This is a genomic window from Marinobacter profundi, from assembly GCF_002744715.1.
Classification (GTDB): Bacteria; Pseudomonadota; Gammaproteobacteria; order Pseudomonadales; family Oleiphilaceae; genus Marinobacter; species Marinobacter profundi.
Genome location: NZ_KZ319369.1, coordinates 453,983 through 508,810 on the forward strand (window position 1 = coordinate 453,983; position 54,828 = coordinate 508,810).

Here is a 54,828-nt window from a genome sequence, read left to right on the forward strand (position 1 = left end):
CCGCCGGCACCTGGTACTTTGCGGTCCGTACCCTGGATGCCGAGGGCAACCGCAGCCGCTGGTCAGAAGTGGTCAGCAAAGTCATTTCGATCTGACGGTGATAACGGGGTGGCCGGACGGGTATAATCCTCGGTCCGGCCCTGGCATTGCCTGGCCGGTCTGTGCTGCCTAACCCATCGTCAGGAAACCGGCCAATGAGTATCGTCCCGTTTGAAGCGCTGGCCTGTCCCCTGGACGGCGTTCCCCTCCACCGTGAAGGTGCGGCCTGGCGCTGTGCCGGTAATCACAACTTTGATATTGCCCGCCAGGGCTATGTGCATCTGCTGCCCGTGCAGAACAAACGCTCGCGGGAGCCGGGCGACAGCAAGGACATGGTCGCGGCACGCCAGCGCTTTCTGGATGCCGGCTATTACCAGCCGATTGCCGATGCGGTCGCCCGGGCCGCCCTCGAGGGCGTTTCACCCGGGAGCACGCTGGCTTGCCTGGACGCCGGCTGCGGAGAAGGTTATTACCTGCGCCGCCTGGCTGCGGTGGCCGGTGACAGTCATACCCTGGCGACCCTCGGTCTCGATATTTCCAAGTGGGCGGTGCTGGCGGCGGCCAGGCAGGACAGGCGGCCGAGCTGGGTGGTGGGCAGTAATGCCAACCTGCCGGTGCTGCCGGCCTCCCTTGACCGCATCCTGTGCCTCTTTGGCTTTCCGGTCTATTCCGAGTTCGCCCGCGTTCTCCGGCCGGGTGGCAAACTGCTGCAGGTGGACGCCGGTCAGGATCATCTCCGCGAACTGCGGGAGATCATTTATCCCTCCGTCAGGGAGGACTCGAAGACAATCACCCGGGCCCCCGACGGTTTTCGTCGTGCCGGCACGGAAGACCTGCGTTTTACCCTGCACCTCGCGGGCGCCGGACCGATCGCCGATCTGCTGGCGATGACCCCCCACCTCTATCGCGCCAGCCCGGAGGGGCGGGCAAGGGCGGCCACCCTCGAAACTTTGTCCGTCACTGTCGATGTTTGCCTGCAAATCTTTGAGCGCTGTACCTTGACGGACTGATCGCCCATCCACTGTGCCACGGGGAGCTTCCCGGCCCATTATGCCTGCTGTCTTCTACGCTTACGCTGTTCCTGCCCTGTTTGTCTGGTTGTGGAGTACCGGGTTTATCGGTGCCAAGTACGGGCTGCCCTATGCCGAACCGTTCACCCTGTTACTGATCCGCATGCTCAGTACGCTGGTGCTGCTGGGTGGGCTGGTCTGGCTGATGAAGGCGCGGTGGCCCGGCTGGCGTGGGGTTGGCCACACCGCCATTACCGGGCTGCTGGTGCATGGCTGTTACCTGGGCGGGGTGTTCTACGCCATTGATGGCGGCATGCCGTCCGGGATCGTGTCGCTGATCGTGGGCCTGCAGCCGCTGGTAACGGCATTGGCAGCGGTGCTGGTGCTGGGGGAGGCGGTGGCCGTGCGGCAATGGACAGGGCTGATACTGGGGTTATGTGGGGTCAGCCTGGTGCTCGCGGAGAAACTGGGCAGCCCGGGGGAACTGGGCGGCTTTCCGCTTTGGACATTGATGGTGGCGCTGCTGGCGTTGGCAGGCATATCGCTGGGCACGGTCTACCAGAAAAAGCACGGCGGGCAGATTGACCTGCTGACCGGCACCTTCATCCAGTACACCGCGGCATCGGCGCTGTTTGCCCTGGGGGCTTTCACCCTCGAGACCCGGGAGGTCGTCTGGGCGCTGCCCCTGCAGTTATCCCTCGCCTGGCTGGTGCTGTTCCTGTCCGTTGGTGCCATCCTGTTACTGATGTGGCTGATCCGTCGCGGTGCTGCCTCCCAGGTAGCCAGCCTGTTCTACCTGGTGCCGCCGGTAACCGCCGTCGAGGCGTTCTGGCTGTTTGACGAGCGGCTGGGCTGGCTGGCAATGCTCGGTGGCGTGTTGTCGATCATCGGCGTGGCGCTGGTGGTAACCCGGCCCGCCGGACGTCACTGAGCCAGGTTCAACCGCTGGTCGTGAGGCAGTAACGGCGCTCCGGCCGCCCAACGCTGCCGTAACTGACGTCAGCGGTCAGTTCGCCTGTTCCCACCAGGTATTCCAGGTAGCGGCGGGCGGTGGTCCGTGAGGCACCCATGGCGGCGCCAACGTCTTCGGCACTCCAGTGGCCGCCCTGGCTCACCACCTCGCGAATTCGATCAAGCGTCAGGCTGTCGATGCCTTTGGGCAGGCGCGGCGGAAGTTCTGCAGTGGCGTCGCTGCCGCCCCGCGGCAGCAAGGCATCCACCTCCCGCTGGGCGACCTGGCGCAGAGTGGAGAGGGTTTCCAGGTGGGTGCGGTAACGATCGACCGCCTCCTGCAGCCGTTCGAAGACCAGTGGCTTGAGGATATAGTCGAAGACCCCGCCGCGCAGGGCACTGCGCAGGGTATCGACTTCTTTGGCGGCGGTGATCAGGATGACGTCGGTGGCGCTGTCGCTGGCCCTGAGTTCCCGCAATAACTCCAGACCGTTGCCATCCGGGAGGTAGACGTCCAGTAGCATCAGGTCCGGGGCGAATACCTCGGTCAGGTCGCGGGCATCGGCCAGGGTATGGGCAATGCCGCACAGTTCCACCGCATCCAGGCGTTCGACGAAACGGCGCTGGATTTCGGCGATCTTGCGGTCATCCTCGACGATCAGAACTCGGATCGGTGTCACACGGTGGCCTCTTGCTGTGGTGTCTTGGGCAGGTACAGGGTAAACCGGCTACCGGCCGGCTGCAGCTTCTCGACGGTTACCGAACCTCCCCAGCGGTTGATGAACTGCTGCACCAGAAACAGCCCGATGCCGTGCTGTTCTCCCGGCTTGGTACTGACGCCCTTTTCGAAGATATGATCGTGCAGTGACTCCGGCACGCCCGCGCCCTGGTCGTCCACTTCAAAGATCAGCTCCTGGCCCAGGTCGGTCATGCTGAGGTGTACGGTGCCGCCCTCGCCATGATGGCGGCGGGTCGCTTCAAGGGCGTTATCAAGCAGGTTGCCAAGCACGCTGACCAGCTGGTCACGGGGCAGCTGTGGCGGAAGGTCCGCCATCTGGCTGCCCGGATCAATCTCCAGCTTCAGCCCCATTTCCCGCGCCCGGTTGTATTTGCCCAGCAGGCAGCCGGCAATCACCGGGTCGGGGACGGCGTCGAGCAGCAGGTGGAGCAGGGCCTGGTGGTCGCTGACCTCGCTGCCGATCAGGGCCAGGGCCTCTTCGTTGGCGCCGAGCTGGATCAGGCCGGCAATGGTGTGCAATTTGTTGGAGTATTCGTGGGTCTGGCTGCGCAGGGTGTCGGCGTATTGGCGGATCCGGGTGAGCTGGCGGCTGACCTGGTCTACCTCGTCCCGCAGGCGGAAGCTGGCGACCACCCCGATAATCTCATTGCCCTGGCGCACCGGAAGCCGGTTCACGATCATCTGGCGGCCATGTAACCAGACTTCCCGGTCGAAATCCGGGATGCCGGTCTCCAGCACCGACTGCAGGTCGCTTTCGGGCAGCACCTCCTGCAGCGGGCGCCCCACCATCGGGGTGTCGGGCTGCAGGCCAAGGGTTTCCAGCGCGGTGCGGTTGACCGTGGTGATGACGCCTTCCCGATTGATGGCGATGATCCCCTCCCGCACCGATTGCAGGGTGGCGGCCTGCTCCTCGAACAGGCGGGCGATCTGTTCCGGTTCCAGGCCAAAGATCGCCCGCTTGAAACGGGCCGCAATGGCTATGGCTGCCAGCACGCTGAACAGCAGCATGACCCCGACCACTCCGTACAGCACCAGGTTGTAGCGCTGGATCCTTGCCTCAACCTGGTCCACGCCATAGCCAACCGAGACAATGCCGACGATCTCACCACCCACCAGGTCTGTTACCGGGGCCTTGCCGCGCATGGAGTTGCCAAGACTGCCGCGGGCCAGTGCCACATAAGCGTCACCATCCTGCAGGGCGCGTTCGCCATAGTCACCGTCATCGTCGGCCATCGAATGGCCAATCCGGCCCGGGTCCGGGTGGGCCAGGCGAATCCCGTTGTGGTCACCGATTACGATGAACAAGGCTTCGTTGGTGCTGGCCAGGCGTCCGGCCAGATCGTTAAGGCGGGTGATATCCCGTTGCTGTATTCCGGCAATGACCGCCGGACTGGCGGCGACGGTCTTGGCGACCATCAGGGCGCGCTGGCCAATCTCGTCGTACAGCGATTCGCTGAGGTAGTAGCCGGCAAAGGCACCAATGAGACCGGTCTGCAGGGCGCTGACCAGTCCCAGGGTGAGAATCATGCGGGTCTTGAGTTTGAGCTTATGCAACACGGCCGTCGGGGCAGTTCTTGTGGTTAGTCGTTCAGGGTAGATCAGCCGGCGGGGATTTGCCCGTGAACTTTATGCCCAAAACGCAGCAAAAGGCCTTTATACGCAATACGCCCACAAGCTTCATGGCCGGCTGGTCAGCTTTTAACCTGTTTGCTGAATCCTGCCGGTGCCGTCTCCCATCCCTGAATGCGGTCTGGTGGAGATCACAACAACAAACGTGAGGTAACAACAATGTTGATCAAACGAACCCTGTCTTTTGTGGCCGTGGCCGCTTTCAGTATGTCTGCCATGGCCTGGCAACCGTCCGGAAAAGTAGAATGTCTTGCCCCCGCCGATCCCGGTGGCGGTTGGGATTTTACCTGCCGCAGCGTGGGTAACGTGCTCCAGCAGCTCGGCCTGGTGAGCGGCAGCGTGCAGACCGTCAACATGGCGGGTGCCGGCGGTGGCGTGGCCTACGCCCATACCGTGAGCAAGCGCGCTGAAGACAACAAGCTGCTGGTTGCCGCATCCACCGCCACCACCACCCGTCTGGCCCAGCGTCAGTTCCCCGGCATGGACGCTGATATGGTGACCTGGGTCGGTGCCCTGGGGGCCGATTACGGCATCATCGCGGTGGGCAAGAACTCCCGTTACCAGAACCTGACCGAGCTGATGGCGGCGGTAAAGGCCAATCCCAAGTCGGTCAAGTTTGCCGGCGGTAGTGCCCGTGGTGGCTGGGATCACCTGAAAGTGCTGATTGCCGCCAAGGCGGCCGGAGCCGGCAAGCTGCCAGCCATTCCCTACCTGTCCTACAACAACGGTGGCGAGGCCATGACCCAGGTGGTCGGGGGCCAGGTGGACGCATTCACCGGCGATATCTCGGAAGCCACCGGTTTCATGGAATCCGGTGACCTGCGGGTACTGGCGGTGCTGGCCGAAGAGCGCCTGCCGGGCCAGTTCAGCGACATTCCGACGGCCAAAGAGCAGGGTATTGATGCTGTCGGCCCCAACTGGCGCGGTTTCTACATGCCCAAAGGCGCCGACGATGCGGCGAGGGAGTATTGGGTCGACGCCGTTGATACCCTCTACGCCAGCGAAGAGTGGAAGCAGGTGATGAAGAGTAACGGCCTGATTCCCTTCCATCCGCCGGCTGACGAATTCGACAGCTTCGTCCGTACCCAGGTGCAGGATATTGAGAACCTGTCCCGTGAAATCGGGTTGCTGAAATGACCAGTCTCGGTGATCGCATTCTCGGACTCGGTCTGCTGGTTCTCGCTGTCGCCTATGGCTGGGCCGCCCAACAGTGGCCCGAGCCGTTCGGTGGCGCCGAGGCCGTGGGCCCGGACACCTTTCCCACCATCCTGGCGGTGGTGCTGGTGGCGGGCAGTCTTTACCTGATGATCAAGCCGGATCCCGACGCCCGCTGGCCGCTTGGCAAATCGGCGCTTGAGCTGGTGGTTTCCCTGGTGGTGCTGGTGGTCTATGCGCTGCTGCTGGAGCCGCTGGGCTTCGTCATCGCGACCACACTGGCGGTTGGCACTCTCAGCTGGCGGATGGGCGCCGCGCCGCAGCGGGCCTTTCTGACCGGGCTGGTCAGCGCCGTAGTAGTCTTTGTGCTGTTTAATTATGGTCTGTCCCTGAGTTTGCCGGCCGGCCTGCTGGAGGTGAACTGATGGAAACCCTGGGCTTTCTCATGGAGGGGTTTGCCGTAGCGCTGACCCCCTACAACCTCATGTTTGCCCTGTTCGGGGCGTTTGTCGGCACCCTGATCGGTTGTCTGCCGGGACTGGGTCCGGCCAACGGCGTCGCCATCCTGATTCCGCTGGCCTTTACCCTCGGCCTGCCGCCGGAAACCGCGATGATCCTGCTGACGTCGGTGTACGCCGGAGCCATGTACGGCGGCCGGATCTCGTCGATCCTGCTGAACATTCCCGGCGACGAGCCGGCAATGATGACCTGCCTGGACGGCTACCCGATGGCGCAGAAGGGGCGGGCGGCCGACGCCCTGGCGGTGTCCGCCATTGCGTCGTTTACCGGTGGCCTGATCGGGACGATTGGCCTGATCATGCTGGCGCCGGTGCTGGCCAGGTTCGCCCTGACGTTCGGTCCGGCGGAATACTTCGCCCTGTTCCTGCTGGCGTTTGCCACCCTTGGCGGGATTACCGGCAAGAACCCGATGAAGACGGTGATTGCGGCCACCCTGGGTATCATGGTTGCCACCGTTGGTATCGATATCTCCACCGGCACGCAGCGTTACACCTTCGGTGTCCTCGAACTGTATGAAGGTATCGATTTCATTCTTGCCATTGTCGGCCTGTTTGCCATCTCGGAACTGCTGTTCTTTGTTGAGTCCCGCCTCGGCAAGGGGCGCAAGAGTGTCCAGATCGGCAAACTGACGCTGACGCCGAAAGAGCTGATCAGTACCGTTCCAACCCAGTTGCGGGGCGGTGTACTGGGTTTTATTGCCGGTGTGCTGCCGGGTGCGGGCGCCTCGCTGGGCAGCTTCATCAGCTATACCCTGGAGAAGCAGATCCTCGGCCGCAAGGCCCGCTTCGGCGAGGGTGACATCCGGGGTGTGGTCGCACCGGAAGCCGGCAACAACGGCGCCTCCTCCGGCGCCCTGGTGCCCATGCTGACCCTGGGCGTGCCCGGCAGCGGCACCACCGCGGTACTGCTGGCGATGCTGATCTCCCTGAACATCACGCCCGGTCCGCTGATGTTCACCCAGAATGCCGACATTGTCTGGGGCGTTATCGCGGCGTTGCTGGTGGGTAACGTGCTGCTGCTGTTGCTGAACATTCCCCTGGTGGGTTTCTTTGTCCGGCTGCTGTCGATTCCGCCGATGTACCTGTTGCCCATTGTGACCATGGTTGCCTTCGTCGGTATCTACTCTATCAGCCACAGCACCTTCGACCTGTACTTCATGGTCGCGTTCGGGGTGGCCGGTTACCTGCTGCGCAAGCTGGAGATTCCGCTGGTGCCGATTATCCTCGGCATGCTGCTGGGGCCGGAAATGGAGAAGAACCTGGGACACGCCCTGGTGCTGTCGGACGGGGACTGGAGCGTGCTGTGGTCCAGCCCGCTGTCGATCACCCTCTGGGGTATTGCCGCTCTGGGCCTGGCGTTGCCGTATCTGGTTGGCCCCTTGCTGCGCCGCCGCATGAACGCAGCAATGAAGGAGAGCCCGGTCAGCGACTGATCGAATGATAACCCTGACGATCTGCGGTTAATCTTTGGCCGGGTGGCGACACCCGGCCTTTTTTGTGCCGGTTCTAGACGGGTGAAGTGCTGGTTGGGGCGCAGTGGTGTTCCAGTGTGGTGCCGACCGGATCGGCTGCCGCCACCGAGGCGACTTCCGCCGCGGTCAGTTCGCGATACTGTCCGGGCTGCAACCCGGGGTCCAGCCGGATCCCGCCCATGCTTTCCCGGTGCAGCGAGGTGACGCGGTTACCGACCGCATGGAACATGCGTTTTACCTGGTGATAGCGGCCCTCGTAGATGGTCACCCGGGCCTGGCATTCGGCCAGCTGTTCGATATGGGCGGGGGAGGTCCTCAGTTGTTCGTACTCGAACCAGATGCCCTCGGCGAAGCGCCGGTGGGCCTCCGCGGTAATCGCGGCCCCGGTGGTCACGCGATAGACCTTGGGAATTTTGATGCGGGGTTCGGTAAGCCGGCGCGACCAGTTGCCGTCATTGGTGACGATCAGCAGGCCGGTACTGGCACGGTCCAGACGGCCACCAATGTGCAGGCCGGCCCGCAGTTCGGGGGCAAACAGGTCCAGAACCGTGGGGTGGGTGTCGTCCACCGTGGCGCTCAGGTAGCCAGCCGGTTTGTTGAGCATCAGGTAGCGGGCCGGGGCAGCATGACGGATCACCGCGCCGTCGACGGTCACGCTGGCGAACCGGTCGACCTCCTGTTGTGGCTCGCGACATACCTGCCCATTGACCGTGACCCGACCCGCCGCAATCAGGGCATTGGCACGCTGACGGCTGGTACCGTTCTGGTTACTGATTATCCGGGACAATTTCATCGCTGAACATTCTCTTTGTCGAATCCGCTTCCGTCGTGTAGAAGTTAATAAGGATTCGGAAGAAAAAACACCTGACCAATAGCTGACATGAGCTGCGAGGAATCATTATGCCCTTTTCGCCAGAACAGATTGCCGAACTTAACCTGCTGTCACTGTTCGACACCACGTCCCACCAGGAGGGGCTGAAGGTACACCAGCACTCGGCGCCGCCAGACACCGTGGACGCTGCCCGCCGCCTGCATGACAAGGGGCTGATTACCCAAGTCGACGGTGGTTACCTGACCAATCTCGGCAGTGAAGCGGTGGAGCTCACCCAGAAACTGAAGTCGATTCTAACCGCTCCCTGACCCTACCGGCGACTCTCTTTGTTGGTGCTTCATTAAGGATTTATAAGCTTCCGTCCGGTGGCCGTTGCGCTATGGTTAACCGGACAGGGGGCGGACCACCCCGGTTGGTTGTCCAGGGCAGGACTGAACAGGGCAGGACTGAACAGGGCAGGACTGAACAGGGCAGGACNAACAGGGCAGTACCGAACAGAGAGCAGGGTTCAATGACGCATTGGCTGGTTGCCAACCCACAGGCCGGCGATAACCGGCGGAACCGGGACTTCTGGCTGGCGCACCTGGCGGCTGCCGGCATTCACCACCCCGAGTGCGGTGATCCGCAGGATGAGCGCTGGCAACAGCAGGTCGGCGCTGACGACGTGGTACTGGTGGCCGGGGGCGATGGCTCGGTCAACCACATGGCTCGCCTGTGTCTCCGCACCGGGGCGACCCTGGGGGTCTTGCCGTCAGGCACCGCCAACGACTTTGCCCGCAATCTCGAACTGCCGGAGGACCCCGCCGACCTGTGCCGGCTGGTTGCCGACGGACCCGTGCAGCATGTCGATGTGGTGGAGTTCGGTCACCAGTTGTTTCTCAATGTGGCCCACATCGGCTTGGGGACCTTGCCGGTGCGGCAGTCTTCGAACCACGCCAAACGGCTGCTTGGCCGTTACAGCTATGTTGCGGGGTTACTGCAGCGCATCAATGCACGCCGGGGATTCCGGGCCACCATCCAGTGTGACAAGGGCCAGGTGGAGGGGCGCTGGCTATCGGTGGCCGTTGCCAACGGCGCCTTTTTCGGTGGTGGTAACCAGGTGCCCGGCGCCGCTGCCAACGATGGACAGCTGGATGTGATTGCGGTGCGTCCCCGTCCGCTGCTCCAGCTCCTGCTCACCTTCCTGACAGTTCAGCTCAGCCGCAAGGCGCCCCGGCGAACCAGTACCATGATTCACCTCAAGGGCAGGCGTTGCGCCATCTACACCCGTAAACCCAAGACCATTACCGCCGATGGCGATGTGGCCGGTACCACGCCACTGCTGGCGGTGTGCCGGGCGCAACGGCTGAAGGTTATCGCCCGGACCCTCGCCGGCGTGGCGGGCTGACCGGCGGCGGCAAGGTGCCGCGCCGGGCCAGGCTCAGAGTGCCGCGAGGATGGTCTCGGCACTGGATTTGTCGATACCCTGGCTGTCGACATTCAGTAATTCGACGGTGCCATCGTTGACGATCATCGCGTAGCGCTGGCTGCGGATGCCGAGCTGGGCGGCAGTGCGGTCCTGGGTCAGCTCCAGCGCTTTGGCGAACTCGCCGAGGCCGTCCGCCAGCATGATGATTTCTTCCGCGTTCTGCGCCTTGCCCCAGGCGTCCATCACGAAGACGTCGTTGACGGAGGTGCAGATGATGCTGTCCACGCCTTTGGCCTTGATCTTGTCGGCATGAACCACGTAACCGGGCAGGTGGGTTTTGGAACAGCCCGGGGTGAAGGCGCCGGGCACGGCAAACAGCACCACTTTCTTGCCGGCGAACAGGTCACCGGTGTTCACTTTTTCCGGGCCGTTTGCGCCCATCACCTGCAGTTCCATGGCGGGAATTCGGTCGCCTGTCTGAATGGCCATTGTTCGGGTCTCCATTGGTGTTTTCGGGTGAACTGCCGGGGCAGTCCTGTCTATACGTGGCTTGGTGCCGACTGGCCCTGTGGAGCGTGTCGCCACCGGCTGATCAGCTTGCTCAGTTCCCGCAACCAGAGGACCGAGCTGGCGACCGCAAAACAGGCCAGCCAGTCTGCCAGTTCCAGGCTCACCGTGGAAAAGGCTTTTTGCAGGAACGGCAGGTAAACCACCGCCACCTGCAGCAGCAGGGACAGCATCACAGCGCCCCACAGCCAGAGGTTGGAGAACAGGCCGCAGAAGGCGCTGAGTTCATCCGAGCGGGAGTTGAAGACGGTAAACAGCGAGAACAACACCAGGGTGGTGAAGGTCATGGTCTGGGCGTAGGCCAGAGTCCCCGTACCTTCAATCAGTCCGCCGGGCAGGCAGGCGTCGAGCACCAGCAGCGTTCCGGCGGCGGTCACCGTGCCGACAAAGGCGATGCCGGCCCACATCTGGCGGGTGATTACCCCTTCTTGCCGCGGCCGGGGCGGGTGGGTCATGGCGGCGGGCGAGGCCGGGTCAAGGCCCAGGGCCAGGGCCGGGGCGCCGTCGGTTACCATATTGATCCACAGGATCTGGGTGGCGAGCAGCGGCAGCGCGAAACCGCTGCCGCCGGCAGCCGTCAGGCCGATGATGTCGGCCAGCAACACGCCGAAGAACATGGTCATCACTTCACCGATATTTGACGACAGCAGGTAACGCAGGAACTTGCGGATGTTGGCGAAAATGGCACGGCCTTCCTCAACCGCCGCCACGATCGACGCGAAGTTGTCATCCGCCAGCACGATGTCGGCGGCTTCGCGGGATACATCGGTTCCGGTAATGCCCATGGCGATGCCGATGTCAGCGGTTCTCAGCGCGGGTGCGTCGTTGACGCCGTCACCGGTCATCGCCACGATGGCCCGGTCCTTCTGCAGCGCTTTGACAATGCGCAGCTTGTGGTCAGGGTTGACCCGGGCGTAGATCGAAACGTCGCGAACCGTCTGCTCCAGTAGATGGTCCGGCATCTTGTCGATTTCGGCGCCGGTTACCGCCCGGCCATCACGGACAATACCGAGTTCCTGGCCAATGACCGCAGCGGTGACGGGATGATCGCCGGTTATCATCACCGGACGGATACCGGCTGCCCGGGCTTCGGCAACGGCGGCCGTAGCTTCTTCCCGGGGCGGATCGATCATTCCGATCAGACCGACGAACACCAGGTCCTGTTCGACGTGTTCGCCGATGTCGTCGGGCCCGAAGCCGTCAGCGGGCAGCACCCGGGCGGCTACGCCAAGGGTGCGCAGGGCTTCCCGTGCCAGGCCGTCGTTGAGTGCAAGGATCTCCTTGCGGCGTTCGGTGGTAAGTGGCCGGGTAGCCTTGCCGATCCGCTCCCGTGTGCAACGTCCGAGCAGGACGTCCGGCGCGCCCTTGGTGAACACCTGGATGGACTCCTGCTGTTGGGCATCGGTGTGCAAGGTTGACATCAGCTTGCGCTCGGAGGAGAACGGCACCTCGCCAACCCGGGCAAACCGCGCATCGAGCAGCTCATCGGCCAGCCCCGCCTTACGGGCGGCAACGATCAGCGCGCCTTCGGTGGGATCACCCTGGATGGTCCAGCGACCATCATCTTCCTGCAGTACTGCGTTGGTGGCCCGGTCGCCCACGGTCAGCGCCCGTTCCACTTCAAGGCGCAAGTCGTCATCGAGCGCGGCGGTATCGGCCCCGGTGGTGCCGGCGCGGTGTGCGGTCACCTCGCCCACCGGCTCATAACCGGTGCCGCCGAGGGTAACCCGGCCACTGGCGGTGACCACGGCCCTGACGGTCATTTCGTTGCGGGTGAGGGTGCCGGTCTTGTCCGAGGCAATCACGCTCGCCGAACCCAGGGTTTCAACCGCTGCCAGATGACGGACAATGGCGTTGCGGCGGGCCATCCGCTGCACCCCGAGTGCCAGCACTGCGGTGACCACTGCAGGCAGGCCCTCCGGCACCGCGGCAACGGCCAGGGCGACGCCGAGGATCAGGACATCGAACAGCGCGGGCAGGCCCCGGACATGCTCTACCAGAATGATGGTGGTGATCATGACGGCCGCGATGACCATCACTAGCAAACCAAGCAGCCTGCCCACCCGGGACAGCTCCTGCTGCAGCGGCGTGGTTTCCGGCGGCGCCTCTTCCAGCATGCCGGCAATCCGGCCCGTCTGGGTCTGCATTCCGGTCGCGGTGACGATCGCCTTGCCCCGGCCATAGGTGACCGCTGTTCCGCTGAACACCATGTTCTGGCGGTCACCAACGGCGACCTCTCCGGTAATGGTTTCAGGATCTTTGGATTCCGGCAGGCTTTCGCCGGTAAGTGCGGCCTCGGAGGTTTGCAGGGCGACCGACTGGAGCAGCCGGCCGTCCGCAGGGACGGTGTCGCCTTCCTCCAGCAGAATGATGTCCCCCGCTACCACCTCGCTGGCCGCTATGGCCATTTGCTGGCCGTTGCGGATCACCCTGGCCTGGGCGGCGGACATCCGTTGCAGTGCCGCCACAGCCTGTTCCGCCCGGGCTTGCTGGATAAAGCCCATGGCCGCATTGAGCAGCACGATGGTGAGAATGGCGATGGCTTCGTAGGGCAGTTCCGAGTCGCGCTCAAACAGCCACAGTGCCAGCGAAATACCGGCAGCAACCAGCAGCAGAATGACCAGTACGTCGCTGAACTGCGCGAGTAGCTTGCGCCAGCCCGGCACTGGTCGGGTTGGCGTCAGTTGGTTGGGGCCATCCCGCTCGAGGCGGGCGCGCGCTTCGTTATCACTCAGTCCGCGCCGTGGATCGCTGCCGAGGGCGGTGATGACCGCGTCGGGTGGCAGCCGGTAGGCGGCCATGGGCTCAGTGGGAGTCCGTTCTGGGGGCATGGGGTGGCGTCCTTGAGCCGGTCAATGTCACAAGGAACAGTGTAGCTGTTACCGGCGTCCGAAACGGCGATCCCGGTCAGGAACCGGTATTGTCCATCCCCAGCCGTGTGCCCCGTGCCTTGAGCCGGTAGAACTCTTCGATGATGCCAGCCATGGCATCGGGGCAGTACTCACGGAGGCCGCCCAGCACCAGCCGTTTGGAGACCTCGCCGACGGCTTTGCCGGCTGACATCAGGTGGTACTCCAGTGTCACATTGCCGCGCTTGCCGGCCACCTCCAGGTCAGCGTTGTTCAGCTCGAGATCCGGCTGCGGGTTGTCCAGATGCGTGAGTGCCAGGCTCATGCTCTCATACATCACCATCGGACGGTCGGGATTGAACATCACGCCACGGGATTCCATCAGCGGCTTGAGGGTATGGGGAAAATTCTTGCCTGAGGCCGCCACGTAGCAGCGGGTGAAGTCCTCAATGACCTTCTCGTCCCGGGTCAGTTCTCCGCTGCGGCTGACTTCCAGGTATACCTTGCCGGCCTCGTCACAGACCTCGATGGTGCCGTTGTCACTTTCACGGAACTCCAGCGGTACCTCGGCACCCAGCAGGTTGCGGAACCTGAACGTCATGTTGCTCGACAGCCCGAAACGGGCCAATACCACGGCAAACAGCAGGTCTCCGGGAACGCAGAACCGGCGGGCATCCGGATCGTGGATCGGGTTGAAGTCCCCGGCCACTTCCTTCGCAAAATGGCTGGCCTGGGGCGCGGTAATAAGGATACGTCCGTCCTGGACGGAGTAAAAACGGTCTGAAAACATGGTTTGCCTTTGTCCGGATCGCAGAGGTGAAGGTGCGATGATGGCCTGATTTGCACTGAGTATGATAGTTGAGCGTCATCAATACCAATATGCGCTATTTGTCCTAGTGTAATAACACAACGGGATAAACCACCAGTGATGGAAGCCGGGCCATGTCAGCGACCGTTGAGGATACCGATCACCAGGCGCCCCGCCAGCCCGACCAGAATGGCGCCGAACAGCCGCTCGAACCAGAGGGTGTGCCGTTGCAGGATGCCTAGCCAGCGGGGGTTGGAAAATAACCAGGCGACTACAAGGTACCAGCCGCCATCAATCACCATCGCGGTGGCGGCGTAGCCGAGCTTGGCGAGAAATGAGGTATCGGCGCCCACCACCTGGCTGAACAGGGCGATGAAGAACACGGCAATCTTGGGGTTGAGGAACACAATCAGGAAGCCGTCGCGGGCGGCGCTGGCGGTGGTCGGCGCGTCGGGCAGCGCATCAGTCTCGCTGCGCCGGGCGGTGAGCCCCCGGAAGCCGAGCCACGCGAGGTACAGGGCACCACCCCACTGCAACACACTGAATGCCAGGGGGGATGCGGTGATGACCGCAGCCAGGCCGATGATGCTCAACAGGGCGTAAAGCCCGACGCCGAGCCCGTGGGTGACGGCGGTGATCATGCCGTTGCCCCGGCCGCCGGTGAGTGTCTGCTTCAGGACCAGGGCAAGGGATGGCCCGGGAGACATGGCTCCCAGAATGCAGATGGTGACAACAGTAAGCCAGGTTGCGAGGGTCATGGCCGGGTATTCCTGTCAGGGTCAACGGGGTGGGCTGAACAATACGGTCGTGGGTGCGCATACTTTAGCGGACTCATCGTAAGGTTTCTAATGGCAAGGGTGAAGGGAGTTAACTATGGGCGTTACTGCAATTCCGGTGGACCAGCGGGTTATCGATATCGACTCTCGCCGATTTGCCTCGGTGGAGAAGGCGCTGGTGGAGCTGATCACCAACAGTGACGACAGTTACGTTCGGCTGGAACAGGCCGGCACCGCGGTCAGTGGTGTAATCACCATCCACTATGAGCGCCACCAGAACGGCGCGATGCTGGTGGTGTCCGATCAGGCCGAGGGAATGACCTGGCAGCGGGCCTGCGCCAACCTGACCTACGGCGGCGCCCACAGTCCGCTGGCGCGGGGCGAGGGCAGTGGGCGAGGTTATTTTGGCCGGGGACTGAAACAGGCCATCTACGGCCTGGGTTATGGCTGGATCGAGACAATCCACAACGGGCGCTACACCCGCATAGACCTCTACCGCGGCGAGAATGGCGGCTACCTCTATGACGATGGCGATGGCGACCGGGAAGCCCGGGATACCGACTATACCCGGCTCCGCACCACTGCCAACGGCACTCGCGTGGCAATTGTGATCGATAACCCGCTGGTGAACATCTCCCAGTACCGTTCGGTGCTGCAATCCATCGCCAATAACGTCTACCTGCGGGAGATCCTGGGGCGGCGCCAGGTGGAGCTGGTGCATATGCAAGGTGGCCGGGAGGTAGAACGCAGCGCCCCCATCCATCACCTGGAACCGGAATCGCGTCTGCTGCTCGGCCCCCAGCTGGAGAGCAGCTTTGTTCATGAGCAGGTCCGCTATCCTTTTACGCTGACCCTGAAACGGGCACTGAATGCCGAACTCAGCCCTCGTGGCGATGAGCGCACCAATGGTTTGCTGGTACTGTCGGGCAACGCGGTGCTGGACTGCCAGTTGTTCGACTACGAGAACCAGGTGGGAAGCGAGTACCTTTACGGTTCGGTAAATTGCCCTGCGCTTACCGAAAAGCTCGGTGCCGGGCTGGCAATCATCAGTGACGAACGGGAAGGACTCAATCTCAAGGAGCCCTTTGTGGCAGCCTTTGCCCGGGCCGTGAGCAAGTTGATCGGACCTGCGGTGCTGGCGGAGCGGGATAACCTGAAGCACCTGGAGCATGCCACGGCTTCGGGGCGGACCAGCCACATGATCGAACATTTGCTGGAGCGGATGAACCGGGCGGCCATCCAGGATATGGGCATTTCTCTGCCACCGTTGGGCGAGGGGGCTGCGATGCCCGCCACCACCGAGGAGCCACTTCGGTTTACCACGCCCTTTTACTATCGCGAGGCCGGGCATCCGTTTCATGTGGCCCTGCTGGTTGATCCTGCCGGCTTCCGCAAGGATGACGTGCTTCAGGTCAGCTACCGGTTTCCGGACTCCGTGCATCTCGATTCCCGGGTGACCGAAATTCCGGTTGCGGAGCTGGCTTCCCGCGGGCGCATTGAGTGGACACTGACCGGAGATAATGACGGCGACCGGGGTGAGATCACCGTGCGCAGTCCCCATTACTGGGCCTGGTGCGAAGTGGTGATTGCCGGGCAGGGGGCCCGGCACCACCATCACCACCAGCATCGTCCGCGGCCCGCCCACCACGGGCACCATAGCCGATCCCGTGATCACGGCGAGGCGATGTTCACCGGCTACGACTTCCGTAACCTGCACAATGAGCTGGATCGTGCCGTCTACAGTCCCCGGGAGCGCAAGATCCTGATCAACACGGCGGCACCCACGGTGCAGCTGTATGTTGACGGTCGTGGTCATTTCCGTGATTCCGCCCGGCTGTTGCTGGCGGAACTGTTCATGGATGTGATCTCGGATGAACTGGCCCGTCACCGGCTGGCCAAAACCGGTGAGCAGAACAGTGTCGAGGCGTTCCACGCCGCCAAGCTGGACATCATTCGACGTTATGGCAGCGACATTCACCTGTCCTTCCTGAGCGGCTGACGCCGCAGCGGTACAGGCGGCCGGCCTGCCCGTGGGTTAACGGACCAGGAAAACCCACAGGTAGATTGCCAGCAGGCCGCCAAAAACCGTTGCCAGGTTGGTCAGGCCGTGGTTCTTGCGGAAGGCGCGCGGGTTCCAGTACAGCAGCTTGTCGCGGTCCAGGTTGGCCAGTCGCGGCACAAAGCGCGGCACGCTCTCGCAATAGGTGCGGTAGGCGGCGCCGAAGACCTCCGGGAGCAGGGCTTCCTCCCGTTCGACGCGGGTGACCGCATAGAAGTAGTAAATGACGCTGGCAATCGCTATCAGCCATGGGTTGCCGGTCATGACCACGATGCCGATCACCAGCAGGAAGCGGGTAATGTACTGGGGGTTGCGTACCAGGCTGTAGGGACCGCGATTGGCCAGTGTGGTCTGGGTGTCAATACAGGCAAAGGCCCAGGCCTGCAGCAGGGCCCCCAGGGTACTGATGGCGGCGCCCGGCCAGAACCAGTCCTCCTTGATCTGGCTGGCCAACAGTACCACCAGCAGGATGCCCAGAGGCAGACGGATTGCGCGGAACCCTTTGCGTAGTGTGGGGTTGTGAAAGAACTGGCGGATGGAGGTGGTCATTTGGCTGCCCCAGTGTTTTGGTTTGAAATGATGCTTGTGATAGTGCTGCTGCAGATACTGCCGGCGTTCATCGTCCAGTGTGTCCGGAGACAGCTGGCGCCAGCATTTGTAAAGTCGTGAACGATCGATCCGGCGCATGCGGGTGGCCAGGCCAAAGGGGGCGGCCGCCAGGAACAGCGCAGATCCGAAGTCGATAACATGGGGTTGGCCGGTGCTCCTGTTTACCAGGAGGTTGCGCAGGTTACCCAGGTCCATGTGGGCTACACCGCGGGCATGCATGTTGCCGACGGTTTCTTCCAGCCGGTAGAAGAAAGTGCCATCCAGGGTTTCCCGGCGATGGCGCAGGTCCCGCAGGGTTTCTCCGGCCACATAGTGGTAACAGATGGCATCGCGGTCGAGCCGGAAGGCACCGTCCGGGGTGCCGGGCACGTCGTCCAGTTGCCGTAGCGCCCGCAATTCCCGAGACAACAACCAGCGGCCCCAGAGGTATTTCGCGACAATACTGTGGCTGAAATCCTTGATGACCCAGGGTTGGCCGTCAATGGTGGCGACCCTCACCTGAGCCTGGCCCCACCGTTTCCGGTGCAGGAGCCGAAGGTCTCCCGCGCTGAGGTCTGTCCGCGCAAAGGGCCGCGGATCGCGGCTTGCCTCAGCTAACTGAACGTTGCGCTCCATAGCCCGGTGACGCCTCCTTCCCTGTGATTCGCCCTGTTATTCTGAATATGCAGATCCGCTGTCGGAAATCCGCCAAAACGATCCAGGGCGATGCTCTCGGGTTCGCCATTTCTGGTGATATATTGATCCAGTGTAGCCCAGTCGCCAATCCGTTGGTTAAGAGGCAAGCGCACGGAAGGATTCGTGTTCTCTGTCGTCCGCTCCCCCACCCGTCACTTGTGATCTCCTCAGCGCCGGCCAGAGAGGCTATGAGAGAGGCTATGGCTGACAACAGGGCCGGATTCCGGCCTGTCAGGATTATTTCAGATATCGGTGGGAGATCATGTATGGATAACCTTCACTTCGTGCCGGCGTACCGGTGGTGGCAGTTATGCGCGCTTGTTCTGGCGCTGTCAGCGAATACAGCGGTGGCGGGACCGCAAATTTATAGCGGAGAGCCGGTGGCGGTGGGCAACGGCACCGCCCGGGTAATTGTTGCGACCAATGATCGTGACGAGCCGACAGTGCTCTCGGTGGTGCTGAGCGCAGCGGCCCTCCAGGGGTTGCCGGAAGCCAGCCCTTCCCAGGCAGTCTGGGTGTACGGGTTGAAACTGCCGGCTGCTGCGCCGGATACCGGTTTCAGTCACGTCATGCTGGACTGGAATCCCGCAGGACACCCGCCGGCAGACATTTACACCGTGGCGCACTTTGATGTGCATTTCTATGTGATCGACGAAGCGGCACAAAACGCCATTACCTTCGTGGGCGCTGACCGGGAAGCGGCCATGCAGGCTCCGGATCAGGCCCTCATGGCCAGCGGTTATGTGATTCCTCCGGACACCGAAGTCGAGCGTATGGGCATTCATGCCATCGATCCGGCCGGTGGCGAGTTCCATGGCCAGGGATTCAGTCACACCTTTATTTATGGTTATCACAAGGGTGAGCTGGTCTTTGTCGAGCCGATGGTTTCGCTGGCGTTTCTGCAGTCAGAACCGGAAGTGACCGTTCCGGTGAGGGTGCCCGAGCGCTACAGCTTTGGGGCCTGGTACCCGACCGGCTACGGCATCGGCTTCGACCGCATAAACAACGAGTACCGCATCGATCTGACCGGGCTGCAACGGTTCCGTGTCCCGGTACCGGCAGGAACGCAGGCGGCTTCTTCGCACTGAGGTCCGCAGGGCAGTCGTCGCTACTTGCGCAGAAAAATTTCTTCGCGCCTGTAACGAACCGGCGCTAGTATTGCTCGGACATTCACGGTTGCCAGGCGGTTCGTCTGCACAGGGGTGTCCGACACTACCGGCTGCCGGCTATCCGGACTCTGCTCCGGTTCTTATACAGGGTTCAAACATGAAGAAGTTGTTGTGCGTCATCGTTTTGTCTTTGCTGTCTGTAACGGTTTCCGCCGCTGATTTTGAGGTCGATACGCACTACACCGTGGTTGGTACTGAGGCCAGTGCCGAGCCGGAAGTGGTCGAGTACTTTTCCTATGTCTGTATACATTGCAAGACTTTCGAACCGCTGTACCTGAACCTCGCGCCGGCCTTCACTAACGTGAACGTTGGCAAGATTCACGTGCCCTGGCTGGGCGGCGAATGGGGGTTGCTGATGCAGCGGGCATACGCCACGGCCGCTGAGATGGCGGTTGAAAGGCCGGTCAGCCAACAGATTTTTGCGGCGGTTTTCGATGACAACGGGGCACGTCGGCCGGTCACTGTCGAGGATGTCCGTGAACTTTTTGTCGCCGCAGGCGCCAGTGGCGGGGACTTCGACACGGTGTTTGGCAGCCCGGCCGTGGATGCGCGGGTTGCACATTACGATGCCATGACAAAGGCGCTCGGCATCATGGGTACTCCGTCGTTCGTTGTTAACCGCAAGTACAAAGTCGAATTGGCTAGTTTGTCGACGGAAGACGAGTTTCATGAACTGATTCGTCACCTGCTCGCACTGGAGTAAATCGGTTCAACGGGCTCCGGGGGCGCCTTCCAGATGCTCCCGTGCCAGGCGGAGTTGCTTGCGGACACCGTCAACCAGCCGTTCCAGGTGCACCGTCTGTATTTCCCACCAGGCGTCCGTCACCCGGAATCCGGAGCCCATCCGGAGTCCCCGGGTGAACAGGGCCAGGGAAACGTTATCAATCGGGAACCGGACGCAGGGGGCCCGGTTCTCAAGGGCCGCGACAATCTGGTGGATGGGTAACCGCAAAGTTTCCTGCGTCCAGTCTCCGGCCAGGTGCCACACCGGCAGCGGTTGGTTATCGATGACTTCGGTGTCATTGCTGATCTTCCCCCGGGCCTGCACCGCGATTTTGCGGTATTCCGGCACGCGGACGCCGGACGGGTACCCGGATAATTCCATACTGGCCCAGCTGGCGAAGTCATCGAGGCCAACGGCAAGGAGCTGTTGTTGCGCGGAAGCGAGTGCCTTGGGTAAGTCATTGGCAGGTAAGTTCATGGACATAGACCCGATCGACGTTGCGGGAGGGCACCAGTGTAAGGCTATCTTAGCGCTTGAGCGTAATCGGAATGAGGGGAGCAGGCGCTAATGCGTTGCCGTCAATGCGGAAGTCATATCGAGTTTGGTCCTTTCCATGGAGAGAGCCGGCGTCGCTGGCTCCAGTTTCTCGTGTTAGCTGCCCTGCTGGAGTCTCTGGCCATCGTCCTGCTGGTGCTGGCCATTGAGATATGGCCCTGGTGGCTGGCAACAGCCGGCCTGTTCGTGCTGTCCCAGGCGTTGTTGAAATGGCATGACAGCCGCTGGGTAATCTGCCGGCACTGTGGCGAATCCTATACTCACTGGGGTCGTGCGGGGCCCTGATCAGAACAGCCCCAGCTGCTCGCCCCCGGGGCGCCGGAACAGGTCAGTACGTAGTGGGGCGTGGGCGCTCTTGTCCAGGCCGAGCGCGCGCGCTCTCTTGTTGAACCGCTGGCGGATCAGTTGGGCGTAAGGGCCGGTGCCGGTCATCCGCTCGCCGAAGGTTGAGCTGTTGTTCTTGCCGCCCCGCAGGTCGCGGATACGATTCATCACGTGGCTGGCTCGTTGTGGAAAGTGCCGCTGCAGCCAGTCCTGAAACAGTTCATCCAGTTCCAGCGGTAGCCGCAGCATTATCCAGTGGGCTTGCCTCGCGCCTGCCGCAACGGCTGCCTCCAGAATCGACTCCAGTTCGTGGTCGTTAATGAACGGAATCACCGGGCCGATGATGATGCCCGTCGGCACCCCTGCCGCAGTCAGTTCACGAATAACCCGGAGTCGCATCGCCGGCGCTGCGGTGCGCGGCTCCATCTTCCGTTTAAGTTCATTATCCAGGGTAGTCAGGCTGACACTGACGGAACACAGGCCGTCGGCGGCAAGGTCCGCGAGCAGGTCCAGGTCCCGCAGGATCAGGGCGCCCTTGGTGATAAGCGATACCGGGTGACGGTATTCGGCCAGCACTTCGAGGATCTCCCGGGTAATCCTGCGGTGCTTTTCCACGGGTTGGTAGGCGTCCGTATTGATGCCCAGGGCAATCGGCGAGACCCGGTAGGACGGCTTGTCCAGTTCTTTGCGCAGTTGCTGTGCCGCGTTCGGTTTGGCGATCAGTCGGGTCTCGAAATCGAGCCCTGGCGACATGTCCCAATAGGCGTGTGTGGGGCGGGCAAAGCAGTAGATGCAGGCGTGCTCGCAGCCACGGTATGGGTTGATGGACTGATCAAATGGCACGTCCGGTGACTGGTTGCGGCTGATGATGGTGCGCACTCGCTCATCCGTCACCTCTGTGGCGATGGAGTCCGGCCTGAGTTCATCGTCCGGATCCCGGTGCCAGCCATCATCAAACTGGCGGTCGGTGACGATCGGCTGGAAGCGGTTGTGAGGGTTGAGTCCGGTGGCGCGGGTTTTCATGGCTGAGTCCAATACTGTTCATTTATACAGTATCTGGAATGCTACGCCGATCCGGGCACCCGGGCAAGTCCGCGCTGGTGGTCTGGCTGTCTGCCCGGGTGCTCAGTCCGAGCGGTAGGTGGGGTAGATGGAGCGGGATAAGGTTGGCTCGCAGCCAGTTGTACGCCAGGCCTGGGTGTGGGCATGAAGATACCAGCGCAGGCCCGCATGGGTGAACCGGTCGGCGGCCAGGGCAAGGCTGACCGTTGTGCGACTGCCCGCCTGCTCACTGCCATCGAGGTGCCGGTAGTAACACTCGGCCGTGATCTCGACGGGCTGGCGGACCGGCACTTCGATAAAGCCGTCAGGGCGTGGGGTGGCGGCGGTACCGTTGATGCCGGTAACCGTCAGACAGGGGCCGGGATAGACAATTCTCAGCTCGCGGAGGTATTCGCTCAGACAGTGCTCTGCACGGAGGAAAATCACCCCCCTGGCTTCACCTTCCTGCTTCGACGGCAGGGCCTGGCAGCCGCTGAGCAAGATCGTGAGGGCTAATATCTGACTTCCGCGAGCAATCGCAGTTGGACCACGCATTTACCCTGCGACCTCAGTCACAGCTGTAGTCGTGCAGGTCAAGACCCTCGGCGAGGTAGTCCGGCAGCAGAGGGTGGGCAATCAGATAGTCCGCGGTGTATTCGTTCCAGGCATCCGTCGCATCGCTGACGGCTCTGGACCATTCGTCCAGGCTATAGTCGCCGCGTCCCAGCCAGAGCAGTGCGACCACCTGTTGCTGCTGATCCGGTTCCAGGTCATCGATGATGGAACGGAATTCTGCCAGGGTGGCATCGCCGGCGTGTGACGCCAGCATCTGGATATGCCAGTCGTCGCTGGCATTAACATCGATCGGGGTATTCGGGATCACCACTTCTTCCTGGGCATGGAATTCCCGCGCCAATTGTATCAGACGGCAGACGGTATCCGGGTTGACATCCAGCATGATGCACCTCACCGGTTCAGGGGGTTGATTGATCATTCTATAAACAATGATGAACCCGGAGCTTGATGCTGATCAACATTGCAGGGCGTCCGGTTTTGGCGAGAGAACGAGAGAGCGAGAGCTGCGGCAGCCACGGGAGGGAGCGATAAAAAATGCGGCACTTGTTTCGTTTGGTGAAAGCTGATTTCATGATTGATCCTGTTCAGCCCCGGCTGTCCTTGCCAGCGAAAATAATTGGCAGCCAGAATCAAAAAAGGTGCAACGATGGAAAACAACAAACGATACATCCTCGCTCAGCGGCCTGTGGGAATGCCGGACGATACCCATCTCCGTCTGGAGGAGGTGCCGGTTCCCCGGCCGGGTGCGGGTGAGGTGTTACTGAAGACCATTTACCTGTCGCTGGACCCTTACATGCGTGGCAGGATGAACGATGCTGCGTCTTACGCCAGGAGTGTGGCCATTGGCGAGGTCATGACCGGGCAGACCATCAGCCAGGTGATCGCCAGTAACAGTGCGGAATTCAGCGAAGGGGATTTTGTCCTCAGTAACAATGGCTGGCAAACCCATGCAGTGGCAGAGCCCGCCAGCCTCTACCGGCTTGACCCGAGACAGGCGCCGATCAGTACGGGGGTTGGGGTGCTGGGTATGCCCGGCTTTACCGCCTATGTCGGGCTGCGTGAATTCGGCAAGCCTAAGGCCGGGGAGACCGTTGTGGTGTCGGCCGCCGCTGGTGCGGTTGGCCAGGTCGTCGGTCAGATTGCCAGGTTGCAGGGATGTCGCGTGGTCGGCGTGGCCGGGGCTGATGACAAGTGTGACCATGTGGTGAAGGCGTATGGGTTCGATGCCTGCGTAAACTATCGCAGCGACGATTTCGAGGCGCAGCTGCGGGCAGCCTGCCCTCAGGGCATTGATGTCTACTTCGAGAATGTCGGTGGCAAGGTATTTGATGCGGTGATCAAGCTGGTGAACGACTTTGCCCGCATCCCGGTGTGCGGTCGCATTGCCCACTACAACCAGACCTCGCTGCCGGAAGGTCCGGACCGGCTGATTCCCCTGATGGGCAAGATTCTGGTCAAGCGACTGATGCTGAGAGGCTTTATCCAGTCAGATCATCTCGAGCTGCTGGCGGATTTTCGCCGCGATATGAGCCAGTGGATCCGGGATGGCAAGGTGCACTACCAGGAAGACATTGTCGAAGGCTTCGAGAATACCATTGGCGCCTTCCAGGGGTTGCTGCAGGGGCGTAACCGCGGCAAGTTGCTGGTGCAGGTGGCCGCGGATCCTACCCGGCGCTGACGATCAGAACGGCCCCGGAGTCCTGGTTGCCGGGGCCGTTGACAGGTCAGGCAGTGCGGCCAAACAGCCGCTCAAAGAAGCCACTTTCGCGAACATCCGGAACAGGCAGGCTGTCCAGTTCGGCCATCGCCTTGTGCCAGAACTGCTCCGGATGGTCCAGCCCTTCTACCTGCTTGCGTTCTTCTGTGCTGTAGGAGTTACGTTCGCCGCCGAGGCCGTGCGCTTTCACTTCCACGGTCCACAGATAGATAGCTGCACGAATGGTTTTCAGCAGCCGGCAATAGGTGTCGCGGCTGACGTTGATGGCCAGTTCTGCGCTCAGGTTAATCTGGGACTGGAGGGTTTTCAGCTGCTCGGGCGGCAGCGCGATGCGTTTGCCGTCGCCTTTCTTGCAGTTCAGGCAGGTTTTCTCCAGCGCCTTGATGCCTTCATCCAGGTTGATGTGGCCGAATTCGCCTTTCTGGCTGTCGTCGACCGGAGCCGGAATCCAGCCATATTGCGGTGAGCGGGCCACGATATGGCCAGGCAGATCCACCCGGTAGGGTGGCAGGCTGGCTTCCGGCGCGTAGCCGTCGAACTCGATGCGCAGCCAGTTGGCCATGGTACGGTGGCGGAGCATCATCGCCAGGGTAATGGCCGAAGGCAGGATGTCCTCAAGAAGCTCTCCGGAATCCAGGAGTCTTTCTTCAAGGTGATCGACAGGTGCAGACATAAACGGAATCCCCTTAACAGCGCTATCGGTCATGGCAGACCATGTCCGGAGCGTACTGGCTTATTGTTGTTGTTCAGGTCGCGTCTGGTTATTAAACCGACGGCTGAAACAAAAACTAGGCCCTTGGGTCGGGGAATTCCGTTGTAAAAAGGTTACCGGATTGTAACGTCAGGTTAATCCTGCGTCAGCGTTGCTCAGGAAGCCGCTGCGTCATCATCGATGGCGCCCTGGTTCAGTAGCGAGGGCTTTTTCAGGGCCCGGGCAAACAGCTCCTTTTCTTCAGCGATGGCCATCGCAGCCTGCTCTGCCAGAGCCTCGTCGAGGCCCTCCACCCGGGCCTGCAGGAACTGGGTGATTTCCTCGGCCAGCTCCAGGATCTTGTCCCGGGCATCGGCGTCGGCCTTGGACGAGAACAGCAGGGTGTCAGGGTTCTTCAGCGCCATGTCCAGTCCATCCCTCTCAGAGTAATACAGTGCGTTTACAGCCATGACTTGGTCTCCGTCAGGTGTCCGCCGTCCGGCCATCGGGGCTGGCGGGGAGTGTTGTTAAATCCGTACCGGAGTCTACATTAAAATACTGTATATTAATACAGCCTCCGTTTGCTTCCGGATAGCGCGCGCCCACGCTAGAATCCGGTCATTGTCGATTGCCGCAAGGGTTGCCGGCGTCGGTCCGGTGATCGTTGCAAGGATCAGGTTGCAAAGAACATCTCAGAAAGGACAGGTCGGAAAGAGCGGGTTGAAGAGGGCAGGTTGAAGAGGACAGGCGTTTGGCTCAGGCATCACTGGTAAGGCGTTCCTTCAGGTTTGTGGCCCTGGTGCTGCTTGGCCTGTGTCTGTTGCTGGCGGCCCTGCTGGTATTGTTCCGGTTTGTGAACCCGCCCACCTCGGCCTTCATGATTGCCCATCAGATCAGTGGTTCCGGCCAGGGCGTCCAACAGCAGTGGGTGTCCCTTGAGCAGATTTCCCCCTGGATGCCGCTGGCCGTGGTGGCCAGTGAAGATCAGCGTTTTCCCGACCACTGGGGGCTGGACGTCCACGCCATCGAGTCTGCAGTGCGGGAGTTCGCCAGTGGCGAGGGCCTGCGGGGCGCCAGCACGATCACCCAGCAGACGGCCAAGAACCTGTTCCTGTGGAGTGGTCGCAGCATGGTGCGCAAGGGGCTGGAGGCCGGCCTTGCCCTCGGGCTGGAGGTGGCCTGGTCCAAACGCAGAATCATGGAGGTTTACCTCAACATTGCCGAGTTCGGCCGCGGCATCTATGGCATAGAGGCGGCCAGCCGGGCTTATTTCGGCATCCCGGCCCGTTATCTCAGCCCGTCCCAGGCCGCCCGGCTGGCGGCGGTGTTACCCAATCCCAAGGTGTTCAGTGCAGCGCAGCCATCCGCCTACGTCTGGCAACGCGCAGAATGGATCCAGCAGCAGATGCGGCAGCTGGGTGGTACCGGGTACCTGGCGTTCCTCTGATCGCAAAATTCCTTCCGACAGCTTGGTCAGCTCCGTATTATGCTTTAGTCTTAGTTGTCCGTTCTGATAACGACTTTTTATAACAATAAAAGCGCCGCATGCTTCACGGGCGCCTGCCGACAATAATAACAAGGAGCCAGACATGGCGGTCGACAGTGACAAACAGACTTCCCTTCACTGCCTGTATTACTGGGCAAAGCAGACGCCTGACCGGGTTTACCTGAGCCAGCCCTATCCGGATGGCCGGGTTGAGGATATTACCTGGCGCCACGCTGCCGACCAGGTTTCCCGCATGGCCGGCTATCTCAACGGCCTGGAGCTGCCACCGCGCAGCAATATCGCCATTCTGGGTCGTAACAGCGCCCACTGGATACTGGCGGATCTGGCCATCTGGTCCGCCGGACATGTCTCGGTGCCGTTGTATCCGACCCTGAACGGGGACACAGCAGCCTACGTTCTAGAGCACAGTGAAGCGAAGCTGTTGTTCCTGGGCAAAATGGACGGCACTGCAGACGGCTGGAATGACATTCGGGGCCACCTGCCCGCGGAATTGCCAATCGTTTCCCTGCCGATGTCGCCGTTGGACGATACCCCCGCCTGGAGCGACATTGTTGCCAGTGGCACGGCGGCAGAGCCGAAGCTGCCGGCGCCGGATGATCTGGCAACCATTGTTTATACCTCAGGTAGTACCGGTCGTCCGAAAGGGGTGATGCACAGTTTCCGCACCATGATCTCCGTGGCCGATGGTTTGCAGCAGCTGTTTCCGGTCGATCAAAACGAGCGGATGCTGTCGTACCTGCCGCTGGCCCATGTTGCCGAACGGGCGGCGGTGGAAACCCAGTCGTTGTATTACGGTTTTCACCTTTACTTCGCCAACTCCCTTGATACCTTCCAGGAAGACCTGCAGCGGGCCCGGCCCACACTGTTCTTCTCGGTACCCCGGCTGTGGATGAAGTTCTACATGGCCATCAACAGCAAGTTGCCACCGGCCAGGCAGAAGTTGCTGTTCAATATCCCGCTGGTCAGCGGGCTGGTAAAGAGGAAGGTACTGAAGCAGCTGGGCCTGGACCACTGCCGCGCGGCGCTCACCGGTGCCGCTCCGCTTTCGGCCGAGATCATCGGCTGGTACCGTAATCTGGGGCTGGAATTGCTGGAGGTATACGGCATGTCCGAAAACTTCGGCTACTCCCATGCCAACCGCCCCGGCCAGACCAAGGTGGGCACCGTGGGATTCTGCAATCCCGGCGTGGAGCACCGTCTCGGTGAGGGGGGCGAAATCGAGGTCCGCAGTCCGGGGCAGATGCTGGGTTACTTCCGCAATGAAGAGAAAACCCGCGAGGATGTGACCGCGGATGGTTTTCTGAAAACCGGCGACATGGGGGAAATTGACAATGACGGTTGTTTGCGGATAACCGGGCGGGTTAAAGACCTGTTCAAGACCTCCAAGGGCAAGTATGTGGTACCGGTGCCGATCGAGAATCGCTTTAACCACCCGAAAGCCGAGGTGGTCTGTGTGGCCGGCGCCAATCAGCCGCAACCCTGCCTGATGGTCCTGCTGTCAGAAGAAGCGCGGGCCGAGCTGGAGAGCGGGGCTGACCGTACCGAACTGGAACAGGAGCTGCAGGCGCAGCTGGCAGCGGTGAATGAGGGCTGTGAGCCCCACGAAAAGCTGGCCTTTGTGGTTGTGGTGGCCGAGCCCTGGACCATGGAAAACGGTATGTTGACGCCCACCATGAAGATCAAGCGCAACGTGATCGAAAACTTTTATACCGAGAAGATGAATGACTGGTTCAGCCGCAAGCGTCCGGTTGTTTGGGAATTCTGATTCCGCCATAAAAAAACCGGTGGTCATGCCACCGGTTTTTTTGTGTCTGCAAATTGGCTCGTCAGCACGAAAGTTCAGTGCTCGCCCTGAGGCATCGGCTGCAGCTCCGGAGTAGCGGCCCGGGCCTTACGTCCCCAGGAACGGAACATTTTTGCAATCTGTTTGCCGGCTGCACGGCTGTACTGACGCCTGACCTCGGTAGAGTTGTGGAGGATACTTGACGGCAGCGGGTTTGCGGTTGCGATATGCTTCTGGGTCATAGCGCCTTCCTCCTTTTTTCAAAAGTGAGTAATGGGATTGATCCGAATATGCCTTGAATTCTAAGGATTCTTTTTTGCAGCGTGAATACGTTAAACTCCGTACTCATGTTGCAAATATGCAGTGACTATGGATTGGGATTATCTTCGTTATCTACATGCTCTGGCAACTGGTGGAACCCTCGCCAGGGCCGGTGAAATCTTGGGCGTTCACCAGACCACGGTGCTCCGGCGCCTCGACCAGATGGAAGAGCAGCTCGGGGTACAGTTCTTCGAGCGCAACCGGGATGGTTTACAGCTCACCCCTGCGGGAGAAATTGCCTTCCGCGAGGCTGAACGGCTGACCATCGAGATGGAAAATCTTGAACGGGAGCTGGTTGGCCAGGACTCTGCCCCGGTGGGCAAGGTCCGGCTGGCACTGACCGACGCCATGCTGGCGGGCCTGGTGGCCCCGGTCATTGCGGAACTGACAATGGAATACCCGGATATCGAACTGGAAGTGCTTACCGACAACGATGTCCTCAACCTCAGCCACCGCGAGGCGGATCTGACCCTGCGGCCGGTCAACAAGCCCCAGGCCACCCTCGAGGGAGAACAGATCGGTACTGTGGAGTCTGCCATCTACGCCGGTGCCGGCTATCTGCAACGCCACCCGGAAGCAGACCCCGACAACCATCCCGAAGCCTGCCTGTGGATCGTCCCGGACGACAGCTTCAGCCAGCTGGCCACCGGCCGCTGGTATCGCAAGCAGCTGCGGCACGCCAACGCACTGATCCGTTGCAATAGCCTGCAGGCCATGCACAACCTCGCGCGGGCGGGGGCCGGGCTGGCAGTGTTGCCCTGTTACCTGGGTGACGCCTCGCCGGAACTGACGCGACTGGCAGGTCCGCTGGAGGGCGAGGGGGTGGATCTGTGGTTGCTGGTCAACCAGGACACCCAGCAGATGGCGCGGGTAAGGATGGTGATGGAATTCATGGTGGCGCGGCTGCAACGGATGCAGGATCGCATCGAGGGGATCCGGCCGGCAGAGGCCTAGCCGCAGAACGGCCAGATTTCATAGAATCGCCAGCACTGGAATTCCTGTTCGCAGCTGGCCAGTTGTTGCCCGTAACGCCGGGCGCGGGCGGCAACCCGGACGGCCAGCGACGACACCTCGGGTTTGGCGCGGTAGCTGCCACGACGGTAACCGGTGCGCCCTTCATGATAGGCCAGGTACAGCTGGCGGGCGTTGTCCGGGGCGATGCGCAGGTGCCGGTGGCTCAGGCTGTTATACCAGCCGATGAAGTCCAGGGCATGGCGAATGTGGGTGCGGACCACCAGGCTGCCACCGTCCACCGCCTCAAGGTATTCACTCCACGCCGGATCCAGCGCCTGGGCATAGCCATAGGCGGAGGACGGGCGGGTCCACGGAATGAAGCCGAGCAGGGTGGTTCGCGGGGGTTGGGCATGGCTGCGGAAGGACGATTCGTGATAGACAAAGGCCATCTGGACCTCCACCGGAGAGCCCCAGCGCTCGCGGGATTCCACCGCGTAGTCGTACCACGCAGGATGTTCGCGGAAGATTTCACACAGGTTATCGGGATTGCGCGGCGGGTCTGGCGCCAGCAGGCTGAATCGCAGGGTAACCCACACCGCAACCAGCACACCGGCCACGGGGAAACCGTACCAGCGCAGCCTGGATTTCAGTAAGCGCAGCCGTTGTTGGCGGCGGGTCTTTTTGCGGGTTTTTCGTTTTGCCATGGCGGGCTGATTATAACGTCCGGTGCCCGATTGATGCGTTACCGATTCGACACTCCGTGACGATGGCCGTCGGGGATGACCACCCGGTCGGTGTACTGGCACAGTTCCTGGTAGACCCGTTCCCGCTGGCGGTCATAACGGTGCGAAAAGTGAAACGCGATCAGCTGCCGGACGTCGGCCAGGTTGGCGATGCGGGCGCAGGCTTCGGTAGTCAGGTGCTGGGTGCGGACCGCCTGGTCCTTGTCCTCGCACAGGAACGACGACTCGCAGAACAGGGTATGGGCGCCACGGGCAAGCCGGCACAGCCGGTCGATGTTCTCGGGGCTGTCACGGAAATCCGTCGCATAGACCACCTGTTCACCGGGTTCTTCAAGTAACAACTGGCTGGCCAGTTCGGCAACGGTGAAGCGGGTCCGGCCGTCCGGCGCCAGGGTGCGGTCCAGCTCGTCGTTCAGCCAGGCTTGCTTGAGCTCCTGCAGCCAGGGCCCGGGCGCAAGGCCCAGCGCAGCCAGGCCGTCCCGGCGCACGTGGAGCTGGAAGCGGGGCTCGTAGCTGTAGGCCAGCACCGGCACCCGATGGTCCAGCTGGGTTGCCCTCATCACAAAGCCGGGTTCGCGACGGATGACGCCCTCCCGCAGCGGCAGGTCTTCCAGCGGCTCGGCCCCTGCGATGCCGGCGACAATGCGCCAGCGCCGCAGGTGTTCGCCATACCATTCATGGATTTCAAAGCAGGGGCCGCGGTCCTCCACCCGGTCCCAGAGAATCCCGTTCACCATCCCGAGAATATGACGGTGTAACCCGGGTGGCCCATAAAGCCGGCAGGGTGGGAAATGGCCGATGCGACTGCGCATGAACCAGACAAAGCCGCCAATGTGGTCAGCGTGGGCATGGGTGATAAAGACGTCTGAAACCTGGTGGGCAGCCCGCAACGGCATCCGGCCGGCATCGCCGAGGTCAAACAACAGGCTGCGGGGCTGATGCAGCATGCGCAACTGCATCAGTGGATCACCGGTCACGCCATTGACCAGGGTGGCCACCACCTGGCCGATCCGGATGGCAACCTGGGGTTCCCGGGCAACACTGGTCAGCGTCCCCAGTTCAACTCTCACCTCGGTTGCGCGGGGCGCTTTATCCGGTAGCGCCGGCGGTTTGCGCAGGGTGCGGAGCTGGCCGTCACGGATTGCAGCATCCCGTACCAACAGCTGGTTGACAGGGCCGGGTGGCGCGGCCACCTGCAACTGCAGCAGGTGCGGCGCTGCCCCGCTGATGCAGGCCAGGGTTTTGAACTCGCCGTTGCAGAGCAGGGCAACCTGGCGGCCCTGCCAGGCAGCCGGATTATCCAGGGACGGTGGCGTGCCCAGCAGCGCCAGGCCGTCGGTTGCCAACTCCAGCTGGCTGCTGTGGGCCATGTGCGCCTGCCACAGCTGATTGCGTAACCGGACCCGCTCCGGTCTTGCCAGGGTGTGGGCGTGGGCGGAGGGCGTCAGCCGGATCAGCCGCAGGGGCAGCGCGGCCAGTTCGCCCGCCAGCGGAAAAGGTTTGTCCTCAGGGCACAGCAACAGGCACAGCCCGGCGCCGCTGGTCGTGACAAGGGCCGGAATCAGTTCCGCTCCGCCAACGCCTCGCACCACGCCGGGGCTGTCGAGAAAGAGGGGGCCGGGCGGTGCCCTGGTCAGCAGGCGAGTGACGGCCAGTAGCAGCGGCAGCCGGAAGCGGCCGGCATCAAGGCTGCACAGCGGCTCGGTTGCCAGCACATGCCACTGATGGCCGTCAAACCGGCCGAGGCTGACCGTGCCCGGCACGCCGAAGCCGGGCAGCCCCGGGTCGCAGTTCAGGCAATAGCCGGTCTGCCCCCGGTCGCTGAGGGCTGTCACCAGTGTCCGGATGAGGGTTGTTTTGCCGGCCCCGGATTCGCCCACCACGATGACCCGGGTGTGGCCTTCAGCCAGTTCCGCAATCAGTTGCGGCCAGGCGGTGCCCGCGCTATCGGGGTCGCCGGCAAGATGGGTCAATCGCTCCATTTCGACTGCCTCTGGCATATCTTCGCTGTTCATTCTTTGCTCAACTATCTTTACTCAACTGTCTTTGTTCAACTATGGAGCAGGCCGCCACAGATGCAAGCGGAAGCCCACGCCTGCGGCCTGAGCCGCACCGGGTTGTGGGGCGGACGTGGGATGGAATCGGAGGGCGAGTAAATGGCGAAGGTAGTTACCGGACACGGCTCAGACACGACCGTCCGGCTGTTCCTCGCCGGGGATGTGATGACCGGGCGCGGGATTGACCAGGCACTTGGCCATCCGTCGCCACCGGCGCTCTATGAATCCTGGGTGCGGGATGCACGGGAGTACATCGCCCTGGCGGAAGAGCGCAATGGCCCCATTGCGCGGCCGCTGGCGGACGACGCTGTCTGGGGCGATGCGCTGGGCGTGCTGGCGCGATTCGCCCCGGATGTCCGGTTGGTGAACCTGGAAACCAGCATTACCACCAGCGCTACGCCCTGGCCGGGCAAGGGGATTCATTACCGGATGCACCCGGCCAATATCGGCTGTCTGGCGGCCGCCGGCCTGGATGTCTGCGGACTGGCCAACAATCACGTACTGGACTGGGGACACCCCGGGCTTTATGAAACTCTCGAATGCCTGCAGGCAGCGGGAATCGCCGCCCCCGGTGCCGGTACGGACCTGTCCGGGGCCCAGGCGCCGGCGACCGTGGCGCTTCGCGGTGGTGGCCGTTTACGGGTGGTGGCCTGCGGCCTGGCATCCAGTGGCATTCCGGAGTCCTGGGCGGCCAGGGACGGACGCGGCGGAGTCTTCCTGTTACCGGACCTGTCGGCCCGCAGTGTCCACCAACTCGCCGGCATCATCGCTGCGGCCAGGCAGCCCGGGGATATCGTTGTGGTTTCGGTGCACTGGGGCGGTAACTGGGGCTACGACGTCGATCTTGGGCAACAGCGCTTCGCCCGTCAGTTGATCGACCGGGCCGGAGTGGCTGTGATTCATGGCCATTCCTCCCACCATCCCCAGGGCCTGGAGGTGTATCGCAACCGGCTGATCCTGTATGGCTGTGGTGACCTGATTAACGATTACGAGGGGATAGGCGGCCACGAGATGTATCGGCCGGAGCTCTCGCTGATGTACCTGATCACGCTGGATGCCGGCAGCGGGGAGCTCAGACAGCTTGCCCTGGTGCCAATGAGGATGGCGCGGTTCCGGCTCAATCGGGCGACGGCAGAAGAAGCGCGCTGGCTGGCAGAGCGGCTGAACGGCGTCTGTCGGGAATATGGTACAAGTTGCCGGCTGGCGCCGGACGGCTGGCTGATGGCGGGCTGGAACTGACGGCCGTTGAAGGTGATTTCGGTGTTGCCCGGCCGGGTTGTGGGCAGGGGCACGGTGTTGCCGTGCCCCGCCAGGATTCGGCTCAGGTGCGGCTGGTTACTTCCAGCAGGTGGTAGCCGAACTGGGTCTTGACCGGACCAATGACGGTATTCAGCTCGCTGCTGAACACGGCCTTGTCGAATTCCGGAACCATCTGGCCCGGGCCAAAGGAACCGAGCTCGCCACCGTTGCGGCCGGACGGGCAGGAGGAGTGTTGCTTGGCAACTTCTGCGAAGTCCTGACCACCTTCGATGGCTTTTTTCAGTTCTTCACACTTTGCTTCGCTGTCTACCAGAATGTGGCGTGCGGTTGCCTGGGTCATGATCTGCTTCCTGTGTTGGTTTCAGCGTCGCTTGCCGGCGTGTACGTAAACAGTGCACTGGCGGGCAAAAGCGCTGAACGCGGGTTTAATGAAAGTCGGTACGGCATCCGAAGCTCGCATGCAGTCCGGCCATTATAGCGAAGGCCAGCGTTTTTATCCGTGTTAATGCGGCCTGCGGTAATCCGTGCAAACCTGTACAATGCCGGCTTTCTTCACCGGCCGGCTGCCGGTCCTTACTTTCCAGCAGGTTCTTTCCTTGATTTCTACCGCCAATATCACCATGCAGTTCGGGGCCAAGCCCCTGTTCGAAAACGTGTCCGTCAAGTTCGGCAATGGCAACCGCTACGGTCTGATCGGAGCCAACGGCTGCGGCAAGTCCACCTTCATGAAAATCCTTGGCGGTGATCTCGAGCCGTCGGCCGGCCAGGTCATGCGCGATGCCAACAGCCGTCTGGGCAAGCTGCGCCAGGACCAGTACGCCTATGAGAACTGCACGGTGATCGATACCGTGATTATGGGCCATGAGGAGCTGTGGCGGGTCAAGGCCGAGCGGGACCGTATCTATTCGTTGCCGGAAATGAGCGAGGAAGACGGCATGGCGGTGGCGGACCTGGAAGTCCAGTTTGCCGAAATGGACGGTTACACCGCCGAATCCCGTGCCGGTGAGCTGCTGCTGGGCCTGGATATTCCCCTGGAGCAGCACAATGGCCCGATGAGTGCGCTGGCCCCGGGCTGGAAGCTGCGGGTGTTGCTGGCCCAGGCGCTGTTTTCCGATCCGGACGTGCTGCTGCTGGACGAGCCCACCAACCACCTGGATATCAACACCATCCGCTGGCTGGAGGGGGTGCTGGTCGCCCGCAACAGCACCATGATCATCATCTCCCACGACCGCCACTTCCTGAACAGTGTGTGTACCCACATGGCGGACCTGGATTACGGTGAGTTGCGTCTGTTCCCGGGTAACTACGATGAATACATGACCGCGGCCACCCAGGCCCGGGAGCGCATGCTGTCGGACAACGCCAAGAAGAAGGCCCAGATTGCCGAGTTGCAGCAGTTTGTCAGCCGCTTTTCTGCCAATGCCTCCAAGGCCAAGCAGGCCACCTCGCGGGCTCGTCAGATCGACAAGATCCAGCTCGAAGAGGTCAAGCCATCGAGCCGGGTCAGTCCGTTTATCCGCTTTGAGCAGCACAAGAAGCTGCATCGCCAGGCGGTCACTCTGCAGGATCTGACCAAGGGTTTTGATGGCAAGCCGCTGTTCAGCAAGCTCAATATGCAGATTGAGGCGGGTGAGCGGGTTGCCATCATCGGCCCCAACGGTATCGGCAAAACGACCCTGCTGCAGTGTATGGCGGGTGCCTATACGCCGGACAGCGGCGAGGTAAAGTGGACCGACAGTGCCCAGATCGGTTACTTCGCCCAAGACCACACGGCGGACTTTGCCGAGGATATGACGCTTACCGACTGGATGGCGCAGTGGACCAAGGGCGGCGAGCAGCTGGTGCGCGGTACCTTGGGGCGCATGCTGTTCTCCGGCGATGACATTGGCAAGTCGGTCAAGGTGATTTCGGGTGGTGAGCAGGGCCGGATGCTGTTCGGCAAGCTGATTCTGCAGCATCCCAACGTGATGCTGATGGACGAGCCGACAAACCACCTGGATATGGAGTCCATCGAGGCGCTGAACCTGGCGCTGGAGAACTATCCGGGTACACTGATTTTTGTCAGTCATGATCGGGAGTTTGTTTCTTCGCTGGCTACGCGGATCATTGAGCTCAGGGCTGATGGGGTGACGGACTTCAGTGGGACTTATGATGATTATCTGAGGAGTCAGGGGTACCTGTAGGTTTGTTGATTTGGGCTTTGGGAGTTTGCGGACGGGTGGGTAGGCCTTTCCAAAACACGCTCCTTCGGCCCATCCCTGGGGCGCTTGGGCTCCGCCATCCCTGGCTCCGCACAGTTTTGGAAAGGCCTACCCACCCGTCCGCTCGCACCTGTGAGTGGCCGTCTAACGAATTGGGAGAGAGCGCGTGAGCGAAACCGGGATTATTAACGCGACCCGCAAATGGGTCGAAGACGTTGTCGTAGGCTACAACCTGTGTCCGTTCGCCAAACGGGAGCTGGTGCGTGACCGGGTTCGGTTTGTGGTGTCCGACGCCGGGACCGAAGACGAGCTGCTGCAATCACTGCACTCAGAACTCCAGCGCCTGGACGACGAGCCTGCCATCGAAACCACGCTGCTGATCCATCCGGGTGTATTGCAGGACTTCGGTTCCTACAATGAATTTCTGGACGCGGCGGACGGGTTGCTGGTGTATCTGGAGATGGAGGGCGTCTACCAGATCGCCAGTTTCCACCCGGACTATCAGTTCGCAGGTACCGAGCCGGATGCGGCGGAGAATTATACCAACCGGTCACCGTTCCCGATGTTGCACCTGTTGCGGGAAGCCAGTCTGGAGGCGGCGATTGACAGTTACCCGGATGTCGACGGAATTCCCCAGCGTAACATTGAGCTGATGGAGAAGCTGGGTGCAGAGAAGATGCGGAATATTTTAAGGTCGTGTCTGGACGGATCCGAAACAGAGCGGACTGGGGAGTAAACATCGGGAGCGGTTGGGAGGGTACTTTCAAAACTGTGCGGAGCCAGGGATGGCGGAGCCCAAGCGCCCCATGGATGGGCCGCAAGGAGCGTGTTTTGAAAGTACCCTCCCAACCGTGACAGCACGGACTTGCAGGCTGCGGACCGCAAACTCCCCAAAATAAACAATCCGGTAAACAAAGCCGAACAGAAGGGTCAGCAAAAATGGGACTGCTTTTCGAACAAATTGACAGCCAACCCTCCGTGATCGGCGAGATCACCCTGCGCCGGCGCCGCATCCCGGCCATTGGCGACCGGGACATCTACGAAGTCAAACTCGGCGAAGAATTCCTCATGTCCAGCATGTTCGTCGACGCCGAAGTCGCGCTCTCCGATATCGGGCTGGGCGAAACCGAAGGCGACAACCTCAGCGTCGTGGTTGGCGGCCTCGGCCTTGGCTACACCGCCGTTGCTGCCCTCAAACACCAACGCGTTGCCGAACTGCTCGTGGTCGAATACCTCAGGCCCGTCATCGGCTGGCACCAGCAGGAACTCGTACCCCTCGGCAAAGACCTCAATGCCGACCCGCGCAACCGCTACGTCCACGGCAGCTTCTTCGACCTCGCCATTGCCGACCCTGCCACCGGCGGCTTTGATCCAGAGTCCCCCGGCAAACAATTCGATGCCATCCTCCTCGACATCGACCACTCGCCCCGGGCATTGCTGCACGACTCCAGTGCCAGCTTCTACACCGCCAACAACCTGCGCCTGATGGCCCGGCAGCTCAAGCCCCGGGGCGTGTTTGCCATGTGGTCGAACGAAGGTGAGGATGAGGAATTCATGGCAACATTGCGCGACGTGTTCATCGATGTTGCCTGTCACGTCGTATCCTTCTTCAACCCGTTCCAGAACCGGGAATCGTTCAACACCGTGTATGTGGCCCGCAAGCCGGGCTGAGAACCCGGAGATTGTATGCCCGTCGACCGTTACCGAAGCCGCCCCTTCAGTTCCAGTCAGCGCCTGCCCGAGCCCGAGCAGCCGCTGGTGTTGCATGAGCCGGACGAGGCCGGCGCGATGCTGGCGGCGTTTATCCGTCGCCACCCCCGGTTGATGCTGCTCACCGGCGCCGGGGTGAGTACCGATTCCGGCATCCCCGACTACCGGGACGGCGACGGTGCCTGGAAGCGCAAGCAGCCGGTTCAGCACCAGGCCTTTATGTCCGACCTCCATACCCGCCAGCGTTACTGGGGTCGCAGCCTGATTGGCTGGCCGGTGATGCGCAATGCCAGGCCCAATCCCGCCCACCACTACATCTCGGACCTGGAACTGCTCAACCACAGCAACCTGGTGGTTACCCAGAATGTGGACCGGCTGCACCAGAAAGCCGGTACCCGCGCGGTGACCGACCTTCACGGCAGGGCGGATGAGGTGGTCTGCATGAGCTGTGGCTATCGCTGCCCGCGGGAAGAGGTGCATGACCGCTGTGCCGAGCTCAACCCGGCGTTTACCCGCTTTTCTGCGGCCACGGCGCCGGATGGTGACGCGGACCTGGAGGTGGATTTCGCCGGGTTCCGGCTGGCCAACTGTCCGCGCTGTGACGGCATTCTGAAGCCGGACGTGGTGTTTTTCGGGGACTTTGTGCCGAAACAGAGGGTCACCGCGGCACTGGAGGCCCTGCGGAACAGCGACGGCCTGCTGGTGGTGGGTTCCTCGCTGATGGTTTACTCCGGCTTCCGCTTTTGCCGGTACGCCCGGGAGTGGGGCAAACCCATTGCCACCCTCAATCTGGGGCGTACCCGCGCCGACTCACTGGTCGACCTGAAACTGAACGCGCGGATCGGCGAGACCCTGGCGGCCTCGCTCGATCTGCTTTGAGTCGCCCGGTTCAGGCAACGCCAATTTCCTTGCGCCACTTGCGCAGCAGGAAGCTGGTGTCGTGTTGCCAGGGATGGAAGTCCGGTTTGAAGTAATCCAGGTACTCCGGAATGATCGCGGTAAACATGCCGCGACGTCCCCAGAACCGGTTCAGCCCGCTGACCCAGGAGCGCAGGTTGGTGAGCTGCCTGTCTTCCCGCATCAGTTCGATCACGAAGGCATGGATGGCCACCATGATCAGCACGGTAATCAGCGCCATCACCCCCATGCGGAGGGCATAGTCGGTGATATCCGGCTCATAGAGCTGGCGGTAGGTGTCAAAGGCCACGGCCTTGTGTTCGTTTTCCTCGATGCAGTGCCAGGCCCAGAGGGTTCGCATGCTGGGGTGGATCGCTTCAACCAGGTCCTCACGCTTCAGCAGCTGGGCGGAGAGAATGCCGGTAAAGTGCTCCAGGGCGACCGTTGCGGCCAGGTGGGCCCGCTTGCTGTTCAGCAGGGGCAGATCCTTGGCGGCCAGAAAGCCACGGGTCCAGCCTTCCAGTTTCTTGATATCGAAACCCTGTCTGATCGCACCCTCGTTAAAGTTGCCGTGCTCTTTGGCGTGCATGGCCTCCTGGCCGATGAACGCGCCGATGTCCTTTTGCAGCTGGGGGTCCTGAATCTGCTCCCGTACCGCCCGCACGCTGGCAACAAAAAAGCGTTCGCCATCCGGGAACAGTGCCGACAGGGCATTGAACATGTGGGTCATGAACGGATCGCTGTCCACCCAGTGGCGGGGAACGTCCTCAAATCCGAAATCCTGGCGGCGGACTGGGAATGATGCGGTTACAGCTGACATGGAGTGACCTCGTTGCGGTAGTGTTCTACGGGGTCAAAGATACGACGTCGAGCGCTGAAACCTCCGGTCAGTAGGGGACAATCACTGGTCAGATCGTGTGCCAGCGCTTATCCTGCCACGCCTGATTCAACGACTTGTGAACCGGTAATGTCTGAACTTTCCCTGATCCAGTACCTGCTGATTGCCCTGGTTTTTGTCTGGAGCGGTTTTGTCCGATCCGGGCTGGCGTTTGGTGGTGCGGTGCTGTCGCTGCCGTTTCTGCTGCTGATCCATAACGACCCGCTGGTATTCCTGCCGATCATTTCGGTCCATCTGCTGGTGTTTTCGTCCCTCACGATCTGGATGAATAACCGCAAGCCGGCCGGCTCCGCAGTGTCGGAGGACAGCACGGGGCCTGCCGGCACCGTGGACTGGCAATACCTGTGGAAGATCCTCGGCATCATGATCGTGCCCAAACTGATCGGCGTATTTGGCCTGATCACGCTGCCATCGGCGGTGATGAGTTCGATCATTTTTGTGATCGTCTCGGTGTATGCGGTGTCCTATATCCTCAACAAACCGTTCCGCAGCAAGAGCCCGTTTGTGGATACCGTGTTCCTGATGCTGGGTGGTTACATCAGCGGTACGTCGCTGATTGGCGCGCCCCTGGTGATTGCGGTGGCGGCCCAGCACCTGCCCAAGGAGCGGTTGCGGGATACCCTGTTTGCCCTCTGGTTCATTCTGGTCACCATCAAAATGGCGGCGTTTGTCTGGGCCGACATCGACCTGCAACTGATCCACCATCTGTGGCTGTTACCCTGTGCCACCGTGGGGCACGTGTTGGGATTGTGGTTCCACGAGCGGATGCTGAAATCCGAACCCCGGGTGTTCTTCCGGTTTCTCGGGGTGGTGCTGCTGGTGGTGAGCTCGCTCGGGTTATGGCGGGGGCTGGCCGGGTAGCCGGCGGTACGCCCGGGCTGTGTCGCCCGCGCGTACTGCCGGTAATGGCTTACATCAGGTTGTAGATAAACACCACGGCGACGGCCACCGGAGTGATGTAACGCAGGGTTACGAACCACAGGGTGAAGGCCGGGGCCGACAGTGACAGCTCGTTCTCCATGGCCTGGCGGGACATCACCCAGCCGGCCAGCAGTGCAACCAGCAGACCGCCGAGGGGCAGCAGGATGTTGGCGGTGAAGAAGTCCAGCAGATCGAAGATGGTCTTGCCTTCCAGCATCGGTATGAAGCCCAGTGGGGCGACGTCGGACCACAGGTTCAGGGACAGGATCGACGCAATGCCCAGCGCCCAGCAGACCGTGCCCGCACCCAGGGTACTGACGACCCGATTCATCCCCTTCTGCTCTTCCAGCCACTCCACGATGGGCTCCAGCAGCGAAATGCCGGAGGTCCAGGCGGCGAAGATCAGCAGCACGAAGAACAGGGTGCCAAACAGGCTGCCCATGGGCATCTGGCCGAACGCCAGTGGCAGGGTCTGGAAGATCAGGCCGGGGCCGGCGCCGGGCTCCAGGCCATTGGCAAAGACGATGGGGAAGATTGCCAGGCCGGCCAGCAGGGCTACGCCGGTATCAATCACCGACACGGTAATTGACGTCTTTGCGATGGAAATGTTCTTTGGCAGGTAGGAGCCATAGGCCATCATTACCGCCATGCCGAGGCTCAGGGTGAAGAAGGCATGGCCAAGGGCCACCAGAATGCCGGAGGTGGTGAGTTTGGAGAAGTCCGGCTCGAACAGGAAGCTGACCGCCTGGCCAAATGAGCCGGAGGTCATGGCGTAGCCGACCATCACCAGCAGCAGGATAAACAGTCCGGGCATCAGGATGCTGACGGCCCGCTCCAGGCCCGACCGCACGCCCTTGGCAACGACGACCATGACCAGTGCCATGAACACGGTGTGCCACATCAGCAGGGTGCCCGGGTCGCTCAGCAGACCGGAGAAAATTGCCCCGATGGCGTCGGCGGACTGCCCGGCCAGCTGGCCACTGGCGGCGGTCCCGACATAGGACACCGCCCAACCCCCGATCACCGAGTAGAACGACAGGATCAGGAAGCCGGCCAGTACGCCCACCGCGCCCACCAGTTTCCAGGCGGGATGCAGCCGGTCCCGTTCGGCAATCAGGCGCAGGCTGTTGACGGGGCTGCGGCCACCGCGACGGCCAATCATCACTTCCGCCATCATGATCGGGATGCCCACGACCGCGATACAGGCCAGGTAGACCAGGACAAACGCGCCGCCGCCATTTTCGCCGGTGATATAGGGAAACTTCCAGATGTTGCCGAGGCCGACGGCGGAACCGGTGGCGGCCAGGATAAAGGCCAGGCGTGAGGACCAGAGCCCCCGCTTGGCATTGGAACCCTCAAGTGCCCCCGAGTAGGTGGCAGAACCTGATGAAGTTACAGACATGACGATCTCCTGTGGTACTTGTTGTTGTCAGGGGAAAAAGGAGGTCGCAGCTACCTGCGACCTCAAGGGACCTGCGCCGGTAAGGTGTTAGCCGGCGCGTGCCAACCGCTGCGGCGCCAGCCCGGCACCTGCGGTGTGTTTGTGGAACCGCTCTTCTGCCAGCTGATTGGCAATGGCTCCGGTGGGCAGGCCACTCTGGTCAGAGCGCCGGAAGATTTCGGTCAGGGTGTCGCCGATGGTTTCGACGTGGGCCCGCACCGTCTCTGGCGTGGCGCCAGTACGCTCGTAGAACACATCGATGATGCCGCCGGCATTGATGGCAAAGTCCGGCGCATAAAGGATGCCGCGCTCTTTCAGCAGGGCGTCGTGGTGAGGCTGCTCCAGCAGGTTATTGGCGGCACCGGCCACCAGGCTGGCGCGAATCTGCGGGATGCTGGTGTCATTGAGCACGGCGCCCATGGCACAGGGGGCAATCACATCCACCGGCAGCAGGAGGATGTCGGTGGCGGACGCAGGGGTGGCTCCCAGTTCATCCACCGCCCGTTGCATATTGTCGGCATGGATGTCGTACACCCACAGCTCCGCACCGGCTTCTTTCAGGTGCCGGGCCAGGCGGAACCCGACATTGCCGACACCCTGGATGGCCACTTTCAGACCGCGCAGGTCATCTCGCCCGAGCCGGTGCCTGACAGCCGCTTTCAGGCCGATAAACGTACCGTAGGCGGTGGCCGGTGACGGGTCGCCATTGCTGGGCTTGCCGTCGAACCCGGTGCGGGCGGCAATGCCGGCGATATGGCGGGTGTGCCGGCCCATCACTTTCAGGTCAGCGACGCTGGTGCCGGAATCCTCGGCAGCGATGTACTGGCCGCCCAGCTTCTCCAGGCTCCGGCCCATGGCTTCCATCAGGGCTTCGGTCTTGTGCTTGCGGGGATCGCCAATGATGACCGACTTGCCGCCGCCAAGGTCAAGGTTGGCCAGCGCAGACTTGTAGGTCATGCCCCGGGACAGCCTCAGTACGTCGCGCAGGGCTTCTTCGTCGGTGGCGTAGGGGAACATCCGGCAGCCGCCCAGGGCGGGGCCGCGGGAGGTGTTATGGACAGCAACAATGGCTTTCAGTCCGCTCTCCGGGTCGCAGAAAAAGGACAGTTGTTCGTGATTGTCGAATTCGGGATGGCTGAATACGTTCATGGCGTTATGCCTCTCTTCCGTGGCCGCCGCTACCCTTGTGGGGCCTGCGGTGGCTCCTTGATTGAGCAGGTGGCCGGGACGGATAGTCGCCAGCCTCCCTGATTACAGTTTAGACCGCTGCGTTAGCGATTTGCTGATGTTCCCGCGCAGTCGGGTTAAGCTCGGCGCGCAGCCGGCTGCGTTCCTTGCGGGTGGTGCGATAGGCGTTCTCCTTGACCGGGCCGTAGCCGCGAATTTTCGCCGGCAGGGCGGCCAGGTTGCGGGCAGCGTCTGCGTGGTCCGTGTTGAGGTATTTCAGCAGGAAGGCCACGTCCGCCTCGTATTCACGGATGATCTTGCGCTCCAGGCGGCGGTCCGCGGTGTAGCCGAACGGATCCAGTGGCGTGCCGCGCAGGCCGCGGGCCCGGGCAAACAGGGCGAACACGGTTTCCATCCAGGGGCCGAACTTCAGCTTCTTCGGCCGTTCACCGTTTTTGCTGCGACTGAGCAGCGGCGGTGCCAGGTTGAACTCCAGCTCCACCTCGCCTTCAAACTCCGCTTGCAGCTGTTTGCGCAGGCTGCCATTGCTGAACAGGCGGGCGACCTCGTATTCATCCTTGTAGGCCAGTACCCGGGCGTAGTTGTCTGCAATGGCGCGGGTCAGCAGGGGGTCGCGGCCCAGCCGTTCGGAGATGGCTTTTTCGGCGGTGCGCACCAGTTTTTCGTAGCGTTTCGCCAGGGCTGCGTTCTGGTACTCGGTCAGGTGCGCCTTGTGACGTTCGATCAACTGGTCGGTGGTTTCCATTACCTGGACGACTTGCCGGTTGGCGTCCCGGGGCTGGGGAAACGCCAGTGCCTTGACCCTGTCGAGGTCATGGGCGGCCCGGCGGCCCCAGAGGAACGCCTGCTTGTTCTTGTCGATCGCTACGTTGTTCAGTTCGATGGCGCGCTCGATGGACTCGGCACTCAGCGGCAGCAGACCCTGCTGGTAGGCAAAGCCCACGGTGAACAGGTTTACCGCCATGCCATCGCCCATCAGGGCCTTGGCCAGGCCGCCGGCATCAAGGAACCAGCTGCCGTCAGGACGGCACGCCGCACGCACGCTCTGTTCCATGGATTCGCCGGGGAACTGGATGTCCGGATCGCGGGTGAAGGCCGCCGGCATGGCCGGTTCGCTGTTGACCACCGCCCGGGAGAAGCGGTTGTCCATCTTGGCCAGGGCATCATCGGTGGCGGCCACCATCAGGTCGAAGGCCATCATCAGGTCGGCCTCACCGGCAGGGATGCGCACCGCGTGGATGTTGTCCTGCCGGTCACTGATTCGGATGTGGCTGACTACTGCACCGAATTTCTGGGCCAGGCCGGTCTGATCCAGTACCGACACGCCCTTGCCTTCGATGTGGGCAGCCATGCCCAGCAATGCGCTGACCGTGACCACCCCGGTACCGCCGACGCCGGTCAGCAGAATGCCATAGGGATTGCTGCCCGCCACCGGAGTCGGCTCGGGCAGTTCCGGAAAGTCCACATCGGAACTCACGCCCGCGGGCTTTTTCAGCTTGCCGCCCTTGACGGTGACGAAGCTGGGACAGAATCCGCGCACGCAGGAGAAGTCCTTGTTGCAGGCGGACTGGTCGATGGTGCGCTTGCGGCCGGCATCGGTTTCCTTGGGCAGGATGGACAGGCAGTTGGACTGGATCCCGCAGTCGCCGCAGCCCTCGCAGACATCGGAATGGATCATCACCCGCTGATCCGGGTCGGCCATGGTGCCACGCTTGCGCCGGCGGCGTTTCTCGGCGGCACAGGTCTGGTCGTAGATGATTACCGAGCAGCCTTCAATCTCCCGCAGTTCCCGTTGCACGGCGTCGAGATCATCGCGGTGGTGGAAGGTGGTATGATCGGCAAAGTCGGCCCGCGACGGGTACTTGTCGATGTCGTCGCTGACCACCGCAATGCGGCGGACCCCTTCACCGTAAAGCTGGTGGCTGATCTGCTGGACGGTGAGGGTTCCGTCCACCGGCTGGCCGCCGGTCATGGCCACGGCATCGTTATAGAGAATCTTGTAGGTAATATTGGCGCCGGAGGCAATGGCGGCGCGGATCGCCAGCACCCCGGAATGAAAATAAGTGCCGTCCCCGAGGTTCTGGAACACGTGCTTCTGGGTGGTAAACGGCGCCTGGCCAAGCCAGGTCACCCCTTCGCCCCCCATCTGGGTGAACGTGTCAGTGCCCCGGTCCATCCAGGTGGCCATGTAGTGACAGCCGATGCCACCAAGGGCGCGACTGCCTTCGGGCAGCTGGGTCGAGGTGTTATGGGGGCAGCCGGAACAGAAGTGAGGGGTGCGCTCCAGCCGTTCCCGGGGCTGGGCGAGGCTGTTTTCCTTTTCGGTGAGGAAATTCAGGCGCTGTTGCAGAGTGTCGTTGCAGTAGCGGCCGTCCAGGCGGGAGGCAATGGCGCGGGCCACCATGGCCGGTGTCAGCTCGGCGATGGTGGGCAACAGGTCGTTACCCTCGTTGTCCCGTTTGCCGATGACATTGGGGCGCCGGGCATCCTGCCAGCCATAGAGCTGGGCCTTGAGCTGATCTTCGATCAGGCCTCGCTTTTCCTCCACCACCAGAATCTCTTCCAACCCGCTGGCAAACTCGAAAATACCTTCCGGCTCCAGGGGCCAGGGCATGGCCACTTTGTAGACGGTGAGGCCGATGGCTTCCCGTTCTTCGTCGCCCAGGCCCAGGTCGGCCAGGGCCTGGATGACATCCAGATAGGCTTTGCCGGTGGTTACGATACCGAGCCGCGGCTGGCTGGCGGCCAGCACGGTGCGGTCCAGGCGGTTGGCGCGGCAGAACGCCTTGGCTGCCTCCAGCTTATGGCGGTGCAGGCGTTCTTCCTGCTCCATGGGTTTGTCAGGCCAGCGGGAATTGAGCCCGCCCTCGGGCATCGGGAAGTCCCGCGGGATACGGATGTCGATGCGGTCCAGGTCCAGGTTGGCAGAGATGGACGAGTCCATGTTCTCGGCGAGGGCCTTGAAACCAACCCAGCAGCCACTGAAGCGGGACATCGCCCAGCCATACAGGCCAAGGTCGAGGATGTCCTGGATGCCGGCTGGGTTCAGCACCGGCATGCCGGCGTCGAGGAAGGCATAGTCGCTCTGGTGGGGCAGAGTGGATGACTTGCAGGCGTGATCGTCGCCGGCGACTGCCAGGACTCCGCCAAACCGGGAGGTACCGGCGGCATTGCCGTGCTTGAAGACGTCGCCGGTGCGGTCCACGCCGGGACCTTTGCCGTACCAGAGTCCGAATACGCCATCGTAGCGGGCGCCTTCGAAAATGTTGACCTGCTGGCTGCCCCAGACGGCGGTAGCGCCGAGGTCTTCGTTGATGCCGGGCAGGAAGTGAATATTGTGTTTTTTCAGGTAATCGCGGGCTTGCCAGAGCACCTTGTCGAACCCGCCAAGGGGCGAACCGCGGTAGCCGGAAATGAACCCGGCGGTGTTGAGGTTGTTCCTGCGGTCCAGCTGGGCCTGGAGCAGGGGCAGTCGCGCCAGGGCCTGACTGCCATTCATGAAGACGGGGCCGGATTCTTTTTCCCAAACGTCATTCAGGGAGACGGGACGCAGCCCGTTCGGGACGCGTGAAAGCTTAGGCATGTCGAAATCCTCTCCCACCTGGCCGGATCGCGGCGGTAGGCATATCTTGTTGTTGTTCACCCGGCTTTTGGCCGGCTGCTCGATTTCGGTGGCCCAGTACCCTTGTGGGGTGGGCGAAAAATAAGCTAGCTTCTTCTTACGTAAGCGTCAATTATTAATTGCGGATTTTTGTGACCGGGGCTTGCGGCGAAACTGTGTGCAAGTGCGAATTTATTTTGCAGATCAGGAAGTCACGGCTTCGGGAACTACCTATACGTCGTTCGGAGAAAGTTACGTAGCTTGCGTCAATGACAAACACTACCTATTCCTACCAGCTACAGCCTGCGAAGATTCGCTATGAATTTTTCCGGCTGCTCCCTATCTCACTGTTCGTGGTGGCATTTGGCATGGCGTTCGGCCTTGCCGCTGTCCAGAAGGGGCTGGAGCCGATGCAGGCGGTGCTGATGAGCACCACGGTGTTTGCCGGCGCCTCGCAGTTCGCCACCCTCGATATGTGGGGCAGCCAGGTGGCCGTGCTGCCACTGATTGCGGTGGTATTTGCGATCAATTCCCGCCATCTGCTGATGGGCGCCTCCCTCTACCCGATGCTGAAAGACGTCGCGCCGGCCAAACGCTATGCCATGTTGCTGTTGCTCACCGACGCCAACTGGGCGGTATCGGCCCAGGAGTACCAGAATGGCCGCCGTAACCTGGAGGTTATTATTGGCGGCGGTTTTGTGCTCTGGCTGGCCTGGATCGTCGGCACCCTGCTGGGGGTATACTTTAGTCGCCTGCTGCAGGATCCCCAGAGCCTCGGGCTCGACATGGTGCTGGGTTGTTTCCTGCTGGCCATGGCGCTGGGCGGCAACAAATCACCCCGGGTGCTGGTGGCCTGGCTGGTTGCCGGGCTGTCCTCGCTGGCGGCCTACTACTGGCTGCCGCCGCACACCCATGTGGTGGTCGGGGCCCTGGCCGGTGGTGTGGTGGGCTATTTCTGGCTGGAGGCAAAACCGCAATGACTATTGACGCATCCGGTGCCGGCATCCTGCTGATCATCGCCATTATGACCCTGGTTACCCTGCTGACCCGCTATGGCGGGGTGCTGGCGATGTCCTTTGTCAGAATCAGTCCGCGGATCGAAAGTTTCATCAATACCATGGCAAGCTCGGTACTGATTGCCATCATCGTGCCGATGGCGGTGCAGGGAGATGCCGGCGCCCTGGCGGCACTGGTCGCCACCGCTGTTGTCATGCTGGCGCTGCGCAAGCCCTTGCCGGCCATTGCCGCGGGCCTGGTGGCGGCGGCCGGAGTCCGCTACCTCCTCTGATCCGGGCCGGCCGTATCAGCTCCCCGGGACCGGCTGGTGGACCGGGTTGGTGCTGCGCAGCGCAAGTTCGCCGACTCCCGGCAGTTTGATCCCCAGGGCGAGGGGATTGATGCCCAGGGACAGCCCGAGCAGATTGATTTCCACACCTTCCCGCAACCCTGCCAGCAAACCGAAGTAACCTCCCAGCGACAGCTGATATCCGGTTCCGCCGGGAACTTCCGACACCAGGTCGTCGCCCAGGTAGTCCTTGCCGATGGCATTGTTGGGCAGCGCCACGTCAAAGCCGGGAACCTGGCGGATCACCCATGCCACGAAGGTGTTGCTGTTGGGGCCGGGCCAGGCTTCGTACTGTTCCGGCCAGGGGTAGGCCGGTACTGCTGCCAGGATGGCTGGCAGAATCTGCTCCGCCTGGTCACCGCGAATATCGGCGATCAGTTCCGGTTTTGCACCGTACCAGGCCCGGTCAGGGGCATCCGGTCGCGAGTTGATCACATAGCGGCGCCAGCCGGTCACTTCATGGACATACCAGTGGTCGGCGCCAGCGTCCTTGGTGCTGATCCAGGTATGCACGGCAAAGTAACCCCGCCAGCTCCAGGCCCGCGCGGCATAGACCTGCACAATGGCGTCCCGGGTCGTTGCAGCGGATGGGGCAATGCCGGCGCTGGAGCGGTCTGCGGTGCGCCAGCTGCCGGCATTCCCGGTGCTGGTGCAGGCCGCCATGAACAGCGGGCCGGACAGCAGGATAAACAGGCTGGCAACGACGGCGGTCAGCCATTTCACAGGTTTGATCATTATCGGCAATCCGGTTTGTTGAAGTTCCAGACGTGGTTTACGCTGAGATAAGCCCAGAGGTTTATTCTCGGAGACTCGCCGGCTCCTGGCAACGGGATGGTTAACGGGGTGATGAATGGGGTAGAGGCCAGGGGCGGGAGGAGCACTACGGAGGTTCTATGTCAGATCATCATGTCTACAAGAAGGTCGAAGTGGTGGGGTCGTCGAAAACCAGCATCGAGGATGCCATCGAAAATGCCCTTGCGGAATGCAGTAACAGTATCCGCAACATTGAATGGTTCGAGGTACTGGAAACCCGCGGTCACGTGGTACACGGCCAGGTCGGCCATTACCAGGTGGTGATGAAAGTGGGGTTCCGGATCGAAGGCAGCTGAAGGCTGCCCCCGGAGGATTGCGCCTGTCGGGCAGGCGCGGGAGGCTTGGGGTATGGCAACAGAGATGTCCGCCGTGGGAGCCCCGGACAAAGTGCTGTTGCTGGTGGATATCCAGAACGATTTCTGCGAAGGCGGCAGCTTGCCGGTGGCGGGCAGCGCGGCGATTTTTCCGGTGGTCAACCAGTGGATCGACAAGGCCCTGGCGGAGCACTGGCTGATCGTCGCCAGCCGCGACTGGCATCCGGTGGACCACTGCAGCTTCAGGCAGAGCGGGGGCCCCTGGCCGCAACACTGTGTCCAGGACTCCCCGGGTGCCCGGTTTCACCCTGCCGTACAGCTACCGGATAGTGCCATCCGGGTGAGCAAGGGCAGCGCGTTTGACGTGGATGCCTATTCAGCGTTTGACGGTACCGGTCTGGCGTCTTTCCTGCGGCGGCGGGGGGTGACCACGGTTTATGTGGCCGGGCTGGCGCTGGATGTGTGCGTCAGGGCTACCGTACTGGACGCGCTGCGCAACGGTTTCCGTGTGGTACTCATCGGGGATGCAACCCGCGCGGTGGACGGTGCTGCCGCTGCCGGCGTTATCAGGGAGCTGGAAGAAGCTGGCGCGCGCCTTCACCCCGACCCTGCCTGAGGTCCGGGGCCTGCCCGGGTTCTGGCCGCCGTCCATCATTCACAAGGAGCCGGAGCGATGATACGGAGTGAGGATCTCTCACTGCTGGTGGACTTTTACGAGCTGGCCATGGCCCAGGCCTACAGGTCGGAGGGCATGACGGAAACCGCGGTATTCAGCCTGTTTTTCCGTGATCTGCCGCCGCATCGCAACTTCGTACTGGCCTGTGGTCAGCAGCATGTGGCCGAAGTCATCCGGGATCTGCGTTTTTCCGCCAGCCAGGTCGCTCGCCTGGCGTCCCTCAATCGTTTCCAGCCGGAGTTCCTCGACTGGCTGCGGACATTCCGCTTCAGTGGTCATATCCATGCGGTTGCCGAGGGCACTCCGCTGTTTCCCCACGAGCCGCTGATGGAAGTCGAGGCCCCCATTGCGGAGGCCCAGCTCATTGAGAGCCTGGTCATGAACTACGTTCACCTGGAGTCGGTGCTGGCGTCGAAGGCGGTCAGGGTCCGTCATGCGGCGGCGGGGCGCCCGGTGGTGGACTTCGGAATGCGGCGGATGCACGGTGTGGATGCGGCTTACCGGGGTGTGCGCGCCTATCGTCTCGCCGGGCTGGCCGGCACCAGCAATGTCCTCGCCGGGCTGGATTTCGGGGTGCCGGTGCAGGGCACCATGGCCCACAGCTTTGTGCAGGCCTATCCGGATGAACTGGACGCGTTCAAGACGTATGCCCGGCTGTACCCTGGCACCACGTTGCTGGTGGACACCTACGATACCCGTCGCGCCGTGCATCGTATCGTGGCGTGGCTGCAGGCCAACCCTGACGTCAATATTGGCGCCATTCGCCTCGATTCGGGTGACCTCGCGGCGGAGGCGAGGGACTGCCGGGCCATACTGGATGCGGCTGGTTTTACCGGTATCCGCATCATGGCCAGTGGCGGGCTGGATGAATACCGCATCGCCCGAATGCTGGCCGATGGCGTGCCGGTGGATGCGTTTGGAGTCGGCACTGCCCTGGGCGCCGCGGTGGATGCGCCGGCCCTGGAGTTGGCGTACAAGCTCACCGAATACGCCGGTCAGCCCCGGATGAAAAACTCCCCAGGCAAGCAGATCTGGCCTGGCCGCAAGCAGGTATTTCGCCAGCGGGGCAGTGACGGTCGTTACCGCGGTGACATCATTGCCGGCCGGGAGGAGGTGTTTGAAGGCGATCCGCTACTTCGGCCGGTGATGAAATACGGAGTCATCATGGAGGATGCCCTGACGGACCTGGACACCCAGGTAAAGCGGGCGCAGGTTCGGATTGACGATTTGCCCGGCTACCTCAAAACCCTGGCAACCTCCGAACCCTTCCCCGTGGTGATTACCGATTACCTCAAAACCCTGCAGCGGGAGACTCTTGCCCGCGTCCACCACTGACCCCGGCCCGCCTCAGTTGCCACCCAGCGTCCGCGCCCGTATTGCCTCCACCAGGCGGGTGACGAGCTCCCGGGCTTCGCCGTCATAGATCATGCGGAACTTGTCCCGCTGCACATTGCGTTCGTGGCTGTGTTCGGAGGTCGCGGTATCCCGCAGCAGGTCCAGATACTGGCAAGCCGCCAGGTGCGCCTTGATATCCGCATCAATCAACCGGGTAATCAGTTCGTCCACTTCCTGGTGGCAAAACGGCTTTAGTCGATTCTGGATGTCGCGGGCCTCAAGAGCCGCGTGCCGTGCCGCCAGCCGGCTGTCTCCGGCCGGCTCGCCGGCCTCGACGGCCCGCAGAAAAACCCCGAGCTTGTCGTGCAGCGCCCAGACCTGTGGCCAGATCTCCTCGTAGGCGGCCCTTTCGGTGGCCAACCGGGCATCATCGACGGTTTCCCGGGCCAGGGCGTGCGCTGTCTGGGGCGGGTTGCTGAATCCGCTGACTCGCCACTCATCCATGTCATGCCACAAAGTGTCGAGCCGCTGCCGCAGGGCTTCTGCGTCCTGCGCCTGGCGTTTGTCGAGGGCACTCAGACGAATGACCGCCAGCACGGCGACCACGAGTGCGATAGCGCCCAGCACCAGGGGAAAACGCTGGTCAATCAGGAAACTGACAAGGGCATCCGTTTCCATGGATGGCTGCTCCGGGTTGCATGGCGGTCTACCTGGATGAATGCAGGGATCTTACCTTTCCAACAGTGTAGACCACGGAGGTGCGGACGGTCTGCTCTCAGGCAATATCGCTGCGGTAGGGCAAAGCCGTCATGGCGTCGTCCCGATACGCCCTGACCTGGTCCGCCTCCTCGCAGCAAAATTCCGCCAGCGCATCGCGGAATCCGGGGTGGGTAACCCAGTGCCAGGAGTGGGTCAGCACGGGCTCGAAGCCGCGGATCAGTTTGTGTTCGCCCTGCGCACCGGCGTCAAACCGCAGGCAACCGCTGGCGATTGCCAGTTCGATCCCCTGGTAGTAACAGGTCTCGAAATGCAGGTGGTCGAACTCTTCCAGGCAACCCCAGTAACGGCCATAGAGGGTGTCACCACCACGCAGGAACAGGGCGCCGGCGATCATCTGGCGGTCCCGTACTGCCATGACCACCTGCAGCCGGTCGCCCAGTTGCTCCCGTAGTGCGGCAAAGAAAGCCCGGTTCAGGTAGGGCTGCTGGCCGCGCTTGCGGTAGGTGGCCTGGTAAAACACGTAGAAGGCGCTCAGCACCGGGTCCGGTAGCCGGTCGCCGGAGAAGCGGACAAAGTCGATACCCTGTTCCTGTACCTGGCGACGCTCCCGCCGGATGGATTTGCGCTTGCGGGAGGTCAGGGTCGCGAGAAAGTCCTCGAAGTGCCGGTAACCGCGATTGTGCCAGTGAAACTGACAGCCCAGGCGGTGCAGTGTGCCGGGGTTGTCGAGCAACGCCTGGTCAGCACTGTCCGGGAACAAAAGGTGCCAGGAATGGGCGCCCGCGTCGCTGGCAGCCTTGTTGAGCAGGTCGTGGAGGACGGCTGGTGTAAGGGCTGACCGTGCTGCCTCACTGAGCATCAGCCGGCGCCCGGTGCTGGGGGTAAACGGTATTGCCAGCAGCAGCTTGGGATAATAATCCACGCCATAGCGCCGGTAGGCATCGGCCCACGCCCAGTCAAAGACGTATTCACCCATGGAGTGGGTTTTCAGGTAGCCCGGGGCCACGCCGGCCAGTTCGTCATTCAGGTAGAACAGGAGATGGTGGGGCTGCCAGCCGGTGCCGGCCGTGGTACACCCGGTATCTTCGAGCGCCCGGAAAAACCCGTGGTGCAGGAACGGATTGCTACCGTCGCTGAACCGGTCCCAGCGGGCTTCCTCAATGTCGTGGATGGAGCGGATGGTGTCGACCGCGAAGCGGGCGCCGGCCTCGCCGGTCTGTTGGGCTGCCTGAACGGTTGTCTGCCGGGTTTCGTGCAGGGTTTCATGCGAGGAACCGCCCTGAGGGGAGGCAGGGCGGTTGGACGGGCTGCCGGGGTCGGACATGGTAAGAGCACTCTCCTTGGATTTCACTCCATACCATACGTCAGATCCCGGCGCTTGATCACCCTTTACTCGCTGGCGGCCTCAGGCGCGGCGGCGGTGCCGCAGCGTTTGTCCATCCGGGCGTTCCAGTCGCCTTTCCTGTCGGCCCACTCGGCTTTGCGCTCGTCATGGATCTGCTGCCAGATAGCCCGCTGCTCGTCGGTCAGCTTCAGCCGGTCGGCCATCGCCGCACGGGCCTGGGCGCGCTTCTCCATACGTGCCTCGCGGGCTTCTTTACTGAACTTGCCGGTGCCATCCCGGTATTGCTGGCACATCTCATCCTTAGCCGGCTTGCCCTCGCCGTGATGGCCTGCCAGTGCCAGCGGGCTGGCCAGCAGGGTGGCGGTGAGCAGGGCTGTTGCAATCAGTCCGGAAGTCTTGGTCTTGATCATGGGTATCTCCTGTGAGTCATCGTCAGTAGCGACGCATGGAGCCAGTCTAGAGCTCCCTTTGTCAGCGGTTGTCAGGCCTATGTAAAGGTTATGCAAAGGAAAGTCCGGGTCCTGCGGCGGCGCACCCGCGTGGTAGACTTGCTCCAGAGACAGGTCACCCGGCAGGATAACGAAGCCATGCAAAACCGAGTACTTCTGGTGGAAGATGATGAAGAGCTGCGTCAGTTGCTCGCACGTTACCTGGGCAACCAGGGCTTTGAGGTGCGGGAGGCCGGCAACGGCCTGGACGGTCTGGCGCTGGCGAAAGACCTGGACTGTGACATCGTGGTGCTGGACATCATGCTGCCGGATATCAGTGGTCTCGAGGTGCTCCGCCAGTTGCGGGCTGAAACCCACTTGCCGGTGGTCCTGCTGACCGCCCGCGGCGATGAGACCGATCGCATCGTCGGTTTTGAGGTGGGCGCCGACGATTACATCCCCAAGCCCTGTAACCCCCGTGAGCTGGTGGCGCGACTGCAGGCGCTGCTGCGGCGGGTCGCCTGGGACCAGCAGGCGGAAGTGGATGCGTCCCGCACCTACGGCGACCTGCGGGTAGAACCGGCCCAGCGGCGGATCTTCCAGAATGATGCGCCGCTGGATCTGACTGCCACCGAGTATGAGGTGTTGCAGGTTCTGCTGGCGCATGCCGGCAGTGTGGTGCGTAAAACCGACCTGATGCAGTGGGCCCTGGGCCGGCGGCTGGCGGCCCACGACCGCACCCTGGACATGCACATCAGTAACCTGCGTCGCAAGCTCGGCGGGGATGATCCGGCGCGGATCGAAACGGTGCGGGGGCTCGGTTACAGCTACCGGGTGCCGGCATGAGGCTCCCCGCCTTCCCGCTGTTCTGGCGGATTTTCCTGTTGATCTGGCTGGCGATGGCGGCAGCCGTGGTGGTCAGTAACCTGACTACCCGGGAATTGCTGGATCGGGAACGCAGCAGCATCGAGCGTCAGGAAGGGCTGCGGGATATTGCCGCCCAGGCAATCCGCATCCGCGAGAACGAGGGGCGTGGACCGGCCTGGCGTTTCCTGCGGGACGAGGGCGAGGCCCTCGGGCTGCGGATGTTGCTGGTGGAAGCGGACGGCGACGGGGAGTTGCCGGAATCCATTCGCCAGCGCCTGAAGGACGACTGGCGAGCGCACCGGCCGGCGGTGCTGGACCTGGGCAACGGCTATCGCCTGGTGGCCTGGCCCCGCAGTGGCAGCGAGGGCTGGCTGGACCCGAAGTTTTTCCGCCTGATGGAGCTGCTGGTGGGCTTCGTGATGATCACCCTGGCGTGCTGGTGGATTGCCCGCACCGTGTCGCGCCCTTTGCGAGCCATGGAAGCCACGGCGAGGACCATTGCCAGTGGCGATACCTCGCTGCGGGTGGCTGACCGGATTGCCGCCCGCCGTGACGAGATCGGCGCCCTGGCAACGGCCTTCAATGACATGACCGGCCAGCTTTGCCAGTT

Annotated in this window: 56 protein-coding genes (2 of these 56 only partly in view); 29 read left to right on the forward strand and 27 right to left on the reverse strand. The window is 62.2% G+C overall.

Going from position 1 to position 54,828, the window contains the following annotated elements; all coding sequences use genetic code 11:
• The 3 genes from CLH61_RS07655 to CLH61_RS07665 form a co-directional block, all read left to right on the forward strand.
• Positions 1-95, forward strand: the end of a protein-coding gene (locus tag CLH61_RS07655) for a fibronectin type III domain-containing protein (protein WP_099614108.1). 1,219 nt of this gene lie to the left of the window's left edge; 95 of the gene's 1,314 nt are visible here — the last part of the coding sequence; its start codon lies beyond the left edge, outside the window; it ends in the stop codon at positions 93-95.
• Positions 96-194: 99 nt separating this feature from the next.
• Positions 195-1,049 (forward strand): putative RNA methyltransferase, encoded by an 855-nt coding sequence (locus CLH61_RS07660; protein WP_099614109.1) that lies wholly within the window; start codon positions 195-197, stop codon positions 1,047-1,049.
• 40 nt (positions 1,050-1,089) lie between these two features.
• On the forward strand, positions 1,090-1,980 hold the full coding sequence (locus CLH61_RS07665; RefSeq protein WP_099614110.1) for a DMT family transporter: 891 nt from the start codon (positions 1,090-1,092) through the stop codon (positions 1,978-1,980).
• Between the two features lie 7 nt (positions 1,981-1,987).
• Here the strand turns inward: CLH61_RS07665 and CLH61_RS07670 are convergent, their stop codons facing one another.
• A complete protein-coding gene (locus CLH61_RS07670; RefSeq protein WP_099614111.1) occupies positions 1,988-2,680 on the reverse strand; it encodes a response regulator in 693 nt (230 codons plus the stop codon).
• A complete protein-coding gene (locus CLH61_RS07675) occupies positions 2,677-4,296 on the reverse strand; it encodes an ATP-binding protein (RefSeq protein WP_456085552.1) in 1,620 nt (539 codons plus the stop codon). Before CLH61_RS07675 ends, CLH61_RS07670 begins: the two co-directional genes overlap by 4 nt.
• A 231-nt stretch (positions 4,297-4,527) precedes the next feature.
• On the opposite strand from CLH61_RS07675, the gene CLH61_RS07680 reads away from it, so the two are divergent.
• The 3 genes from CLH61_RS07680 to CLH61_RS07690 are packed head-to-tail and all read left to right on the forward strand — an operon-like array spanning position 4,528 to position 7,474.
• Entirely contained in the window at positions 4,528-5,505 is a 978-nt protein-coding gene (locus CLH61_RS07680; protein WP_099614112.1) for a Bug family tripartite tricarboxylate transporter substrate binding protein, read from the forward strand.
• A complete protein-coding gene (locus CLH61_RS07685) occupies positions 5,502-5,948 on the forward strand; it encodes a tripartite tricarboxylate transporter TctB family protein (protein ID WP_099614113.1) in 447 nt (148 codons plus the stop codon). The genes CLH61_RS07680 and CLH61_RS07685 overlap by 4 nt, the downstream gene beginning before the upstream one ends.
• Positions 5,948-7,474, forward strand: coding sequence for a tripartite tricarboxylate transporter permease (locus tag CLH61_RS07690; protein ID WP_099614114.1), 1,527 nt, complete (start codon positions 5,948-5,950; stop codon positions 7,472-7,474). Before CLH61_RS07685 ends, CLH61_RS07690 begins: the two co-directional genes overlap by 1 nt.
• A 73-nt stretch (positions 7,475-7,547) precedes the next feature.
• On the opposite strand, the gene CLH61_RS07695 is transcribed toward CLH61_RS07690, so the two are convergent.
• The gene (locus CLH61_RS07695) at positions 7,548-8,306 is read right to left on the reverse strand and encodes a pseudouridine synthase (protein ID WP_099614115.1); all 759 of its coding nucleotides are present in this window, start codon (positions 8,304-8,306) and stop codon (positions 7,548-7,550) included.
• Between the two features lie 107 nt (positions 8,307-8,413).
• Between CLH61_RS07695 and CLH61_RS07700 the strand changes: the two genes are divergently transcribed.
• Entirely contained in the window at positions 8,414-8,653 is a 240-nt protein-coding gene (locus CLH61_RS07700; RefSeq protein WP_099614116.1) for a TIGR02647 family protein, read from the forward strand.
• A 203-nt stretch (positions 8,654-8,856) separates the two neighbouring features.
• Positions 8,857-9,732, forward strand: a complete 876-nt coding sequence (locus CLH61_RS07705) for a diacylglycerol/lipid kinase family protein (RefSeq protein WP_099614117.1) — start codon at positions 8,857-8,859, stop codon at positions 9,730-9,732.
• A gap of 33 nt (positions 9,733-9,765) precedes the next feature.
• Here the strand turns inward: CLH61_RS07705 and CLH61_RS07710 are convergent, their stop codons facing one another.
• The 4 genes from CLH61_RS07710 to CLH61_RS07725 all read right to left on the reverse strand — a co-directional run bounded on the left by CLH61_RS07710 (position 9,766) and on the right by CLH61_RS07725 (position 14,735).
• Positions 9,766-10,242, reverse strand: coding sequence for a peroxiredoxin (locus CLH61_RS07710; protein ID WP_099614118.1), 477 nt, complete (start codon positions 10,240-10,242; stop codon positions 9,766-9,768).
• 50 nt (positions 10,243-10,292) lie between these two features.
• Positions 10,293-13,151 carry a cation-translocating P-type ATPase gene (locus CLH61_RS07715; RefSeq protein WP_099614119.1) on the reverse strand — a complete coding sequence of 953 codons (2,859 nt, stop codon included), beginning with the start codon at positions 13,149-13,151 and terminating at the stop codon, positions 10,293-10,295.
• A 76-nt stretch (positions 13,152-13,227) separates the two neighbouring features.
• Positions 13,228-13,959 (reverse strand): DUF3581 domain-containing protein, encoded by a 732-nt coding sequence (locus CLH61_RS07720; RefSeq protein ID WP_099614120.1) that lies wholly within the window; start codon positions 13,957-13,959, stop codon positions 13,228-13,230.
• Between the two features lie 155 nt (positions 13,960-14,114).
• Positions 14,115-14,735, reverse strand: coding sequence for a LysE family translocator (locus CLH61_RS07725; protein WP_099614121.1), 621 nt, complete (start codon positions 14,733-14,735; stop codon positions 14,115-14,117).
• A gap of 115 nt (positions 14,736-14,850) precedes the next feature.
• Between CLH61_RS07725 and CLH61_RS07730 the strand changes: the two genes are divergently transcribed.
• Positions 14,851-16,752 (forward strand): ATP-binding protein, encoded by a 1,902-nt coding sequence (locus tag CLH61_RS07730; protein WP_099614122.1) that lies wholly within the window; start codon positions 14,851-14,853, stop codon positions 16,750-16,752.
• A gap of 36 nt (positions 16,753-16,788) precedes the next feature.
• On the opposite strand, the gene CLH61_RS07735 is transcribed toward CLH61_RS07730, so the two are convergent.
• Entirely contained in the window at positions 16,789-18,036 is a 1,248-nt protein-coding gene (locus tag CLH61_RS07735; RefSeq protein ID WP_099614123.1) for a methyltransferase, read from the reverse strand.
• A gap of 326 nt (positions 18,037-18,362) precedes the next feature.
• On the opposite strand from CLH61_RS07735, the gene CLH61_RS07740 reads away from it, so the two are divergent.
• Both CLH61_RS07740 and CLH61_RS07745 read left to right on the forward strand, forming a co-directional pair.
• Positions 18,363-19,184, forward strand: a complete 822-nt coding sequence (locus tag CLH61_RS07740; protein ID WP_143752113.1) for a DUF5602 domain-containing protein — start codon at positions 18,363-18,365, stop codon at positions 19,182-19,184.
• Positions 19,185-19,362: 178 nt separating this feature from the next.
• The gene (locus tag CLH61_RS07745; RefSeq protein WP_099614125.1) at positions 19,363-19,968 is read left to right on the forward strand and encodes a thiol:disulfide interchange protein DsbA/DsbL; all 606 of its coding nucleotides are present in this window, start codon (positions 19,363-19,365) and stop codon (positions 19,966-19,968) included.
• A 6-nt stretch (positions 19,969-19,974) separates the two neighbouring features.
• On the opposite strand, the gene CLH61_RS07750 is transcribed toward CLH61_RS07745, so the two are convergent.
• The gene (locus tag CLH61_RS07750; RefSeq protein ID WP_143752115.1) at positions 19,975-20,466 is read right to left on the reverse strand and encodes an AbiTii domain-containing protein; all 492 of its coding nucleotides are present in this window, start codon (positions 20,464-20,466) and stop codon (positions 19,975-19,977) included.
• Between the two features lie 90 nt (positions 20,467-20,556).
• Between CLH61_RS07750 and CLH61_RS07755 the strand changes: the two genes are divergently transcribed.
• Complete coding sequence (locus CLH61_RS07755; RefSeq protein ID WP_143752117.1) at positions 20,557-20,829, forward strand: hypothetical protein; 273 nt, start codon at positions 20,557-20,559, stop codon at positions 20,827-20,829.
• On the opposite strand, the gene CLH61_RS07760 is transcribed toward CLH61_RS07755, so the two are convergent.
• From CLH61_RS07760 to CLH61_RS18315, 4 genes are all read right to left on the reverse strand, one after another.
• Complete coding sequence (locus tag CLH61_RS07760) at positions 20,830-21,891, reverse strand: PA0069 family radical SAM protein (RefSeq protein ID WP_099614128.1); 1,062 nt, start codon at positions 21,889-21,891, stop codon at positions 20,830-20,832.
• Between the two features lie 102 nt (positions 21,892-21,993).
• Entirely contained in the window at positions 21,994-22,464 is a 471-nt protein-coding gene (locus CLH61_RS07765) for a hypothetical protein (RefSeq protein WP_143752119.1), read from the reverse strand.
• Positions 22,465-22,477: 13 nt separating this feature from the next.
• Complete coding sequence (locus CLH61_RS07770) at positions 22,478-22,867, reverse strand: DUF3775 domain-containing protein (protein WP_099614130.1); 390 nt, start codon at positions 22,865-22,867, stop codon at positions 22,478-22,480.
• 32 nt (positions 22,868-22,899) lie between these two features.
• Positions 22,900-23,145, reverse strand: a complete 246-nt coding sequence (locus tag CLH61_RS18315; RefSeq protein ID WP_143752121.1) for a hypothetical protein — start codon at positions 23,143-23,145, stop codon at positions 22,900-22,902.
• Between CLH61_RS18315 and CLH61_RS07775 the strand changes: the two genes are divergently transcribed.
• A complete protein-coding gene (locus CLH61_RS07775) occupies positions 23,132-24,163 on the forward strand; it encodes an NADP-dependent oxidoreductase (RefSeq protein ID WP_099614131.1) in 1,032 nt (343 codons plus the stop codon). The two genes, CLH61_RS18315 and CLH61_RS07775, sit on opposite strands and share 14 nt — an antisense overlap.
• 46 nt (positions 24,164-24,209) lie before the next feature.
• Here the strand turns inward: CLH61_RS07775 and CLH61_RS07780 are convergent, their stop codons facing one another.
• Positions 24,210-24,875 carry an AbiTii domain-containing protein gene (locus tag CLH61_RS07780; RefSeq protein ID WP_099614132.1) on the reverse strand — a complete coding sequence of 222 codons (666 nt, stop codon included), beginning with the start codon at positions 24,873-24,875 and terminating at the stop codon, positions 24,210-24,212.
• 194 nt (positions 24,876-25,069) lie between these two features.
• On the reverse strand, positions 25,070-25,363 hold the full coding sequence (locus CLH61_RS07785; protein WP_099614133.1) for a YebG family protein: 294 nt from the start codon (positions 25,361-25,363) through the stop codon (positions 25,070-25,072).
• A gap of 281 nt (positions 25,364-25,644) precedes the next feature.
• Here CLH61_RS07785 and mtgA point away from each other — a divergent pair, with 281 nt between their 5' ends.
• Positions 25,645-26,340: a monofunctional biosynthetic peptidoglycan transglycosylase gene (gene mtgA, locus CLH61_RS07790; protein ID WP_099614134.1), complete on the forward strand. Its 696-nt coding sequence runs from the start codon at positions 25,645-25,647 to the stop codon at positions 26,338-26,340.
• Between the two features lie 142 nt (positions 26,341-26,482).
• Positions 26,483-28,165, forward strand: a complete 1,683-nt coding sequence (locus tag CLH61_RS07795) for an AMP-binding protein (protein ID WP_099614135.1) — start codon at positions 26,483-26,485, stop codon at positions 28,163-28,165.
• 74 nt (positions 28,166-28,239) lie between these two features.
• On the opposite strand, the gene CLH61_RS07800 is transcribed toward CLH61_RS07795, so the two are convergent.
• Entirely contained in the window at positions 28,240-28,425 is a 186-nt protein-coding gene (locus CLH61_RS07800; protein ID WP_099614136.1) for a hypothetical protein, read from the reverse strand.
• Between the two features lie 127 nt (positions 28,426-28,552).
• On the opposite strand from CLH61_RS07800, the gene CLH61_RS07805 reads away from it, so the two are divergent.
• Positions 28,553-29,458, forward strand: coding sequence for a LysR family transcriptional regulator (locus CLH61_RS07805; protein WP_099614137.1), 906 nt, complete (start codon positions 28,553-28,555; stop codon positions 29,456-29,458).
• On the opposite strand, the gene CLH61_RS07810 is transcribed toward CLH61_RS07805, so the two are convergent.
• Both CLH61_RS07810 and CLH61_RS07815 read right to left on the reverse strand, forming a co-directional pair.
• Positions 29,455-30,162, reverse strand: a complete 708-nt coding sequence (locus tag CLH61_RS07810; protein WP_099614138.1) for a transglycosylase SLT domain-containing protein — start codon at positions 30,160-30,162, stop codon at positions 29,455-29,457. The two genes, CLH61_RS07805 and CLH61_RS07810, sit on opposite strands and share 4 nt — an antisense overlap.
• A 38-nt stretch (positions 30,163-30,200) precedes the next feature.
• Complete coding sequence (locus CLH61_RS07815) at positions 30,201-32,216, reverse strand: Clp1/GlmU family protein (protein ID WP_099614139.1); 2,016 nt, start codon at positions 32,214-32,216, stop codon at positions 30,201-30,203.
• Positions 32,217-32,357: 141 nt separating this feature from the next.
• Here CLH61_RS07815 and CLH61_RS07820 point away from each other — a divergent pair, with 141 nt between their 5' ends.
• On the forward strand, positions 32,358-33,497 hold the full coding sequence (locus CLH61_RS07820; protein WP_099614140.1) for a CapA family protein: 1,140 nt from the start codon (positions 32,358-32,360) through the stop codon (positions 33,495-33,497).
• An 82-nt stretch (positions 33,498-33,579) separates the two neighbouring features.
• On the opposite strand, the gene CLH61_RS07825 is transcribed toward CLH61_RS07820, so the two are convergent.
• On the reverse strand, positions 33,580-33,858 hold the full coding sequence (locus CLH61_RS07825; RefSeq protein ID WP_099614141.1) for a peptidylprolyl isomerase: 279 nt from the start codon (positions 33,856-33,858) through the stop codon (positions 33,580-33,582).
• 256 nt (positions 33,859-34,114) lie between these two features.
• On the opposite strand from CLH61_RS07825, the gene CLH61_RS07830 reads away from it, so the two are divergent.
• From CLH61_RS07830 to CLH61_RS07845, 4 genes are all read left to right on the forward strand, one after another.
• Positions 34,115-35,701 carry an ABC-F family ATPase gene (locus CLH61_RS07830; protein WP_099614222.1) on the forward strand — a complete coding sequence of 529 codons (1,587 nt, stop codon included), beginning with the start codon at positions 34,115-34,117 and terminating at the stop codon, positions 35,699-35,701.
• A gap of 184 nt (positions 35,702-35,885) precedes the next feature.
• Complete coding sequence (locus CLH61_RS07835; protein WP_099614142.1) at positions 35,886-36,455, forward strand: DUF1415 domain-containing protein; 570 nt, start codon at positions 35,886-35,888, stop codon at positions 36,453-36,455.
• A 203-nt stretch (positions 36,456-36,658) separates the two neighbouring features.
• A complete protein-coding gene (locus CLH61_RS07840; protein WP_099614143.1) occupies positions 36,659-37,390 on the forward strand; it encodes a polyamine aminopropyltransferase in 732 nt (243 codons plus the stop codon).
• Positions 37,391-37,405: 15 nt separating this feature from the next.
• Positions 37,406-38,308 carry an NAD-dependent protein deacetylase gene (locus CLH61_RS07845; RefSeq protein WP_099614144.1) on the forward strand — a complete coding sequence of 301 codons (903 nt, stop codon included), beginning with the start codon at positions 37,406-37,408 and terminating at the stop codon, positions 38,306-38,308.
• Between the two features lie 10 nt (positions 38,309-38,318).
• Here CLH61_RS07845 and CLH61_RS07850 read toward each other — a convergent pair whose 3' ends face one another.
• Entirely contained in the window at positions 38,319-39,146 is an 828-nt protein-coding gene (locus tag CLH61_RS07850) for a metal-dependent hydrolase (RefSeq protein ID WP_099614145.1), read from the reverse strand.
• Positions 39,147-39,293: 147 nt separating this feature from the next.
• Between CLH61_RS07850 and CLH61_RS07855 the strand changes: the two genes are divergently transcribed.
• Positions 39,294-40,085, forward strand: coding sequence for a TSUP family transporter (locus tag CLH61_RS07855; RefSeq protein WP_099614146.1), 792 nt, complete (start codon positions 39,294-39,296; stop codon positions 40,083-40,085).
• A 49-nt stretch (positions 40,086-40,134) separates the two neighbouring features.
• On the opposite strand, the gene CLH61_RS07860 is transcribed toward CLH61_RS07855, so the two are convergent.
• From CLH61_RS07860 to CLH61_RS07870, 3 genes are all read right to left on the reverse strand, one after another.
• The gene (locus tag CLH61_RS07860) at positions 40,135-41,547 is read right to left on the reverse strand and encodes a sodium-dependent transporter (protein ID WP_099614147.1); all 1,413 of its coding nucleotides are present in this window, start codon (positions 41,545-41,547) and stop codon (positions 40,135-40,137) included.
• Between the two features lie 87 nt (positions 41,548-41,634).
• Positions 41,635-42,735: a Glu/Leu/Phe/Val family dehydrogenase gene (locus CLH61_RS07865; protein ID WP_099614148.1), complete on the reverse strand. Its 1,101-nt coding sequence runs from the start codon at positions 42,733-42,735 to the stop codon at positions 41,635-41,637.
• Between the two features lie 109 nt (positions 42,736-42,844).
• The gene (locus tag CLH61_RS07870) at positions 42,845-46,357 is read right to left on the reverse strand and encodes an indolepyruvate ferredoxin oxidoreductase family protein (protein WP_099614149.1); all 3,513 of its coding nucleotides are present in this window, start codon (positions 46,355-46,357) and stop codon (positions 42,845-42,847) included.
• Positions 46,358-46,644: 287 nt separating this feature from the next.
• Here CLH61_RS07870 and CLH61_RS07875 point away from each other — a divergent pair, with 287 nt between their 5' ends.
• Entirely contained in the window at positions 46,645-47,355 is a 711-nt protein-coding gene (locus CLH61_RS07875; protein ID WP_099614150.1) for an AzlC family ABC transporter permease, read from the forward strand.
• On the forward strand, positions 47,352-47,663 hold the full coding sequence (locus CLH61_RS07880) for an AzlD family protein (protein WP_099614151.1): 312 nt from the start codon (positions 47,352-47,354) through the stop codon (positions 47,661-47,663). Before CLH61_RS07875 ends, CLH61_RS07880 begins: the two co-directional genes overlap by 4 nt.
• A 15-nt stretch (positions 47,664-47,678) precedes the next feature.
• Here CLH61_RS07880 and CLH61_RS07885 read toward each other — a convergent pair whose 3' ends face one another.
• Positions 47,679-48,455, reverse strand: a complete 777-nt coding sequence (locus CLH61_RS07885; RefSeq protein WP_099614152.1) for a DUF3750 domain-containing protein — start codon at positions 48,453-48,455, stop codon at positions 47,679-47,681.
• Between the two features lie 158 nt (positions 48,456-48,613).
• Here CLH61_RS07885 and CLH61_RS07890 point away from each other — a divergent pair, with 158 nt between their 5' ends.
• The 3 genes from CLH61_RS07890 to CLH61_RS07900 are packed head-to-tail and all read left to right on the forward strand — an operon-like array spanning position 48,614 to position 50,858.
• Positions 48,614-48,829 carry a dodecin gene (locus CLH61_RS07890; RefSeq protein ID WP_099614153.1) on the forward strand — a complete coding sequence of 72 codons (216 nt, stop codon included), beginning with the start codon at positions 48,614-48,616 and terminating at the stop codon, positions 48,827-48,829.
• A gap of 52 nt (positions 48,830-48,881) precedes the next feature.
• The gene (locus tag CLH61_RS07895; protein ID WP_099614154.1) at positions 48,882-49,463 is read left to right on the forward strand and encodes an isochorismatase family protein; all 582 of its coding nucleotides are present in this window, start codon (positions 48,882-48,884) and stop codon (positions 49,461-49,463) included.
• A gap of 57 nt (positions 49,464-49,520) precedes the next feature.
• On the forward strand, positions 49,521-50,858 hold the full coding sequence (locus tag CLH61_RS07900) for a nicotinate phosphoribosyltransferase (protein ID WP_099614155.1): 1,338 nt from the start codon (positions 49,521-49,523) through the stop codon (positions 50,856-50,858).
• A 12-nt stretch (positions 50,859-50,870) separates the two neighbouring features.
• Here the strand turns inward: CLH61_RS07900 and CLH61_RS07905 are convergent, their stop codons facing one another.
• The 3 genes from CLH61_RS07905 to CLH61_RS07915 all read right to left on the reverse strand — a co-directional run bounded on the left by CLH61_RS07905 (position 50,871) and on the right by CLH61_RS07915 (position 53,333).
• On the reverse strand, positions 50,871-51,536 hold the full coding sequence (locus CLH61_RS07905) for a hypothetical protein (RefSeq protein WP_099614156.1): 666 nt from the start codon (positions 51,534-51,536) through the stop codon (positions 50,871-50,873).
• A 97-nt stretch (positions 51,537-51,633) separates the two neighbouring features.
• Positions 51,634-52,902 (reverse strand): GNAT family N-acetyltransferase, encoded by a 1,269-nt coding sequence (locus CLH61_RS07910; protein ID WP_099614157.1) that lies wholly within the window; start codon positions 52,900-52,902, stop codon positions 51,634-51,636.
• Positions 52,903-52,967: 65 nt separating this feature from the next.
• On the reverse strand, positions 52,968-53,333 hold the full coding sequence (locus tag CLH61_RS07915) for a hypothetical protein (protein WP_099614158.1): 366 nt from the start codon (positions 53,331-53,333) through the stop codon (positions 52,968-52,970).
• Between the two features lie 177 nt (positions 53,334-53,510).
• On the opposite strand from CLH61_RS07915, the gene CLH61_RS07920 reads away from it, so the two are divergent.
• A complete protein-coding gene (locus CLH61_RS07920; RefSeq protein ID WP_099614159.1) occupies positions 53,511-54,197 on the forward strand; it encodes a response regulator transcription factor in 687 nt (228 codons plus the stop codon).
• Positions 54,194-54,828, forward strand: partial view of a sensor histidine kinase gene (locus CLH61_RS07925; protein WP_099614160.1) — the 5' portion only. Its footprint extends 682 nt past the window's final position; only the first 635 of its 1,317 coding nucleotides appear in the window; it begins with the start codon at positions 54,194-54,196; the stop codon falls past the right edge of the window. The genes CLH61_RS07920 and CLH61_RS07925 overlap by 4 nt, the downstream gene beginning before the upstream one ends.

Bases quoted from the DNA above. Each gene is read 5' to 3' on its own strand.
- CLH61_RS07660 (WP_099614109.1), top strand. From the start codon at position 195: ATGAGTATCGTCCCGTTTGAAGCGCTGGCCTGTCCCCTGGACGGCGTT.
- CLH61_RS07665 (WP_099614110.1), top strand. From the start codon at position 1,090: ATGCCTGCTGTCTTCTACGCTTACGCTGTTCCTGCCCTGTTTGTCTGG.
- CLH61_RS07680 (WP_099614112.1), top strand. From the start codon at position 4,528: ATGTTGATCAAACGAACCCTGTCTTTTGTGGCCGTGGCCGCTTTCAGT.
- CLH61_RS07685 (WP_099614113.1), top strand. From the start codon at position 5,502: ATGACCAGTCTCGGTGATCGCATTCTCGGACTCGGTCTGCTGGTTCTC.
- CLH61_RS07690 (WP_099614114.1), top strand. From the start codon at position 5,948: ATGGAAACCCTGGGCTTTCTCATGGAGGGGTTTGCCGTAGCGCTGACC.
- CLH61_RS07695 (WP_099614115.1), bottom strand. From the start codon at position 8,306: ATGAAATTGTCCCGGATAATCAGTAACCAGAACGGTACCAGCCGTCAG.
- CLH61_RS07700 (WP_099614116.1), top strand. From the start codon at position 8,414: ATGCCCTTTTCGCCAGAACAGATTGCCGAACTTAACCTGCTGTCACTG.
- CLH61_RS07705 (WP_099614117.1), top strand. From the start codon at position 8,857: ATGACGCATTGGCTGGTTGCCAACCCACAGGCCGGCGATAACCGGCGG.
- CLH61_RS07710 (WP_099614118.1), bottom strand. From the start codon at position 10,242: ATGGCCATTCAGACAGGCGACCGAATTCCCGCCATGGAACTGCAGGTG.
- CLH61_RS07715 (WP_099614119.1), bottom strand. From the start codon at position 13,151: ATGCCCCCAGAACGGACTCCCACTGAGCCCATGGCCGCCTACCGGCTG.
- CLH61_RS07720 (WP_099614120.1), bottom strand. From the start codon at position 13,959: ATGTTTTCAGACCGTTTTTACTCCGTCCAGGACGGACGTATCCTTATT.
- CLH61_RS07725 (WP_099614121.1), bottom strand. From the start codon at position 14,735: ATGACCCTCGCAACCTGGCTTACTGTTGTCACCATCTGCATTCTGGGA.
- CLH61_RS07730 (WP_099614122.1), top strand. From the start codon at position 14,851: ATGGGCGTTACTGCAATTCCGGTGGACCAGCGGGTTATCGATATCGAC.
- CLH61_RS07735 (WP_099614123.1), bottom strand. From the start codon at position 18,036: ATGGAGCGCAACGTTCAGTTAGCTGAGGCAAGCCGCGATCCGCGGCCC.
- CLH61_RS07740 (WP_143752113.1), top strand. From the start codon at position 18,363: ATGGATAACCTTCACTTCGTGCCGGCGTACCGGTGGTGGCAGTTATGC.
- CLH61_RS07745 (WP_099614125.1), top strand. From the start codon at position 19,363: ATGAAGAAGTTGTTGTGCGTCATCGTTTTGTCTTTGCTGTCTGTAACG.
- CLH61_RS07750 (WP_143752115.1), bottom strand. From the start codon at position 20,466: ATGAACTTACCTGCCAATGACTTACCCAAGGCACTCGCTTCCGCGCAA.
- CLH61_RS07755 (WP_143752117.1), top strand. From the start codon at position 20,557: ATGCGTTGCCGTCAATGCGGAAGTCATATCGAGTTTGGTCCTTTCCAT.
- CLH61_RS07760 (WP_099614128.1), bottom strand. From the start codon at position 21,891: ATGAAAACCCGCGCCACCGGACTCAACCCTCACAACCGCTTCCAGCCG.
- CLH61_RS07765 (WP_143752119.1), bottom strand. From the start codon at position 22,464: ATGCGTGGTCCAACTGCGATTGCTCGCGGAAGTCAGATATTAGCCCTC.
- CLH61_RS07770 (WP_099614130.1), bottom strand. From the start codon at position 22,867: ATGCTGGATGTCAACCCGGATACCGTCTGCCGTCTGATACAATTGGCG.
- CLH61_RS07775 (WP_099614131.1), top strand. From the start codon at position 23,132: ATGGAAAACAACAAACGATACATCCTCGCTCAGCGGCCTGTGGGAATG.
- CLH61_RS07780 (WP_099614132.1), bottom strand. From the start codon at position 24,875: ATGTCTGCACCTGTCGATCACCTTGAAGAAAGACTCCTGGATTCCGGA.
- CLH61_RS07785 (WP_099614133.1), bottom strand. From the start codon at position 25,363: ATGGCTGTAAACGCACTGTATTACTCTGAGAGGGATGGACTGGACATG.
- CLH61_RS07795 (WP_099614135.1), top strand. From the start codon at position 26,483: ATGGCGGTCGACAGTGACAAACAGACTTCCCTTCACTGCCTGTATTAC.
- CLH61_RS07800 (WP_099614136.1), bottom strand. From the start codon at position 28,425: ATGACCCAGAAGCATATCGCAACCGCAAACCCGCTGCCGTCAAGTATC.
- CLH61_RS07805 (WP_099614137.1), top strand. From the start codon at position 28,553: ATGGATTGGGATTATCTTCGTTATCTACATGCTCTGGCAACTGGTGGA.
- CLH61_RS07810 (WP_099614138.1), bottom strand. From the start codon at position 30,162: ATGGCAAAACGAAAAACCCGCAAAAAGACCCGCCGCCAACAACGGCTG.
- CLH61_RS07815 (WP_099614139.1), bottom strand. From the start codon at position 32,216: ATGAACAGCGAAGATATGCCAGAGGCAGTCGAAATGGAGCGATTGACC.
- CLH61_RS07820 (WP_099614140.1), top strand. From the start codon at position 32,358: ATGGCGAAGGTAGTTACCGGACACGGCTCAGACACGACCGTCCGGCTG.
- CLH61_RS07825 (WP_099614141.1), bottom strand. From the start codon at position 33,858: ATGACCCAGGCAACCGCACGCCACATTCTGGTAGACAGCGAAGCAAAG.
- CLH61_RS07840 (WP_099614143.1), top strand. From the start codon at position 36,659: ATGGGACTGCTTTTCGAACAAATTGACAGCCAACCCTCCGTGATCGGC.
- CLH61_RS07845 (WP_099614144.1), top strand. From the start codon at position 37,406: ATGCCCGTCGACCGTTACCGAAGCCGCCCCTTCAGTTCCAGTCAGCGC.
- CLH61_RS07850 (WP_099614145.1), bottom strand. From the start codon at position 39,146: ATGTCAGCTGTAACCGCATCATTCCCAGTCCGCCGCCAGGATTTCGGA.
- CLH61_RS07855 (WP_099614146.1), top strand. From the start codon at position 39,294: ATGTCTGAACTTTCCCTGATCCAGTACCTGCTGATTGCCCTGGTTTTT.
- CLH61_RS07860 (WP_099614147.1), bottom strand. From the start codon at position 41,547: ATGTCTGTAACTTCATCAGGTTCTGCCACCTACTCGGGGGCACTTGAG.
- CLH61_RS07865 (WP_099614148.1), bottom strand. From the start codon at position 42,735: ATGAACGTATTCAGCCATCCCGAATTCGACAATCACGAACAACTGTCC.
- CLH61_RS07870 (WP_099614149.1), bottom strand. From the start codon at position 46,357: ATGCCTAAGCTTTCACGCGTCCCGAACGGGCTGCGTCCCGTCTCCCTG.
- CLH61_RS07875 (WP_099614150.1), top strand. From the start codon at position 46,645: ATGACAAACACTACCTATTCCTACCAGCTACAGCCTGCGAAGATTCGC.
- CLH61_RS07880 (WP_099614151.1), top strand. From the start codon at position 47,352: ATGACTATTGACGCATCCGGTGCCGGCATCCTGCTGATCATCGCCATT.
- CLH61_RS07885 (WP_099614152.1), bottom strand. From the start codon at position 48,455: ATGATCAAACCTGTGAAATGGCTGACCGCCGTCGTTGCCAGCCTGTTT.
- CLH61_RS07890 (WP_099614153.1), top strand. From the start codon at position 48,614: ATGTCAGATCATCATGTCTACAAGAAGGTCGAAGTGGTGGGGTCGTCG.
- CLH61_RS07895 (WP_099614154.1), top strand. From the start codon at position 48,882: ATGGCAACAGAGATGTCCGCCGTGGGAGCCCCGGACAAAGTGCTGTTG.
- CLH61_RS07900 (WP_099614155.1), top strand. From the start codon at position 49,521: ATGATACGGAGTGAGGATCTCTCACTGCTGGTGGACTTTTACGAGCTG.
- CLH61_RS07905 (WP_099614156.1), bottom strand. From the start codon at position 51,536: ATGGAAACGGATGCCCTTGTCAGTTTCCTGATTGACCAGCGTTTTCCC.
- CLH61_RS07910 (WP_099614157.1), bottom strand. From the start codon at position 52,902: ATGTCCGACCCCGGCAGCCCGTCCAACCGCCCTGCCTCCCCTCAGGGC.
- CLH61_RS07915 (WP_099614158.1), bottom strand. From the start codon at position 53,333: ATGATCAAGACCAAGACTTCCGGACTGATTGCAACAGCCCTGCTCACC.
- CLH61_RS07920 (WP_099614159.1), top strand. From the start codon at position 53,511: ATGCAAAACCGAGTACTTCTGGTGGAAGATGATGAAGAGCTGCGTCAG.